Origin of the sequence: Rhodococcus sp. NPDC079359 (genome assembly GCF_040702585.1) — a bacterium.
In the GTDB taxonomy this organism is placed as follows: Bacteria; Actinomycetota; Actinomycetes; order Mycobacteriales; family Mycobacteriaceae; genus Rhodococcoides.
Genome location: NZ_JBFBLH010000006.1, coordinates 1 through 55,668 on the forward strand (window position 1 = coordinate 1; position 55,668 = coordinate 55,668).

General features: G+C 65.4%; 59 protein-coding genes and 2 pseudogenes (1 of these 61 only partly in view). 17 read left to right on the plus strand and 44 right to left on the minus strand.

Features of this window, described 5'->3' with window-relative positions:
* A pseudogene (locus AB0362_RS15485) lies at nt 1-294 on the plus strand (HNH endonuclease); the annotation flags it as partial.
* Nucleotides 295-757: 463 nt separating this feature from the next.
* Here the strand turns inward: AB0362_RS15485 and AB0362_RS15490 are convergent.
* Together AB0362_RS15490 and AB0362_RS15495 are read right to left on the minus strand one after the other, a co-directional pair.
* Nucleotides 758-955, minus strand: a complete 198-nt coding sequence (locus tag AB0362_RS15490; protein WP_317809215.1) for a PLD nuclease N-terminal domain-containing protein — start codon at nt 953-955, stop codon at nt 758-760.
* A gap of 15 nt (nt 956-970) precedes the next feature.
* Nucleotides 971-1,981, minus strand: a complete 1,011-nt coding sequence (locus tag AB0362_RS15495; RefSeq protein ID WP_317809216.1) for a hypothetical protein — start codon at nt 1,979-1,981, stop codon at nt 971-973.
* Between the two features lie 116 nt (nt 1,982-2,097).
* On the opposite strand from AB0362_RS15495, the gene AB0362_RS15500 reads away from it, so the two are divergent.
* A complete protein-coding gene (locus AB0362_RS15500; protein WP_366235969.1) occupies nt 2,098-2,289 on the plus strand; it encodes a PLDc N-terminal domain-containing protein in 192 nt (63 codons plus the stop codon).
* On the opposite strand, the gene AB0362_RS15505 is transcribed toward AB0362_RS15500, so the two are convergent.
* On the minus strand, nt 2,271-2,723 hold the full coding sequence (locus tag AB0362_RS15505) for a GNAT family N-acetyltransferase (RefSeq protein ID WP_317809217.1): 453 nt from the start codon (nt 2,721-2,723) through the stop codon (nt 2,271-2,273). The genes AB0362_RS15500 and AB0362_RS15505 overlap by 19 nt on opposite strands.
* Complete coding sequence (locus AB0362_RS15510) at nt 2,710-3,684, minus strand: aldo/keto reductase (RefSeq protein ID WP_317809218.1); 975 nt, start codon at nt 3,682-3,684, stop codon at nt 2,710-2,712. Before AB0362_RS15510 ends, AB0362_RS15505 begins: the two co-directional genes overlap by 14 nt.
* 64 nt (nt 3,685-3,748) lie before the next feature.
* On the opposite strand from AB0362_RS15510, the gene AB0362_RS15515 reads away from it, so the two are divergent.
* Nucleotides 3,749-4,660 carry an aminotransferase class IV gene (locus AB0362_RS15515; protein ID WP_176460229.1) on the plus strand — a complete coding sequence of 304 codons (912 nt, stop codon included), beginning with the start codon at nt 3,749-3,751 and terminating at the stop codon, nt 4,658-4,660.
* A gap of 3 nt (nt 4,661-4,663) precedes the next feature.
* Here the strand turns inward: AB0362_RS15515 and AB0362_RS15520 are convergent, their stop codons facing one another.
* Both AB0362_RS15520 and AB0362_RS15525 read right to left on the minus strand, forming a co-directional pair.
* Nucleotides 4,664-5,812 (minus strand): serine hydrolase domain-containing protein, encoded by a 1,149-nt coding sequence (locus AB0362_RS15520; RefSeq protein ID WP_317809220.1) that lies wholly within the window; start codon nt 5,810-5,812, stop codon nt 4,664-4,666.
* A gap of 69 nt (nt 5,813-5,881) precedes the next feature.
* Nucleotides 5,882-6,454, minus strand: coding sequence for a TetR/AcrR family transcriptional regulator (locus AB0362_RS15525; protein ID WP_317785753.1), 573 nt, complete (start codon nt 6,452-6,454; stop codon nt 5,882-5,884).
* Between the two features lie 102 nt (nt 6,455-6,556).
* Here AB0362_RS15525 and AB0362_RS15530 point away from each other — a divergent pair, with 102 nt between their 5' ends.
* Nucleotides 6,557-7,396, plus strand: a complete 840-nt coding sequence (locus AB0362_RS15530) for an alpha/beta hydrolase (RefSeq protein WP_149407675.1) — start codon at nt 6,557-6,559, stop codon at nt 7,394-7,396.
* Nucleotides 7,397-7,439: 43 nt separating this feature from the next.
* Here AB0362_RS15530 and rraA read toward each other — a convergent pair whose 3' ends face one another.
* Together rraA and AB0362_RS15540 are read right to left on the minus strand one after the other, a co-directional pair.
* Nucleotides 7,440-7,919 (minus strand): ribonuclease E activity regulator RraA, encoded by a 480-nt coding sequence (gene rraA, locus AB0362_RS15535; protein WP_094638506.1) that lies wholly within the window; start codon nt 7,917-7,919, stop codon nt 7,440-7,442.
* 24 nt (nt 7,920-7,943) lie between these two features.
* On the minus strand, nt 7,944-8,327 hold the full coding sequence (locus AB0362_RS15540; protein ID WP_094638507.1) for a DUF5313 family protein: 384 nt from the start codon (nt 8,325-8,327) through the stop codon (nt 7,944-7,946).
* Nucleotides 8,328-8,607: 280 nt separating this feature from the next.
* On the opposite strand from AB0362_RS15540, the gene AB0362_RS15545 reads away from it, so the two are divergent.
* Entirely contained in the window at nt 8,608-8,853 is a 246-nt protein-coding gene (locus AB0362_RS15545; protein WP_256980805.1) for a WhiB family transcriptional regulator, read from the plus strand.
* Here AB0362_RS15545 and AB0362_RS15550 read toward each other — a convergent pair.
* Entirely contained in the window at nt 8,822-9,574 is a 753-nt protein-coding gene (locus AB0362_RS15550) for a MerR family transcriptional regulator (RefSeq protein WP_317809302.1), read from the minus strand. The genes AB0362_RS15545 and AB0362_RS15550 overlap by 32 nt on opposite strands.
* Before the next feature lie 205 nt (nt 9,575-9,779).
* Complete coding sequence (locus AB0362_RS15555; RefSeq protein WP_317809221.1) at nt 9,780-10,985, minus strand: lipase family protein; 1,206 nt, start codon at nt 10,983-10,985, stop codon at nt 9,780-9,782.
* 115 nt (nt 10,986-11,100) lie between these two features.
* On the opposite strand from AB0362_RS15555, the gene AB0362_RS15560 reads away from it, so the two are divergent.
* Nucleotides 11,101-12,693 carry a succinic semialdehyde dehydrogenase gene (locus tag AB0362_RS15560; RefSeq protein WP_256980806.1) on the plus strand — a complete coding sequence of 531 codons (1,593 nt, stop codon included), beginning with the start codon at nt 11,101-11,103 and terminating at the stop codon, nt 12,691-12,693.
* A 24-nt stretch (nt 12,694-12,717) separates the two neighbouring features.
* On the opposite strand, the gene AB0362_RS15565 is transcribed toward AB0362_RS15560, so the two are convergent.
* The 8 genes and pseudogenes from AB0362_RS15565 to AB0362_RS15600 all read right to left on the minus strand — a co-directional run bounded on the left by AB0362_RS15565 (nt 12,718) and on the right by AB0362_RS15600 (nt 21,380).
* Nucleotides 12,718-14,118 (minus strand): PQQ-binding-like beta-propeller repeat protein, encoded by a 1,401-nt coding sequence (locus tag AB0362_RS15565; protein WP_317809223.1) that lies wholly within the window; start codon nt 14,116-14,118, stop codon nt 12,718-12,720.
* 135 nt (nt 14,119-14,253) lie between these two features.
* Entirely contained in the window at nt 14,254-16,254 is a 2,001-nt protein-coding gene (locus tag AB0362_RS15570; RefSeq protein ID WP_366235836.1) for an MDR family MFS transporter, read from the minus strand.
* A gap of 3 nt (nt 16,255-16,257) precedes the next feature.
* Nucleotides 16,258-16,743, minus strand: coding sequence for a MarR family transcriptional regulator (locus AB0362_RS15575; protein ID WP_068045167.1), 486 nt, complete (start codon nt 16,741-16,743; stop codon nt 16,258-16,260).
* 218 nt (nt 16,744-16,961) lie between these two features.
* Nucleotides 16,962-17,990, minus strand: coding sequence for an ABC transporter ATP-binding protein (locus AB0362_RS15580; protein ID WP_366235837.1), 1,029 nt, complete (start codon nt 17,988-17,990; stop codon nt 16,962-16,964).
* A 13-nt stretch (nt 17,991-18,003) separates the two neighbouring features.
* Nucleotides 18,004-19,645: pseudogene (locus AB0362_RS15585) on the minus strand (iron ABC transporter permease).
* Nucleotides 19,611-20,648 carry an ABC transporter substrate-binding protein gene (locus AB0362_RS15590; RefSeq protein ID WP_366235970.1) on the minus strand — a complete coding sequence of 346 codons (1,038 nt, stop codon included), beginning with the start codon at nt 20,646-20,648 and terminating at the stop codon, nt 19,611-19,613. Before AB0362_RS15590 ends, AB0362_RS15585 begins: the two are co-directional and overlap by 35 nt.
* A 109-nt stretch (nt 20,649-20,757) precedes the next feature.
* Nucleotides 20,758-21,147, minus strand: coding sequence for a type II toxin-antitoxin system VapC family toxin (locus AB0362_RS15595; RefSeq protein WP_366235838.1), 390 nt, complete (start codon nt 21,145-21,147; stop codon nt 20,758-20,760).
* A complete protein-coding gene (locus AB0362_RS15600; protein ID WP_149407682.1) occupies nt 21,135-21,380 on the minus strand; it encodes a type II toxin-antitoxin system prevent-host-death family antitoxin in 246 nt (81 codons plus the stop codon). Before AB0362_RS15600 ends, AB0362_RS15595 begins: the two co-directional genes overlap by 13 nt.
* Nucleotides 21,381-21,470: 90 nt before the next feature.
* On the opposite strand from AB0362_RS15600, the gene AB0362_RS15605 reads away from it, so the two are divergent.
* Entirely contained in the window at nt 21,471-22,565 is a 1,095-nt protein-coding gene (locus AB0362_RS15605; protein WP_366235839.1) for a hypothetical protein, read from the plus strand.
* Between the two features lie 30 nt (nt 22,566-22,595).
* On the opposite strand, the gene AB0362_RS15610 is transcribed toward AB0362_RS15605, so the two are convergent.
* A complete protein-coding gene (locus tag AB0362_RS15610) occupies nt 22,596-23,894 on the minus strand; it encodes a plasmid pRiA4b ORF-3 family protein (RefSeq protein WP_366235840.1) in 1,299 nt (432 codons plus the stop codon).
* A gap of 59 nt (nt 23,895-23,953) precedes the next feature.
* Here AB0362_RS15610 and AB0362_RS15615 point away from each other — a divergent pair, with 59 nt between their 5' ends.
* Nucleotides 23,954-24,304 (plus strand): VOC family protein, encoded by a 351-nt coding sequence (locus AB0362_RS15615; protein WP_366235841.1) that lies wholly within the window; start codon nt 23,954-23,956, stop codon nt 24,302-24,304.
* Here the strand turns inward: AB0362_RS15615 and AB0362_RS15620 are convergent.
* The 9 genes from AB0362_RS15620 to AB0362_RS15660 all read right to left on the minus strand — a co-directional run bounded on the left by AB0362_RS15620 (nt 24,295) and on the right by AB0362_RS15660 (nt 31,886).
* Nucleotides 24,295-25,404, minus strand: a complete 1,110-nt coding sequence (locus AB0362_RS15620; protein ID WP_366235842.1) for a TDT family transporter — start codon at nt 25,402-25,404, stop codon at nt 24,295-24,297. The two genes, AB0362_RS15615 and AB0362_RS15620, sit on opposite strands and share 10 nt — an antisense overlap.
* A 68-nt stretch (nt 25,405-25,472) precedes the next feature.
* On the minus strand, nt 25,473-26,381 hold the full coding sequence (locus tag AB0362_RS15625) for a LysR substrate-binding domain-containing protein (RefSeq protein WP_366235843.1): 909 nt from the start codon (nt 26,379-26,381) through the stop codon (nt 25,473-25,475).
* A gap of 24 nt (nt 26,382-26,405) precedes the next feature.
* Entirely contained in the window at nt 26,406-27,263 is an 858-nt protein-coding gene (locus tag AB0362_RS15630; RefSeq protein ID WP_366235844.1) for a GIY-YIG nuclease family protein, read from the minus strand.
* Nucleotides 27,247-28,422: a DNA cytosine methyltransferase gene (locus AB0362_RS15635; RefSeq protein WP_317548854.1), complete on the minus strand. Its 1,176-nt coding sequence runs from the start codon at nt 28,420-28,422 to the stop codon at nt 27,247-27,249. The genes AB0362_RS15630 and AB0362_RS15635 overlap by 17 nt, the downstream gene beginning before the upstream one ends.
* A gap of 35 nt (nt 28,423-28,457) precedes the next feature.
* Nucleotides 28,458-29,411 (minus strand): CopD family protein, encoded by a 954-nt coding sequence (locus tag AB0362_RS15640; RefSeq protein WP_300519036.1) that lies wholly within the window; start codon nt 29,409-29,411, stop codon nt 28,458-28,460.
* A 7-nt stretch (nt 29,412-29,418) separates the two neighbouring features.
* Nucleotides 29,419-29,964, minus strand: a complete 546-nt coding sequence (locus tag AB0362_RS15645) for a copper resistance CopC family protein (protein ID WP_366235845.1) — start codon at nt 29,962-29,964, stop codon at nt 29,419-29,421.
* A complete protein-coding gene (locus tag AB0362_RS15650) occupies nt 29,961-30,623 on the minus strand; it encodes a YcnI family protein (protein ID WP_366235846.1) in 663 nt (220 codons plus the stop codon). Before AB0362_RS15650 ends, AB0362_RS15645 begins: the two co-directional genes overlap by 4 nt.
* A gap of 43 nt (nt 30,624-30,666) precedes the next feature.
* Nucleotides 30,667-31,221, minus strand: a complete 555-nt coding sequence (locus AB0362_RS15655) for a hypothetical protein (protein ID WP_366235847.1) — start codon at nt 31,219-31,221, stop codon at nt 30,667-30,669.
* Between the two features lie 14 nt (nt 31,222-31,235).
* Nucleotides 31,236-31,886, minus strand: a complete 651-nt coding sequence (locus tag AB0362_RS15660) for a DUF6474 family protein (RefSeq protein WP_037186611.1) — start codon at nt 31,884-31,886, stop codon at nt 31,236-31,238.
* 152 nt (nt 31,887-32,038) lie between these two features.
* On the opposite strand from AB0362_RS15660, the gene AB0362_RS15665 reads away from it, so the two are divergent.
* On the plus strand, nt 32,039-33,607 hold the full coding sequence (locus AB0362_RS15665) for a TM0106 family RecB-like putative nuclease (protein ID WP_366235971.1): 1,569 nt from the start codon (nt 32,039-32,041) through the stop codon (nt 33,605-33,607).
* Between the two features lie 41 nt (nt 33,608-33,648).
* Here the strand turns inward: AB0362_RS15665 and AB0362_RS15670 are convergent, their stop codons facing one another.
* The 9 genes from AB0362_RS15670 to AB0362_RS15710 all read right to left on the minus strand — a co-directional run bounded on the left by AB0362_RS15670 (nt 33,649) and on the right by AB0362_RS15710 (nt 42,151).
* Nucleotides 33,649-34,416: an SDR family NAD(P)-dependent oxidoreductase gene (locus tag AB0362_RS15670; RefSeq protein WP_068045041.1), complete on the minus strand. Its 768-nt coding sequence runs from the start codon at nt 34,414-34,416 to the stop codon at nt 33,649-33,651.
* Between the two features lie 117 nt (nt 34,417-34,533).
* Entirely contained in the window at nt 34,534-35,373 is an 840-nt protein-coding gene (locus AB0362_RS15675) for a carbohydrate ABC transporter permease (protein ID WP_068045038.1), read from the minus strand.
* Complete coding sequence (locus AB0362_RS15680) at nt 35,370-36,275, minus strand: sugar ABC transporter permease (protein WP_068045035.1); 906 nt, start codon at nt 36,273-36,275, stop codon at nt 35,370-35,372. Before AB0362_RS15680 ends, AB0362_RS15675 begins: the two co-directional genes overlap by 4 nt.
* A complete protein-coding gene (locus AB0362_RS15685) occupies nt 36,272-37,567 on the minus strand; it encodes a sugar ABC transporter substrate-binding protein (RefSeq protein ID WP_366235848.1) in 1,296 nt (431 codons plus the stop codon). The genes AB0362_RS15680 and AB0362_RS15685 overlap by 4 nt, the downstream gene beginning before the upstream one ends.
* A gap of 86 nt (nt 37,568-37,653) precedes the next feature.
* Complete coding sequence (locus AB0362_RS15690) at nt 37,654-38,670, minus strand: hypothetical protein (RefSeq protein WP_366235849.1); 1,017 nt, start codon at nt 38,668-38,670, stop codon at nt 37,654-37,656.
* Nucleotides 38,667-39,851 carry an ATP-binding protein gene (locus tag AB0362_RS15695; RefSeq protein ID WP_366235850.1) on the minus strand — a complete coding sequence of 395 codons (1,185 nt, stop codon included), beginning with the start codon at nt 39,849-39,851 and terminating at the stop codon, nt 38,667-38,669. Before AB0362_RS15695 ends, AB0362_RS15690 begins: the two co-directional genes overlap by 4 nt.
* Nucleotides 39,852-39,884: 33 nt before the next feature.
* Nucleotides 39,885-40,589 carry a TMEM165/GDT1 family protein gene (locus tag AB0362_RS15700; RefSeq protein ID WP_366235851.1) on the minus strand — a complete coding sequence of 235 codons (705 nt, stop codon included), beginning with the start codon at nt 40,587-40,589 and terminating at the stop codon, nt 39,885-39,887.
* 208 nt (nt 40,590-40,797) lie between these two features.
* Nucleotides 40,798-41,325 carry a peptidase gene (locus tag AB0362_RS15705; protein WP_094669704.1) on the minus strand — a complete coding sequence of 176 codons (528 nt, stop codon included), beginning with the start codon at nt 41,323-41,325 and terminating at the stop codon, nt 40,798-40,800.
* A gap of 202 nt (nt 41,326-41,527) precedes the next feature.
* Entirely contained in the window at nt 41,528-42,151 is a 624-nt protein-coding gene (locus AB0362_RS15710; protein WP_037186603.1) for a superoxide dismutase, read from the minus strand.
* Nucleotides 42,152-42,411: 260 nt separating this feature from the next.
* Between AB0362_RS15710 and AB0362_RS15715 the strand changes: the two genes are divergently transcribed.
* Nucleotides 42,412-43,551 (plus strand): acyltransferase, encoded by a 1,140-nt coding sequence (locus AB0362_RS15715; protein ID WP_068045010.1) that lies wholly within the window; start codon nt 42,412-42,414, stop codon nt 43,549-43,551.
* 95 nt (nt 43,552-43,646) lie between these two features.
* On the opposite strand, the gene AB0362_RS15720 is transcribed toward AB0362_RS15715, so the two are convergent.
* Complete coding sequence (locus AB0362_RS15720) at nt 43,647-44,573, minus strand: LLM class F420-dependent oxidoreductase (protein ID WP_317809305.1); 927 nt, start codon at nt 44,571-44,573, stop codon at nt 43,647-43,649.
* Between the two features lie 364 nt (nt 44,574-44,937).
* On the opposite strand from AB0362_RS15720, the gene AB0362_RS15725 reads away from it, so the two are divergent.
* The 4 genes from AB0362_RS15725 to AB0362_RS15740 are packed head-to-tail and all read left to right on the plus strand — an operon-like array spanning nt 44,938 to nt 47,997.
* Nucleotides 44,938-45,246 carry a rhodanese-like domain-containing protein gene (locus AB0362_RS15725; protein WP_256980807.1) on the plus strand — a complete coding sequence of 103 codons (309 nt, stop codon included), beginning with the start codon at nt 44,938-44,940 and terminating at the stop codon, nt 45,244-45,246.
* Complete coding sequence (locus AB0362_RS15730; protein WP_317809253.1) at nt 45,247-46,305, plus strand: DUF4328 domain-containing protein; 1,059 nt, start codon at nt 45,247-45,249, stop codon at nt 46,303-46,305.
* Entirely contained in the window at nt 46,302-47,075 is a 774-nt protein-coding gene (locus AB0362_RS15735) for a glycerophosphodiester phosphodiesterase (RefSeq protein ID WP_068045617.1), read from the plus strand. The genes AB0362_RS15730 and AB0362_RS15735 overlap by 4 nt, the downstream gene beginning before the upstream one ends.
* A 10-nt stretch (nt 47,076-47,085) precedes the next feature.
* On the plus strand, nt 47,086-47,997 hold the full coding sequence (locus AB0362_RS15740; protein ID WP_317809255.1) for a DUF5926 family protein: 912 nt from the start codon (nt 47,086-47,088) through the stop codon (nt 47,995-47,997).
* 91 nt (nt 47,998-48,088) lie between these two features.
* On the opposite strand, the gene AB0362_RS15745 is transcribed toward AB0362_RS15740, so the two are convergent.
* The 5 genes from AB0362_RS15745 to AB0362_RS15765 all read right to left on the minus strand — a co-directional run bounded on the left by AB0362_RS15745 (nt 48,089) and on the right by AB0362_RS15765 (nt 52,745).
* Entirely contained in the window at nt 48,089-48,643 is a 555-nt protein-coding gene (locus tag AB0362_RS15745) for a ferritin (protein WP_032396487.1), read from the minus strand.
* Nucleotides 48,644-48,755: 112 nt separating this feature from the next.
* Nucleotides 48,756-49,316, minus strand: coding sequence for a ferritin (locus AB0362_RS15750; protein WP_317785779.1), 561 nt, complete (start codon nt 49,314-49,316; stop codon nt 48,756-48,758).
* A gap of 64 nt (nt 49,317-49,380) precedes the next feature.
* Entirely contained in the window at nt 49,381-50,814 is a 1,434-nt protein-coding gene (locus AB0362_RS15755; protein WP_317809257.1) for an LCP family protein, read from the minus strand.
* Nucleotides 50,815-51,130: 316 nt separating this feature from the next.
* Entirely contained in the window at nt 51,131-51,919 is a 789-nt protein-coding gene (locus AB0362_RS15760) for a type II CAAX endopeptidase family protein (protein ID WP_230596888.1), read from the minus strand.
* A 55-nt stretch (nt 51,920-51,974) separates the two neighbouring features.
* Nucleotides 51,975-52,745 carry a DUF2470 domain-containing protein gene (locus tag AB0362_RS15765; RefSeq protein WP_317785781.1) on the minus strand — a complete coding sequence of 257 codons (771 nt, stop codon included), beginning with the start codon at nt 52,743-52,745 and terminating at the stop codon, nt 51,975-51,977.
* Nucleotides 52,746-52,878: 133 nt separating this feature from the next.
* Between AB0362_RS15765 and AB0362_RS15770 the strand changes: the two genes are divergently transcribed.
* From AB0362_RS15770 to AB0362_RS15780, 3 genes are read left to right on the plus strand one after another with little or no spacing between them, the layout of a single operon-like run.
* Entirely contained in the window at nt 52,879-53,586 is a 708-nt protein-coding gene (locus AB0362_RS15770) for a hypothetical protein (protein ID WP_317809258.1), read from the plus strand.
* A 24-nt stretch (nt 53,587-53,610) separates the two neighbouring features.
* On the plus strand, nt 53,611-54,543 hold the full coding sequence (gene pheA / locus AB0362_RS15775; RefSeq protein ID WP_317809260.1) for a prephenate dehydratase: 933 nt from the start codon (nt 53,611-53,613) through the stop codon (nt 54,541-54,543).
* Nucleotides 54,540-55,205, plus strand: a complete 666-nt coding sequence (locus tag AB0362_RS15780) for a histidine phosphatase family protein (protein ID WP_269596090.1) — start codon at nt 54,540-54,542, stop codon at nt 55,203-55,205. Before pheA ends, AB0362_RS15780 begins: the two co-directional genes overlap by 4 nt.
* Here AB0362_RS15780 and AB0362_RS15785 read toward each other — a convergent pair.
* Nucleotides 55,202-55,668 carry the 3' portion of an ESX secretion-associated protein EspG gene (locus AB0362_RS15785; protein WP_317809262.1) on the minus strand. 358 nt of this gene lie beyond the right edge of the window, so the window shows 467 of its 825 coding nt (coding positions 359-825); its start codon lies off the right edge, out of view; its stop codon occupies nt 55,202-55,204. The genes AB0362_RS15780 and AB0362_RS15785 overlap by 4 nt on opposite strands.

Consider the following 55,668-nt stretch of genomic DNA (forward strand, 5'->3'; position numbering starts at 1 on the left):
TGCCAAGCCCACCACCTCACCGACTGGATCGACGGTGGCAACACCGACATCGACGGATTGACCTTCGGCTGCGACATGCACCACGCACTCGTCGGTACCGGACCAGGAAAGTGGTCGACCACCAAAACCACAGCAACACATCGCTACCCAGGCCGGACCCTGTGGCATCCACCGGCCGGGATGGACCCGCGTAGGCGTGGGCTGATCAATCACGCACACCACCCCGAAGAGGTCCTCTATCCACCCGACCAACACGACGACACCGGCGACGAGGAACCACGACAACCCGCCTGACGACCCACACCAGTCTCAGGGCACAGCCCTGCCTGTAATCAGCACAACCTGCCTGCCCGCAGGACGGACTCGGAGGTCGGCCGTTGCGTACGTTGGGTCGATGATGGTTCTCGGGAGCGGCACAGCTTCGTTGTCGCCGCCTGCGCGCTTCGTGTGGAATGCGCTGATGCATCCCGATCTGCACCCGCACAATCGAGGCTTCGCCTGGCCGGTGATGTTCCAGGACGCGCCGCCGCCTCGGGTGGTCGAGAGCAGTGAGTTCGACCGTGTCGTGTGGAGCTCACCGTGGCCTACCGTTCCGGAAGTGCTGGTGCAGTTCGATTTACGACCGAATACCCAGCTCCGATGGACGTTGCTGGCTCACCTACCTACGCCGAGTCTGCAGACGATCGAATGGTTGCGCGCTCAGGCAAGCCATCTGGTGAATGTCGATCTCAGGAGCGCACTCGGTCACCAGCGGCGGCTAACCGTTGCCGCCGCTCGGCCCGTAGGAATACCGCTTACCGATTGTGAACCACAGGATCGGCCCGATGATGGGCAGAACGAACGCAACGAGAACCCATGCCAACTTGGCAAAGAATCCCATGTAGCGGTCACGGACGATCGAGAAAACAGCCATGGCGAACAGGGCGAGCGCGACAGCGACACCGGTAGAGGTCATCTGTCGAGACGCAACTCAGTCGGTTCCGCGCAGAGAATCGCGACGTACCGCGACTCGTCGACCACGGTCCACCGGATCCCCCGGGTGCAACGATTGCTGTAACTCGAGGATTGCAGCGTCGTCCAACTCCGTGTCGGACGCCCCGGCCGCCCAGTCCCAGTCCTGCGTGGACCACACATAGTGCGTCACCCTCCACTTCGGTGCCCATCCCTCGTCACTGCGGGGACGGCGGCCCAGGAACGTTCTGCGAGAACCGGTATCGAAGCCCCCGTCGCCGGCGATGCGAACGTCCTCGGGAGTGAAATCCAAAGGTGCGCGAACGGTCAGCGGCGTCGATGCCACCTGGTCTGTGAACCACTGCACGTGCTCGCGGCGCGACGCCCTCGACTCGTCCTCGAGCAGTTTCTGGTACTCCTCGGTAGTGTATGCGGGCCCGTCCCAGACGAACAACGTCTCGTCGATCGGTTCGCCCACTGCGAGTTCGACGAACTGCGAACCGATTCCGACTTCGTCGATGCGGTCACCCAGGATGAAGCCGGACTCGACGTCGACCCAGATTCGGAGCGGATACGGCTTGCCCTCCGGCGGAGCCAATCGAACCGTCCAACACTCGCGCCCGGTGAACTCGACCGTCTCCACCGGCCCGGTGGGTTGGGCGAACTCGTTGCCGGCCCATTCGGCGGTACTGCGTTGCTGCAACAAGAATTGGCTGGGCCCGAGGTAGATCACTCTGCCGAGTGGGCCGACGCGAGGCCGGTCGGCCGGGCCCGTGAAGTCCCAGGCGCGCGTGCCGTCGCTGATGAAGATGGGACTGCCGTCGATGCGTTCCACGCGGGTCTTTCGCCCGGATCGCCATACCCGACAGCTGTCTTCGGGCGCGATCAGAACGGGTGGCGTTCCGCTGTAGGCGAATCCGTGACGAAAGGACTCGGGGCTGCCCGCTTCGTGGACTTCCTCGATAGTGCCGCGCAACGGTATGTTCGATTCACTTGTCATAGCCGTGAGCACTTCGATCCACGCGGTCATGGCCGCAGCCTAATGCGATCGGACTCGACAAGGTGGAGTTCGGAGTCGAAGGGAGTCGGGTGAAAATCAGCGCCGAGGTCAATCCCACACTTCCGCTGGCGTTCGACCTTGCCTGGATGTCCGTGGTCGTGTTGTGGCTGGTGCTCGTCGTTGTTGCGTGGGTGTCGATATTTCGCAGCACTCAGTCGCGGAAAGGCACGAAATTTTGGTGGTGCGTATTTGTATTGCTGATGCCGATAACCGGTGCACTGATCTGGTTCGTCGCTCGCCCGCGTAACTCCGACAACGATCAGCGAACGAGTTCGTAGCGAGCCAGCCACAGCCCCGGCAGTACTTCTTGATCTTCGGTGTGTACGAAGCCGAGTGACTCGTACAACCTGCGGGCCGGCGCATTGTCTCGTCCGGTAGCAACCTGAACTCGTTGTTCCACAATCGAATCCAGCATCACGTCGACCAAGCCGCGTCCGATGCCCCGGCGATGTGCATGTGGAGCCACCACCACGCGATCGATCTCCGCCTCGGACCATGCAGCGGCACCGAGGATTTCGTCACCTTCTCGCGCGACGAGCCAGTGGACCTGTGCGGCGCACAGATCGTCCACCGACTCGTGCAGCAGCGGAATCCTGTTGTCGCCGATCAGTCTTGCTTCGACCGCATACGAACTCTTCTGCACTGCGAGAATCTGCTCGGCGAGGCCCAGGTCGGCGGCAGGGTCGACACCGACGATCTCAATAGCGACCACCAGCGGGAGCCGGCAAAGCGTCGAGTGCAGCGAGGTGATCGGCGCTCAAGGTCAACTCGGCCGCTCCTGCATTCTCGTCCAGACGCGACGTGCGTCGGGTGCCGGGAATCGGGACCACATGTTCACCCTGCGCCAGAACCCACGCCAAGGCCACCTGCGCAGGCGTCGCACCGAGCTCGTCGGCGACGGCCGCGATGGCGTCGACGATCACGAGGTTGGCATCGAGGTTGTCTTGGCTGAAACGCGGCAATCGTGATCTGAAATCGTCTGCAGCAGGAGCAGTTCCGCGGAAGTTGCCGGTCAGAAAGCCGCGGCCCAACGGTGAGAACGGCACGAATGCCGCACCGTTCTCCTGCGTCCATTTCAGGGATGTGGCGAGATGATCGCGCGTCCACAGTGACAGTTCGGACTGCACTGCCGAGATCCGATGCACCTGCTGCGCCCGATCGAGCTGCTCGACGCTGAACTCCGAGACCCCCAGTGCGCGAACCTTTCCGGCCTGCACGGCCTCGGCCATCGCGCCGATGCTGTCTTCGACGTCCACCTCGGGATCCGGGCGATGCAGGTAGTACAGATCGATGTGGTCGACGCCCAAGCGGCGCAGCGAATCGTCGATCGCCGAACGCAGGTGCTCGGGCTTGCCGTTGGGGCCCGAAATGACCGGCTCTCCGGCGTCGCCGATATGAGATACGAGACCGCCCTTGGTCGCGAGGATCACCTCGTCGCGTCGGCTACCGATGGCTTTGCCGACGACCTCCTCGTTGGTGAACGGTCCGTACACATCGGCCGTGTCGATGAAATTCACACCCAGGTCCAGGGCGTGCCCGATGACGTGATCAGGGCTCTCCGTCCGGTCGTCGGCCTTGTATGCCCAGGTCATTCCCATGCATCCCAAGCCGATGGCACCCACCTCGGGGCCGTCGTTCCACAGGGTCCGGGTCTGTACTGTTCGTGCGCTCATGAACTCGACCATACGACGAGAAATGTGTTGTCGCTCGGACTTGCCGGGCGACTAGCATCGCCGCATGGCTCTTCCACACTCGAAGGTGTATTTCGGCGACCGTTTGGTCGAGGCGCAGGATGCGACGCTCGGAGTAGCGACCTCGGCCGTTCTGTACGGGCTCAGCGTCTACACCGTCTTCCCCGTGCAGGTGGACGGTGACCGGCGTACTGCGTTCCGGTTGCTCGATCACTACCAGCGACTGGTCGAGTCCTGCAAGATCATCGGCATCGACACGTTCGCGTCGCAGTGGACGTTCGAGAGGTTCGTACAGGCGACACGCGACGTGGTCGACGCCAATGCCCCGACGACCGAGGTCTACGTTCGAGCTACCGTCCACGTGGACGAATCGATCCCCGGCACTCGGGTGCGCGGGCTGCACACCACGGTGTCGATCTTTTTGTACGACGCCAATCCCATTGTCCCGCAGGACGGCATGCGGTTGAAGACGAGTGTGTGGCGTCGAATCCCCGACAACGCCATTCCATCGCGCGCCAAAGTGAACGGTGCGTACGTCAATTCTGTTCTCGCCAAACAGGATGCGATCGACAGCGGTTTCGACGACTGCATCTTCCTCGACATCAACGGCCACGTGTGCGAACTCAGTGCCGCGAACATCTTCCTCGTCCGGAACGGCGTGCTCGTGACCCCGGACGTCACCAGCGACATTCTCGACGGCATCAACCGTCGGACCATTCTGACCCTGGCGCGTGAGGAAGGGCTGACGGTTCAGGAGCGGACGGTCGATCTCACCGAGCTGTACATCGCCGACGAGGTGTTCGTCTGCGGCACCTCGGCCGGAGTTGCTCCGGTGTACGAAATCGACGGTCGCGCACTAGGAACCAAGGAAACCGGCCCGGTGACGCTCACTCTGCGTAAGCGACACCAGGCCGCGCTCACCAGCGACGAGGTGCACGGCTGGGTGAGCGTGCTGTGAGTTCTACGCCGGGCAGGTCGAGGTGAGTCCGGCGATCAACGCTTCGGCGGCCGGCTGCTCGAGTGGATCGGCGGCCGGGTTCGGACCGGCCGTGGTCCAGGCCAGCGATACCTGACGCTGACCGTCCGGGCTCGAGAACGCGTAGGTGCGGTAGCCGAAGCCGTTGCCGCGGTTGCCGAATACGAGCTCACCCGAGCCAGGGTTGCACGCGTCTCCGCCGAGCAGCAGGCCGAGTCCGTACGTGGACGGCGTCACGACCTGCATCTCGTCGATCAGGTTCTGCGGGATCAGCGTGCCGTCGAACAACCCTCTGAAGAAGGTGTTCATGTCGGCCACGGTGGAGACCACTGCCGCCCCCGCCGACCAGATGCTGGCGTCGTACTCGGTGACGTCGGTGTACGTCCCGTTGTCCAGAACGTAACCGTGTAGGGCATCGGCGTCGAGCGTCGAATCGGTGGGGTACGCCGTGTCGGTCATCTCCAGGGGATCGAAGATCCTGTCCTGCAACGACTGTCCGATGGACTTGCCGTCCAGATCGGCGATGATCTTCCCGAGCAGGACGTAGTTGGTGTTGGCGTAGCTGAACTCCTGCCCGGGCTCGCTCGTCCAGGGCATGGACACAGCCTGGGCGATCAACTCGTCGTCGGTGACGGCATCGGTTGCGCGTGCGGCGATCTGCTCGGCGGAATCGAATCCGGTGAAGTAGTCGGGAACGCCGCTGGTGTGGTCGAGTAGCTGGCGAACGGTCACCGCCCTCGGGAGCAGGCCGGGAAGCAACTCGTCGACCTGCTGATCGAGCTCGAGCTTCCCCTCGTCCACCAGCTGAAGCACGACGGCAGCAACCATTGCCTTGGTGACGCTCGCAGTGCGGACTGGGTCGTCGGCGGACGCGGCCTCGGTGCCGTCGCGTTCGACCAGGCCTGCGGCTCCCGACCATGAATCCTCGCCGTCACGTACCTGCGCCACAGCGGCGACGGACCCGGCGTCGACCATGGCGTCCAAGGCCGCCTGGACATCGTCGGTTTTGATGGTTCCGGTCGAGGGCGTGGTGGTGGTCGACTCGACGGCTGACGGCTCATCGGATGTGGAGCACCCACTGACCAGCAGGGACGTCGACACTGTGAGGGCGGCGAGGATTCGTAGCTTGCTCATGCCTTCGACGCTAACGCCGCCCCGCGAAGGATTTCAGTGTCAAATGTCAGTGATTTTCGATGGGAGAGATCAGCGATCGACCTGCCCCGCGCTCGAATCCAGCAGAACCTCGGCCGCAGTCTTGGCCGCAGCGGCAGATTCGGCCAGTTCGGTGATGGCCGCCGTGGTTTGAGCGCCCTCGGCGAGCAACGCGATCTGCAGCCCGACGGTCGGTGCGCAGCCGGCTTCGACGGCCAATCGGGTGACGTAGTCGATGAAGTTCTTCTTGTGCTGATGCGCGGCGTCGGCGACCTCGGGCATGGTTGCGCCCAATTCGCCGAAGGAGTTGATGAAGGCACACCCGCGGAAGTCGTCCTCGCGAAACCAGTGGTCCAGGAAGTCGAAGATCGACAGCAGTTTCTCGCGAGGTGACGCGTGAACGGCGGCTTCGGCATGGATGCCGTCGTTCCACTGGCGGGTGCGACCGCGAAGAACCTCGGCCACGATGGCGGTCTTCGACGGGAAGAGCGAGTACATGCGTTTGAGAGAGATGCCAGCCGCAGTGCGCAGTTCGTCCATGCCGACGGCCTGAATTCCGCGGGCGTAGAACAGCGCGTCCGCTGCTCGGATCACGTCGTCCCGCCCGAGTTCCGTATTCGTCATCGTCTACCCCTTGCCGAGAGAACCAACGTTCTCTACAGTAGTCCACATGCGGAGAGAACGACCGTTCTCCCGCTCGGCTCAGGACCACAGGAAGGCAGGATCATGGCGCACATCAACGTCGGAACCGAGAACTCCACACCCGTCGAGGTCTACTACGAGGATCACGGCACCGGTCAGCCCGTCGTGCTCATCCACGGCTACCCGCTCGACGGCAACTCCTGGGAGCGTCAGTCGCGGGCGTTGCTCGACGCCGGCTACCGCGTCATCACCTACGACCGCCGCGGATTCGGTCAGTCGAGCAAGCCGACCGTCGGATACGACTACGACACCTTCGCCTCCGACCTGGACAAGGTGCTGACCGAGCTCGATCTGAACGATGTGATCCTGGTCGGATTCTCCATGGGCACAGGTGAACTCGCGCGCTACGCCGCGAAGTACGGCACCGATCGCGTCGCGAAGTTCGCGTTCCTCGCCTCGCTCGAGCCGTTCCTGCTGCAGACCGACGACAACCCCACCGGCGTTCCTCAGTCGGTGTTCGACGGCATCGACAGTGCTGCTCGCGAGGACCGCTTCGCCTGGTTCGACAATTTCTACAAGGACTTCTACAACCTCGACGAGAACCTCGGGACCCGCATCAGTGAGGCCGCGGTCCGTGCGAGCTGGAACACCGCGACCGGCAGCGCGCCCGTGGCTGCCTATGCCGTCGTGCCCACCTGGCTCGAGGATTTCCGCGGCGACGTGGAGAAGGTCCGCGAATCGGGCAAGCCGACGCTGATCCTGCACGGCACGGCCGACAACATCCTGCCGATCGATTCGACGGGCCGGCAGTTCCACAAGGTGTTCCCGGAGGCGACGTACGTCGAGGTCGAGGGCGCACCGCACGGGCTGCTGTGGACGCACTTCCAAGAAGTGAACGACGCGCTGCTCGCGTTCGTGAAGTAAGAACATTGCGGCGGCAGGCATTCTGGCCTGCCGCCGTAGTGGGTCAGACCGCGACGACGCCGTCGTGGTCGCTGTAGACGATCTCGCCCGGGTTGAACGTGACGCCGCCGAAGCTCACCGGGACGTTCTTCTCGCCCGAGCCGGTCTGAGTGCTCTTGCGCGGGTTGGTGCCCAGTGCCTTGACGCCGATCTCGAGCGTGCGCAGAATCGCCGAGTCGCGCACCGCGCCGTTGACGATGACACCCGCCCAACCGTTGGTGACGCCGCGTCCGGCGATGATGTCTCCGACCAGCGCGGTATGCACGCTGGCATCGCCGTCGACCACCAGTACGCCACCGTTGCCGGGTTCGCTCAGGGTCTGCTTGACCAGCAGATTGTCCTGGAAGCAGCGAATGGTGGTGATGGGGCCCGCGAACTCCGTGTGCTTGCCGAACTGGATGAACTGGGTGTCGCAACTGCGGATATCGGGACCGATCTCGTCGGCCAGATCAGCTGTTGCCTTGAATTCCACAGGTGACGTCATGCGGCACAGACTATCGCTCGAACATCAACCGCGGCCGTGACGCCGTTCGTAGTCGTCACGAGTGCGGTCGACCCGGCTCTGGGCCTTGGCGTTGATCATCTGCGGGTCGAGGCCGTGGATCAGCAGACGATGCCGCCGATAGACGTTCATCAGCGCGATCGAGAAGTAGACCAGCGGAATGAACAGCAGCGACATCATCGCCAGGGACATCCACAGCGGCCCCGGGATCAGCAGGAACAGCAGTAGTAGCGGAACGATCGGAAGAACGAAGCGCGCGATGTAGCGAACCTGGGCGCCATTACCCACCAGATCGTTTCGAACCCAGTCTTGCATCGACGCGGGCAGGACGCGTCCGAACGTGTACCCGAGGAACTGCATGGGGCTCGGGGTAGAGCGATCGGTTGTCATCGCGCAATGCTAGTCCGACCTGTCTTGGTATATGTCACCGTTGGCTGCGGTTTATCTCATATGTGACGCTAACGTCAGTTTGTGACGGCGGACCGAAGGACTTCGACAGTGATCGATCGCAGAACCCTGCTCAGCGCACGAGCCGCGGGCGGCGGACTGGGGAACCGGCGCGCAGTCACATCCGGCAACATCCGCCGACTACTGAATCTCTGATCGAAAGGGGTGGCTGCCGATGAGAACGCAAGCAATGCAACCGATCTCCGAGCACTGGGATTGGCAGATGAACGCTGCCTGCCGCTCGATGCCGGTCTCGATGTTCTACCCGCCCCTGGGACTGCGGGGATACTCGCTGAGAAACCTCGAGCGACAGGCGAAGCTCGTGTGCGATCGATGCCCCGTGATCGCGCGCTGCCTACAACACGCACTCGACTCGGACGAAAAGTACGGAGTCTGGGGTGGATCGACCGCACACGAGCGGTCAGCGATGGCTCGCGTCAACCCTGGCGAGCGGCGTTCGCAACGATGACGTCGCGAAGGTACTGCGCCAAGCCTGGCGCAATCTCGTTGTAGTGCTTGGCAAATCGCTCGTCGACGATGTACATCTCCGCCAGGTTCACCTGCATCTCGTAACCGCAGTCGTAGTACCGTTCGATTGATGCCCGATGACGCTCGGCCAGTACCCCGGCCTCGGCGGAATCCGGTGACACACCCCGCTGCATCGCGGCTGCGAGATCCGCTTCGAGAAGGTCGGCCTCGTCCTTGATGGCCTTCCAGTCGTCCTTGGTGAACGACGCCGTCCGCTCCTGCGACTGCTTCCACTCGTCGGTTTCGCCCCAGCGTTGCTCGGCTTCCTCTGCGTACTCTTCGCCGGTCCAGTTGTCACCGAAGATCTCGCGCTGCTCCTCGGGAGTCAGTTGCATACCCATCTTTTTCGCCTCCATCATCTTGTCCACGGCCGCAGCCATTGCGTGCAAGTGATCGATTCGCTCGTTCAACAACTCTCGCTGCCGACGCAGATGCGCCATGGCATCGACCGCGGGATCGTCGAGCAACGCCGCGATGACGTCGAGCGCAAACCCGAGCTCGCGATAGGTCAACACCTGATGCAGCCGCTCCACATCGGCCGATGAGTACGTCCGATAGCCCTTCGGAGTTCTGCCCGACGGCACCACCAACGCGATCTCGTCGTAGTGATGCAGCGTCCGGACGCTGACACCCACCAACCGTGCGACAGCACCGACCTGCATGCTGTCCTGGTCGCTGCCGAAGGTCTGGTTGCCGACGAAGGAAGAATCACTCACGAAGGACACTGTGCTGCCTCCCGTGGCGTGAGGGTCAAGCGCTGCTGGCCTTCATGGTCGTTCCGCAGGCTCCACTGCTGACGAGCTTCCATGGTCGTTCCGCAGGCTCCACTGCTGACGAGCTTCCATGGTCGTTCCGCAGGCTCCACTCCTACCGGGTCACGCGTTCGCACCCGGAGGTGGACTCTCCGGCGAGGCGCTGCCCGAGCCAGTCGTACGCACCGGGACGGCCGTTGGTCTGCGCCACCGAATGATCCCCGGGGACCAATTCGAGGCGAACCGACGCTCCCGCCGCGCACCACTGGTCCTGCACGGCCTCGGCACCTTCCTTGGGAATGAGGAAGTCCTGCAGGCCCTGGTAGATGTAGATCGGTGCGTCCGGCGTCGTCTGGCCCATCCGGTTCTCCTCGACGACGGCCTTGGTGATCGGGTGGTCGAAGACATCGGGCACGTTGGAGAGGTTTCGCTGGTCCAGCAACAACAGTCCCGAATACGACAACACATCGACGCACTGATCCTTCTGCGCCAAAGCCAGTCGCTTCCCGTTGTCGTTGGCGAGCTCCCGCATCTCCGGGTACTCCCTGGACAATCCGATCGTCGCCGCAGTGAACAGACCGGAACCGATCTGGCCGTTCAGAGAGGTCTGCAGAATCTTGTAGTCGGTCGGCGGGCCACCGAACGCGACACCGGCGATGTTCAACTCGGGCGCGTACTCGGGAGCCAACTGGGCGGCCCAACCCGAGGCGATGGCACCGCCGGAGTAACCGGTGATGCCGATCGGCGCGTCCGCAGCCACTCCTGCACTCTGGGATGCGCGTAAGCCGTCGAGCACGGTGTGTCCGGAGACCAGACCGGCCGAATAGGCCTGCCGAGGACCCTGGTAGTCGGTGACGACGACCGTGTAGCCGCGGTCGAGCAGAATCCGGACCTGATCGACTTCCTTGTTGTTGCCGCGCGGCAGCGTGTACGACGGCGCGCACTGATTACCGAGCGAGTCCGTTGCCTCGTTGTACGCGATGACCGGACGATCTCCGGCTCCGGTCCACGGCGCGGTGGGCGTCAGGACCGTCGTCGCCGCGGCGATGGGTCGGTTCTTCGAATCGGTGGAGCGGAAGAGCAACTGCACGGACGACGCCTCGGGCGTAACCGCGACGTCGCGACGGTTCAGCACCGCGCCGGGCTGCAGGTTCTCGTACCCGGCCGGCGGGTCGAACCATGGATCACCGAGTGAGGTGGGGAGATACGCATCCGGATCGCTCGGCGGAGCGATGAAATCCTGCAGTGGATCGGCCTGGGCCGACCCTGCGAACGACAGCATCAGTGCCGCGGCTCCGGCCAGAACGAATGCCTTGCGCATATATTTCCCACCCTGTAGCTCCGTACGCCCCGACGTCCGGTAGACCACTGACCATCGTGCCACAGGATTCGGTAATTTCGGCCCTGTGAAGTGAGCCGAAGACCAGGTAGGTTGTCTGTTACTCAAAACACTACTCACCAGTAGGGACCAGTCCATGCCAGCACCGTCCGCCTCGACCTTCTCCCGGCTCGCCGATCTCATCGCCATCCCCGACGCCGAATCGCGGCCGACGAAAACCATCACCGAGGTGTTCACCGGCAAGGAGCTGGCGACCATCCCGGTGGGCACCGCCGCCGACGCGACCGCTGCGATCGCCCGCGTTCGCGCAGCTCAGGTGGCCTGGGCCAAGCGTCCCGTGTCCGAGCGCGCCGAGATCTTCCACCGCTACCGCGACCTGGTGCTCGCCCACCGCGACGAGCTGATGGACATGGCGCAGGCCGAGACCGGCAAGTCCCGCGCCGCTGCCCTCGAAGAGGTTCTCGACATCTCGATGACCGCTCGGCACTACGCGCGCACCGCCGCGAAGCTGCTGGCCCCGAAGAAGGTCACCGGCATGCTGCCCGTGCTGACCAAGACTCGGATCCGGTACCAGCCGAAGGGCGTCGTCGGAATCATCTCCCCGTGGAACTACCCGATGACCCTCGCGGTGTCCGACGCCATCCCGGCACTGCTGGCAGGCAACGGAGTGGTGCTCAAGCCGGACAGCCAGACGCCGTACTGCGCACTCGCCTGCGTCGAACTGCTCTACAAGGCCGGTCTGCCCCGTGACCTGTTCGCCGTGGTTCCCGGCCCGGGTTCGGTGGTGGGAACCGCCATCGTCGAGAACACCGAGTACGTCATGTTCACCGGCTCCACCGCCACCGGTCAGCTGCTGGCCGAGCAGGCCGGGCGTCGACTCATCGGATTCTCCGCCGAGCTCGGTGGCAAGAACGCGATGATCGTCGCCAAGGGTGCCAACCTCCGGGAAGTGTCCGACGCGGCCGTGCGGGCCTGCTTCTCCAACTCCGGCCAGCTCTGCATCTCCATCGAACGTATCTACGTCGAGAAGTCGATCGCCGCGGAGTTCACCGAGAAGTTCGGTCAGCGGGTGCGCAACATGAGCCTCGGAGCCGACTACGAATTCGGCATCGAGATGGGCAGCCTCATCTCCGAGGATCAGATCAAGACGGTCTCGGCCCACGTCGACGACGCCAAGGTCAAGGGCGCGACCGTCGTCGCAGGCGGCAACGCACGCCCCGACATCGGCCCGCTGTTCTACGAGCCGACGCTGCTGACGAACGTCACCGAGGACATGGAATGCGCGGCAACCGAGACCTTCGGGCCGCTGGTGTCGATCTACCCCGTCGCCGACGTCGACGAGGCCATCGAGAAGGCCAACGACACCGAGTACGGACTCAACGCCAGCGTGTGGGCCAAGACCAAGGCGCAGGGCGAAGCCATTGCGGCGCGGCTGCATTCGGGCACCGTCAACGTGGACGAGGGCTACGCGCCGACGTGGGGCACCACCGGCGCTCCGATGGGCGGCATGGGCGTGTCCGGTGTCGGACGCAGGCACGGTACCGAGGGGCTGCTCAAGTACACGGAATCGCAGACCATCGCGACGACGCGTCTGCTCAATCTCGGTGGGCCGCGCGGACTTCCGCCGAAGCTGTGGGCAAAGATCATGCCGCCCTTCGTCAAGGCGCTGAAGTACATTCCTGGTCGGTAAGCAGCGTCGACGACGGGGGAGGTTCTACGCTCGTAGGACCGAGATGCTCAGTGCTCTGGTGTAGATCGAGTCGGTGTCGATCGAGTCGCTGTCGACTCGATCGAACATCGGCCACGACTGCCGATCGATTCCCTCGTCGTCGAACGTCGCCACGGGGATGTCCCACACCGTGGATCCGGTTCTGACGTCGATTCCGCGCAGAACTTCCGGTCCGAACAGCGTGGCGACGTCGCCGTCGAGGGTGCCGACCTCCGCGAAAGCCCCCGATTCTCGACTCCACAGCGTGGTCCCGGTGTCGAGGTCGATCGCGGATTCGGTGGCCGTGTCGGTATTGCGCAGCAGTGCAACCGAACCCGTGACGGCGTAGGCCAGTCCGTTGATGGACAGGAACGCCGCGGCGGGGCCGGTGATGTCCGACGGAACGGCCCAGACCAGACTCTCGTCGGTCCACACGGGGTCGGGATTCGACGGCCGATAGCCTCCCCTTCCGAGCAGTAGCGGACTCGACTCGGCGGGGGAATCGAACGTCGGTTGCTGCAGGGTCACGGAATCCGTTGCAGCGAGAACGGTTCCGTCGGTGTCGACGATTTCCGAACCCACGATCGCATTCGGGTCCGAGCAGTCGGCCCGCGCCACCCGCACTGCGCCGTCGCGCGAGGCGACGCCCGATCGGGCGCAGTCGGGAACCGTTCTGGACCAGAGGTTGTCGCCGGTGTCGAGGTCGAAGGCGAACACTCCTCGGCCGTCGTCGAACAACCCGATTCCGTTCTCGGTGTGCAGCGTGGACACGAACGGTGCGCCCGGGGAGGCCGTGGAATCGAACTGCACCGACCAGTCCGCGTCGAGGGCGTCCGCAGTGCCGCGAGACACCGTCGCCCTCGCACCATCGCGCACCGCCCGGGAGGTGTACACGTGGCCGTCTGCGGTGGTCAGACTCGTGATCGGAAAGGCCGCGTCCCGAGTGCTCGATTCCCCGGATTCGGTGTCGACAGTGAGGATTTCGTATGTAGTGCCGGTGTTGCCGCGGTAGCAGACGACCTGCCCGTCGACGAATTCCTCACCGCAGCCGACGATATCGTCCGCGGGGGCACGCCAGCGCACCGAGCCGTCTGCGATGCTCGCGCCCACCAGGGTCGCGTCGACGAACTCCCTGCCGTCCAGGCGGCCGACGAGCGTGACGACCGTCGACCCGTCGGAGATGGAACCCGAGTGCATCGAATCGGTGTCACTGCCCTGGACGGGATCGCGGAACTGGCCGCCCTCGATACCCGCATCCGAGGGAGTGAGAGTCCACCCGAGTCCGGGAGCGGACCCCGTTGCACCGTCGATGGGGGCACCGGGCGTCCGCTCTTCGGTTGCGCACGATGCGCAGACGAGCGCTGCTACCAGGACCGCGGCGGCGGAGATCTGGAGGCGACGTGTCATGAGCGATTCTCCCGCCTGTGCAGAACCGAAAGAAGGTGGCCGGTCCGTTCTTGGAGCATAGAGAACGAAAATTCCCCGCACTCCCGGTGGGGGTGCGGGGAACTGCCGTAACGCTTGGCCTGGTCGGCGCTGGACCTAGTTGACGCTGTGTCCGTTCAATCCTGCGTGTGCGTAGTGATTGCGACTGTCGGGAATGTGGTTGTCTCCCAACACTCGGGCGATCTGCTGCTCGCTGAGTCCGAGGCGACGGAGCCGCTCGCACACTGCATCGAAATCGAGCATCTTCGCGTCGAGTTCCTGCTGCAGTTCGATCACTTCGGCACGGATGGTCTCGGCCTCGTCCAGTGCGGCCAACGTGTCCTTCGGCTCGGGTAGCAGCAGTGCGAGCAGTCGATCACGTGCGTCGGTGCTCAGACCCTCGAAGGGGCGCTGTCCCGGCTGTGCCTCGTGCCGACCCTCGGCGCGACGATGGGCGTCGTACTCGGCCTCGCGCTCGGCGGAGACGTATTCCTGCGTGTCACCGAAGGACGGAATCTCGGCGAGCTGGTCCTGCGGCTCGTCCTTGGGTCCCTGCGCAGGGGTCGTCGCGATGTCGATCGTCTGGCGCAGAGGGCGATTCGGAATGAAGATCACCGCGATCAGCGTGACGATCGCAACGAAGCCGGCGATCATGAAGATGCGTCCGGTCGCGTCACCGTAGGCGGTGCGGACGACTTCGAGGACCGGCGCGGGTAGTGCGGTGAGATCGAGTGATCCACCGCCACCCGACGAGCTGTCGACGCCGAGCTGAGCCAGGCCTGCTGCGGACTTCTCGGCAACCCGAGTTGCCAGGAGCGAGCCGAGAACCGAGACGCCGATGGCGCCGCCGAAGGTACGGAAGAACGCCACCGTCGACGATGCCGCACCGACGTTCTGCACACTGACCGTGTTCTGCACTGCGAGAACGAGATTCTGCATCAACATGCCGGTACCGAGGCCGACGATGGTGATGAAGATGCCGACCGTCACCAGGCTGGTGGCGTGATCGATCGTGCCCAGGAGCAGGAATCCGACGACCAACAGAACAGATCCGGTGACGATGAACGGCTTCCACTTACCGAATTTGGTGATGAGCTGGCCGGAGCCGACGGAGGCGACGAGCATGCCGAACACCAGTGGGATGGAGAGCAATCCGGCTTCGGTGGGGGTGTAGCCGCGAGCGGTCTGGAAGTACTGGCCGAGGAAGGTGGTGGCTCCGAAGAGGCCGACACCGACGGCGATGGACGCGACGATAGCCAAGCCGGTGGTGCGCTCGGTGACGATCTTGAGCGGGATGATCGGCGACTTGTGACGCGCCTCGACGATGATCGTCAGGATGAGCAGCAGCACTCCGCCGCCGACCAGGTAGGCCGTCTCACGGGAGAGCCAGGCGTAGTAGTCGGCCTTGCCTGCGAACGAGACCCACACGAGGAGAACGGAAACACCTGCGGTGAGCAGAAGTGCACCGAGCCAGTCGATGGAGACGTTGTCCTTGCGGATGGTCTTGATGTGCAGGGTCTTCTGCAGCAGGCCGAGGGCGACGACGGCCAGCGGTACGCAGACGAAGAAGCACCAGCGCCAGCCGAGCGGGCTGTCCACGATGACGCCGCCCAGGATCGGGCCACCGGACATCGACACGGCCATGACGGCACCGGTGTAGCCGGAGTAGCGGCCGCGATCACGTGGGGAGACGATGGTGCCGATGATGGCGATGACGAGAGCCGTCAGACCACCCATGCCGATGCCCTGCACCACGCGTGCGGCCAGCAGGACCGGCACGTTGTGCGCGAAGCCGGCGATCAGTGAGCCTGCGACGAAGATGAGAATCGCGCTCTGGACCAGCACCTTCTTGTTGAACAGGTCGGCCAGCTTGCCCCAGATGGGCGTCGACGCGGCGTTGGCCAGCAGTGCGGTGGTGATGACCCAGGCGTACGCGGTCTGCGAACCCTTCAGATCACCGATGATGGTGGGCAGTGCCGTCGAGACGATGGTGGTGCTCAGCAGCGCAGTGAACAGCGCGGCGAGCAGGCCGGTGAGGGCTTCGAGGATCTGGCGATGCGACATCGCGTCGGGATCGACGACTGGCTGATTGGGCGGAGTATCCGCAGATGTGGTCATGTCTTATCTCGCAATCGATTCAATACGTGCCACGTCCTGATGCTGGGCGTGGGCGTCTTCGGTGAAGGTGTCGTTCAGTTTGCGGATCGAGTCGAGTGCATCGAGTGCCTCGTCCTCGCTCCAGCCGCTCAACATTTCTGCCAGGCGGCGTGCGCGTCTGTTCCAAATTTGTGTCAGTCGAACCTGACCGATGTCCGACACACAGACCCGTGACGCCCTTCGGTCGTCGGGATCGGGATGCCGATCGATGTAGCCGAGGTCGACGAGGTCCGCGATCTGCCGGCTGAGGGCGGACTGACTGACGCACAGCCTGCTGGCGAGGTCGGTCTGCCTGCATTCACCCTCGGTCGCCAGGATGGCCAGAACTCCGGTCAGGGCCTGCGGCAGTGGTGAATCCTCGACTCCGGTGGTCACGGCCCGCTTCAGCGTGCGCCCGAAGAGGAAGACCTCTTCGACCAACGACTCCGCTGTCGTGGATTGAACTGCCATGAGTACTCCAACGCCGATGTCCATTTACTTGCTGTCTGCAACCATATATATACATACATGCGCTAAGCAAATAATATTCCTGTCTGGTGGATCACAGTGCTGGGTCCGCTGCTGATCGGGGGGGATCCGGACGGGGATCGGCTCCCCGGATATGGATTTGCGCCTCCGATCGCGGTCGGAAATCCGAAACTGGGGAGCCGATCTGCGGTCGAGGGTGGCTACCGCGGGTAGAAGAACGACCGCCGGACGGTCAGCGCGACGGTGTCACCCACCTCGGGACGCGGTCCGCGTACCGAGCAGCGGAAGTCCACATCGCCGGAGCGCACCAGAACATCGCTGGCATCACGTCCGAACAGCGACGAGGTCACGGTTCCCTCTATGGTGCTCTCGCGCTCGCCGTCGGTCACGAGCTCGATATCGGTCGGCAGGATTGCAACCGTCCCGGGGCCGGCACCGTCCGCCGCGAGTGTGAGGGAACCCGAGGTGAAGGTGCCGTGCGCGACCGTGCCGTCGACGAGGGTGGCGTCGGACAGGAAGCGAGCGACGAACGCCGAGTTCGGGGCACGCACCACGTCCTCGGGTGTACCGATCTGCGCGATGCTGCCCCGATCGAGGACGACCACCCGGTCTGCGAGGGCGAGGGCCTCGGTGCGATCGTGCGTGACGTGTACGACGGTCAGACCAGCTGCGCGCGTCATGGATCTCAGCTCGAGGCGAAGCCGATCTCGCAGTGGCTCGTCCAATGCCGAGAGCGCCTCGTCGAGTAATAGTGCCCGTGGCGAGCCGACCAGAGCGCGCGCGAGGGCGACGCGTTGCCGCTGGCCACCGGACAGCGTCGACGGGCCCCGGTTCTCGAGCCCGGGCAGCCCGACGAGCTCGAGCACGTCGGCGACCTTCTTCGTGCGCTCCGGCTTGGACACCTTGGCCAGTTCGAGTGGGTAGGAGACGTTGCGCCCGACGCTGCGGTGCGGCCACAGGGCGTGCTGCTGGAATACCATGCCGAGCTTGCGCGACTCGGGCGGCGTCGAGAGTTGTTCGCTGGCAACCACATCCGGGCCGATGGAGATCGAACCGGCAGTCGGGGTCAGGAAGCCGGCGACGGTACGCAGCAGCGTGGTCTTGCCGGAGCCCGACGGCCCGACGAGTGCGACGAACTCTCCGTCGGCAATCTCCAGGTCGATGCCCTCCACGCCGACCGTGCCGTCGTGGTAGCGGAGGCCGAGACGTTCGATCGTGATGGCGGACATCGAAATCCTTCTTCTAGCGTCCAACCCGAGTGGACGCCACGAGGCCGAGGCCCGCGAATCCGACGAGCGCGACGAGTAGGGACAGGGCAGAGGCGGCGTTGTAGTCGCCGGCCTGCTGCAGGTTGAAGATGGCCACGCCGAGGGTCTGTGTGCCCGGAGCGACGAGGAGCACCGACATGGTCAGCTCGCGCACCGCAGTGAGAGCAACGAGCACCGCACCGGTGACTGCAGCCGGGATCGCCATCTTCCACGGCACGTCCCACAGCGATCGAAGATGTGTCGCGCCGGAGGATCTGGCGACTTCTTCGAGGGCTGTCGGAGTGGAACTCAGCGGTGCTCGAACGGCCTGGACGACGATCGCGAGGAACGCCATCACGTAGGCGCACAGGATGACCCACTTCGTGTCGAACAGTCCGGTGTACCGGCCGATGATCAACCAGCCGACTGCGATGACCAGACCCGGAATCGCCTGCGGCAGCATCGCCGCGAGATCCAGGCCGACGTTGTCGCGAGACCGGGTGCGGGTGGTCAGTACCCCGATGGCCAGGCCCAGGAATCCGCAGACGATTGCGGCTCCCAAGGCCAGCGTCACCGAATTCTGAATGCCGACGAGGGTTCCCGGTGCGGTGACCGCGCTCTCGATACTCTGCAGCGTGAGGTTGCCCCAGGTGAGCGGCACGCCGGGGGGCCTTAAGCAGGGCCTGCGTCGCCAACGCCAGGATCGGCAGGACCGTCAGAACGAGGCCGAGGATCCATGCAGCGAGACCTGCTGGAATTCGGCTGCGGCCCAACGGAAGTAGCTGCGGGGCCGTGACCGCACCGTCGAGCTGAACGGAGCGACGCCCCAGAACGCGGTCGAGTGCGACCGCGACCACGGCCAGTGCGAGGAGTCCGATGCCGATGGTGGAGACCACCTCCAGTGGTCGATCGACGGTGCCCGACTGGATGTATCGGTACACCATGGTCGACAGGGTGACGTAGCGCTCGGGCAGTCCGACCAGCGCCGGGATGCCGAAATCGGCCAGATTGGACACGGCCGTCAACGTCAGCGACGCCAGGAGGGCAGGACGCAGCAGTGGCAGCGTCACATCGCGCATGGCTCGCCAGGGAGATGCCCCGGCAATTCGAGCCGCCTGTTCCAGATCGCCGGGTACGCGTCGGAGCGCCGCCGAAATGATCAGGTACGCAAGCGGATACGAGTGGACCGTCAGCAAGAAGATCACTCCGTCGCCGCCGTAGATGTTCCACAGCGGTCCGCCGCCGAAGGCGTCGTTCCAGTACGAGTTGATCATCCCGCTCGGGCCGAGCAGGCCCGTCCAGGCGATCGCGCCGACGAACGGCGGAATCAGCAACGGGCTGAGCAGAATCAGGCGCAGCACCGATCGGCCCGGCAGATCGGTGCGATCGAGAACGAGGGCCATGATGGTCGCGATCACCACCGCCGCGGCCGCCGCCACACCGGCCGACACGACGCTGTTGGTCGCGGCCGACGCGATTCCGCCGTCGAGCAGCTCCTGTATGTGGTTGCCGCCCAATCCGATCGAGACCACGGCCGCCAGCGGAGCGCCGATCAGGGCCAGTACGGCCAACCACAGGCAGGCGCGTACCCAGGTGACGCGGTCAGCCAAGAAGATGGTTGAACGTGGCGACGGCATCGGGCTGGGACGCGGTGATGGTGTCGAGGTCCGGGTTCAGTAGCTCGATGTCGTCCAGTGCGGGTGCACCCTCGGGCGTGCCGACGTCGGACCGGACCGGCAGGTACTGCTGCTCGACGGCGAGCTCCTGACCGCGCTTGCTGACCAGGAAGTCCACGTACTTCTGTGCAGCCTCCTGATTGGCCGAGTCCTTGAAGATTCCGGCCGGTTCGGAGATGTACGGGACGCCGTCGGTCGGGTACGACGCGGCGATGGGCGAGCCTTTCTCGGCCAACTCGCGCACCAGGTAGTCGACGACTATCCCGACCGGCTGGGTGCCGGCCGCAACGGCCTGAGCGACGGGGCCGTTGCTCTCGGCGACCACCGGTTCGTTGGCGACGAGGTCGGTGAGCCACGGAAGGCCGAGGTCTTCCTGACCCAACCAGACGGCGGTGTTGAACGCTGCCGCCCCGGACACATCGGGATTGGGCAGCGTGATCCGGCCCTTGTACTGGGGGTCCGCCAGGTCCTTCCACGACGTCGGGGGCTGCGAGACGGTCCCGGTGTTGTACGCGATGACCGTCGGGATGATGCGGGTTCCCACGTAGTAGCCGTCGGGATCGACGACGTTCGGGTCGAGCGCGTCGACGTCGGCCGGGGTGTACTGCAGCAGCAGGTCGTCGGCCTTGTACTTCTCGAACGTGGGGGCGTCCGCAGCGAGCAGAACGTCGGCACCGATGGAGCCGGTCTGCCGCTCCGACGCGATGCGCGCGTTGAGATCTCCGGTGCCCGCGCGGAACACCTGCACATCGATTCCGGGGTTCTCTGCGGTGAACTCGGCGTTGAGAGCGTCGATCTTCGCCTGCGGCTCCGAGGTGTAGACAGTGAGGGTGCCGCCGGCCCCGTCGCCGTCTCCACCGGCTTCGGGAGCCGCAGGCTCGGAGCAGGACGCGAGGGTGAGAGCGGCTGCGAGACCGAGGATTCCACCGGTGGCAACGCGACGAACAGTGTTCACTTGGTACATCTCCTGGAAGCATCGAGCACGGAAGTTGCTCATGCTTCCGACCTGAATCGACACGCAGACATGTGTTGTGGGAACTGCACGTGTCGCCGGGGTGAACGACTCGATGGCTTCAGGGGCTGTGGATCTCGACCAGTTCTTCGATGGCTCGAAGATCCTCGGCATTGCGGGTCATCAGTCGAGCACCGTGAGCGTGTGCGGTCGCCGCGATCATCAAGTCGAGCGCTCTCGCTTGTGGGCGGCGGCCGCTTTCTCGAACCGCTGCTGCCAGCCGACCGTAGCTTCGGGCAACATTGGCATCCACTGCAAGAGGTTCGAAGCGGCGCTCGACCGCAACCAATCGCTGAAGTCTCAGCGCGCGCTGTTCGGATGTGGAAGCAACCAGAACTCCGAAGTGAAGTTCTGCCAGGCTGATGGCGCTGATCGCGACTTCCCCTGCGACGCGATCGAGCGAGTCTCCTATCAGGACGCTGGTGTCGAGCACCGTCCTCATCGCTGCCATGGGTCCTGCATCACGTCGTCGATGTCGATCAGATCGTCGGCAAGGGTCGGGTCGCGTTCCGAGTCGAAAACATCGGCGACGTCGTCGAACGTGTTCCATTGCTTTCGCTCTGCCGGCCCCAACAAGGCGCTGGGCCGTCCGGCGACCGTGATGAGCATCGACTCGCCTGCCTCCGCGCGCTTGACATAGTCGGACGCGTGCTGCCGAAGCTCTTTCAATCCGATGGACTCCATATCGAAAGGGTAGCACTTGTGCTACTCGGAGTTCGGGGTTGTCGTACCCCTCGCCTACTCTCTCGACCACACACATCCGGGGGGGACATCATGAGCAACCGCAGATCGCGCAGCAGAAAGACCAGTCGCAAGGCCTACATACAGGCTCCGCGTGAAAGGGAAGCCCTTTTCTGGCCGACCATCCTTCTCCAATTCTCCGATTGGCTGATCGAGAACAGCTGGGCCACAGACCAGTTGACGGCCTTGGCGGCAGCGATGACAATCGATCGATCGGTCCGCGAGCGGAACGTGAGCGTGTACGGCGCAGATTTTCCGATCGACATGTTCTGTCTCGATGATCACGAGTACCCCGACTTCGATGAGTACGAACAGTCGCCGAGAGAGCGTGACGAGATCCGCCGCGCCGTTCATCTGTTCGGTAGGTTCGTCATCGCTGAGCGATTGTCGCCATCTCAGAACGAGGAGATCTCGAGGGAGATCGGGTCCTCGACTGCAGTCGCGCCGGTGCCCAGTTCCTCGGTATCGCCGGGGCGCGCAAGCCCACTGAGTACACCGATAGTCGTCTCGCTCCTGCAGCGTTTGGCAACGTGGGCTGCGACCGAGCGCTGCGCGACGTCGGCCCGCATCGACTACTGGAACGACTCGGCCGAGATCGTTGCTGCGCTTGGGATTCCTGGTTTCGACAGTGTCGCTACACAACCGGACTTCATGGCGATGGTGAATTATCGATCGGTGTTGGATACCGCCCGTAGGGTCGGTGTTCTCGAGAACGCGGGCCAGAATTACACCCGCGGACCCGAAGCCGGTGCTTGGGTGGTGTCTCCGAGTGCAGACCGAACTCGCGCCGCCGTGGTCGAGGCGTACGGATCCTGCTTGACGCCTGTGTACGACTCCGGCGATGATTCCGTGCAGTCCGAGCTCGTGGCAGGCTCGGCTTTGGCGACCACCGTGCTCGCGCGCAGCCTCGTCGGTGATCCGGTCGGGGAGTCGGAGGGTGTCGTCCTGGGGACGATGTCCGACCGCAAGTTGATCCAGACCGTCACGACACTCCGGTTCATGTCGATGTTCGACCTCGGATTGCTCGTCAAGGTGAACGACAAGTTCTGCGTACCTGACCCTCTGGCACCCCTGTTGCTCGAGGCGCTCGATCGGGATCGTCTGCGGCGCACAGGGCGCGCCTCATGACCTGATACGCGGCCGGTAGCCCATTCTGGTTCATGAGCCGAGTGCGTGTACCGCGAACTGCCGTCCCCAATCCGGCCCGGCCCCTTCACGACCCAGGGTCGACGGCACAGCGCCGATCAGAGTCAGGAAGTCCAAGGTCGGTCGAGCGAGGTACTGGGCGTACGGTCTCTCCCTCTCGGGGATCATCCATCCGAGCGCCTCGAGGCTTCGGAAGACGAGCGAATTGCGTTCGTCTACAGAGCAACTCGCCGCAACCGACACCAGGAGCAGTACGCCCGCATCCTTTTCGTACTGCTCGCGCCCAACGGGCATCCGCGCCGCGGCGTGCGACCACAGGCGAACCGGGTCGGTGGCGAGGGTGTTGCCCAAACGGGTGCGAAGAAGCCGCCCCTTCAGGACACGAACGAGTCCGAGTTGCGTCACAGCAGCCCGAAGCCAGTGCACCTGTTGATGGTCCACCTCGCGGTTGGAGTTTCCGAACCATCTGGTACCCCACTCGAGCTCGGTACGCATCGCCGCAACGTCCCTGGGCGGCACATAGCCTGCAGCGGTCAGTGTGATTCCGTCTTCGCCCACGCGCGCCAGCATCCACATCAGCTTCTCCATCGCCGATGCCGCCACTGCGGGGTCCACCTGAGCCGCGTCGACATCGACGCGTGCGAGAACATCGGGAAGATCGGGGTGATACTCGAGGGGCCCGCGTTCGAGAAGCGAGCCTAGTTTGGGTAGTCGATCCCGTACCTGGCTCGCCAACTCCGTCACCGCGCGCCGCAACGCGATTCTGTTGTTCGCGTCGGCCACCGCGAAGCGCTCGTCGAAGTCTCCCGCCCAGAGCTTCATGTGGTCGTGTTCAGGATGGTCGGTATCAGCGAGAACCTTCAGCAGTTCGTCGTAGCCCGACGAGCCGCCACAGTCTTCGGGTGGGCAGGCGCGGTCCCCGTCCAGGCAAGCGGCAGTACCGGCTACGGGCGATACCTCTTCCACGGCCAGGTGGTGTGTCCATCCGTCACCGAAGTCGTACTCGTACCCGAGACGATCCCCGACGGCACCAAGGACTTCGTCGACTCGAACGCCGTCCTCGGGGGTCCCGGTGCCGTCGTCCCACTCCTCGAGCGCGGACTTCATCTCGTAGCGTCGAGTGCTTCGAAGAGGATCGTCGCCGACGAAGAACATGTGCAGATGCCGGTCTTCCCAACCCATGACGTCCTGAATGACGTCGTGGAGCTCGGGCAGTGTGGCGTCGGAGGCGATGGTGAACCGCCGCCACACCACCGGCTCGACGTCGGCCAGAGTCACCCTGATCGTCAGCATCGAAACATCGTCCCCCATGTGCGAAATGTTCGTCGAGCACGTCCCCGCGGGGACGTTGTCGGCGGTACAGTCCGGGCATGGATGTTCTGCGCGCGATGCCATTGCTCACAGTCACCGATCTCGATGCGGCGCTGGACAAGTACGTCCAGGTCACCGGCATGGAGGTGGTGATGAATCACGGTTGGATCGCCACGCTCGCTCCGTCGGGCGACAGTGCGGCGCAGCTGAGTCTGATCACCACCGATCCCACCGGGCCGGTCAATCCGTCGGCGTCGATCGAAGTGGACGACGTGGACGCGGCGTACCGGGCAGCGATGGACGCCGAACTCGAGATCGTCTACGAGATCACCAACGAGGAATGGGGAGTCCGCCGATTCTTCTTTCGCGATGCTGGCGGCAACGTCGTGAACGTGCTTTCTCATCTGTGATCGGGATGCAACAACTCTCCGCGCCGGATTCCGCGAACGGAGCGGGTGGCCACGGTGAGCCAGGCGGCGAGCAGTAGGACGTACAGGGCAACGGCCAGAGCCTGCACCGCACCGAAGTTCAGCGCATGACCCAAGGCAGTCGCTCCGGTGACGCAGGTCCCGATGGGGAACGTGAACGACCACCACGTCAGCGAGAAGCCCAGGTTCCTGCGTGCCGCGTGCACGGTCAGAGCTGTCGCGAGCGCGAACATCAGCATTCCGAAGCCGCCCATGATCAGTCCGTAGCCGATTCCGAAGACGTGTAGCCCGACGGCGATCGACGATTGTGCACCGGTGAACACCATCGATGCGTCGGCACCCAGCAGGTTGGCCGCCGTGATCGACTGGCCGATCAACCCCAACGTGATCCACACGGTCGGGGCCGCGTCGACGGGCGGCAGACCGCCGTGCAGCAGGCGCCCGTAGATCAGAGTCAGCGTGATCATCCCGACGATCAGCGACAGCCCGAACATCGCATAACAGGCGCACAGCAGCGCCAGCCGCCACTGGCCCTCGGGCAGATGCGGAAGCAGCAACGCCCCTGTCGACGCCGACACCATCGGCGGCACGACGGGCATCAGCCACGCCGGCAGGGCTGCGACGTCGCGATGATCGGACGCAGTGATCATTCGATACGGAACGACGACGCTGGTGAGCAGACCGGCGATCGTCCCGGCGATCCACAGGCCGGCGAACAGCGTGATGGCTGTGGTGGGGCCGAGCACGTCCGCGCCGAGCAGTCCCGCTCCTGCGCCGACGGTGAGCATCGCCATGGGCGGAGCGCCGTAGAACTGCACCATCACCGGGTGTCGGGCGTACTCGACGGCCCGGTCGCGGTGCCCGATCCAATGCCGCGCGAAGGCACCACCGATCACGACCAGCGCCGTAGCGGCGATCACCCATACCGCAACGGCAAAGACGTGCAGTGCAGGAAACTGCACGGGCAGAGTTGCGGCCGCAGTGGCGACGATCCCGGTACCCATCACCGCGGCGAACCAATTGGGGGTGATGTGCTCGAAAGTCCTGGGATGCACAGCGGGGGTGAGGGCGGTGACGGTCATGACTTCAGCGTGCGCGTAGCCGATCACGTCCGGTAGGTACCGAAATGTTCGTTACTCATAACTGGACGTTATGACTGAGTCCTCGCCGCCACGGACAGCAATTCTGCGGCAGGGCCGGTGGGGATGCGGCCGGACGGCCAGATCGCCCGCAACTCACGACGCAGAGTCAATCCTGGGATCGGTACGCGGACCAGACTTCCCGCGGCCAATTCGGGGGCGACGGCCAACGAGCTCAGCACGGCTCCGCCGATTCCCGCACCGACGGCGGACTTGATCGCCGTCGTCGAGGAGACCTCGAGAAGCGGCGACATCGGCTGCCCGAGACCCGCTGCAGCCACAGCGCTTTCGTAGGCGGAGCGCGTTCCCGACCCCGCCTCCCGCGTCACCAGTGCGGTGGCGACGATCTCGGCGGCCGACGGCGCGGTGACTGTCCAGGCGTGATCCGGTGCCACCACGAGCAACAGTTCGTCGGTGGAAACTGTCCGATGATCCAGATCCGCAGGTACAGTGGGACTTTCGATGAAGCCGAGGTCGGCGGCTCCCGCAAGTACCTTCTCGGCGACCACTGTGGAATTGCCCGACGTGAGGCTCGGAACGATGTGCGGGACAAGCGTGTGCAGCGTGACCAGCCAGCGCGGCAGAAGATATTCTGCGACAGTCTGACTCGCGGCGATCTGCACATGGCCGACGCGTTCGGCGTGCAACGTGGCGATGGCCGTCGCCAGGTCCTCGGCGGACCGCACGACCGGCGCGGCCCAACTCGCGACCAGCTCACCGAACTCGGTCAGCACCGTTCCGCGTGCGCCCCGTTTCAACAATGGAGCGCCGACCCGTCGCTCCAGCGCACGGATGCGCGCACTGGCCGCGGGCTGCGACATGCCGTGCGCTCGACCCGCTCGCCCGATGCTGCCGAGCTCGGCCACCGACAGCAGCAGGTCGATGCTGGTGAGATCGGCAACGTGAGGTGGGAGCGGCACAGGGCGAGCGTACGACGACCCGAGTCAGAACTCGCTGAACAGGTCCAACTCGCCTTCGGGGTCGGTGGCACCTTCGATGTCTTCGGGCTCGTCGTCCGAGTCCGGGGCGCGCTCGTGCAGCACCGAACCCACCAGCGCGGTGACGTCGATCGCGGCGGGATCGGGAATGGGATGCCCCTCGACGAAGGCGAGGCGCTCGGCCGACAGGTAGGCCAGACGCACGGCCTGGACCACGAGGACGCGTCGTAGACCCTCGGAGACCTCACCGCGTTCGCGAGTGACAGCAGCCAGCCGTGAGATGGTCTCGGCGCGGCGCGCGATGCGAATGTCGGGGTGCCCACGCTCGCGGCGGGTCTGCTCGGAGATGAGCGACCGACGCAGCGACCCGGGGAGTGCGATGGGCTCCGAGACCGGCGGAATCTTCTCGTTGAGGATCGCCTTGTGTCGCGACTTGTCGATGGCCTCGAGGTACGCGGTGTACTCGTGCGCATTCAGATCACGCTCGGCCGCGCGGAATTGCTCTGCGCCGTCGGACTTCTTGAGATCCTCGTACTGCCACAGCGGCCAGATCTCGATCTCCGCGACCTCGAAGACGTCGAGTACCCGCATCGCGACGGCGTCGGTTCGCTGGTTGGTCAGATGGCGCTGCACCCGGACGCTGAGCTTCTCCTTGGTCTGCCCCACGTAGATCGGCTCACCGTCGTAATCGTAGAACGCGTACACGCCCCATTTGGCCGCCGACCACACTCGACCCTGATCGTCCTTCTCGCTCAGCACTTCTCGCAGTGCGGTGCGAAAGGACTGTACGTCGTCCGCGGGCAGAGTGCTCTTGCGCGGCGCGACGGCGGACGACCGCAGCGAGGACTTACCGTGACTGGACATGTGCCGCAGTCGAACTCAAGGTCCCGCTGACCAGCGGCATCAGGTAGTGCTCGGCGAGCCAGGCGACCACGGGAACGCACACGGCGTCACCGAAACCGAAGAGCGCCTGATTGTTTCGCAGCCCGTCGAGTGAGTACTCGCCGGCACCCATCAGGCGGGCGTATTCGAGTGGCGTCATCCACCGCACCTGCAACCGGCCGTTGCCCATCTTGACCACCGCTTGCTTGGACGAACCGCCGCGGGCGGTACGGAGGCAACCGGAGATGTCGTCGGGGCGAGCTTCCCAGACGGCGACGCCGTTACGGGTGCGTCGGTAGGCGGTGCGGTAGCTGACCTTGCGGGCCTTCTTCAGAATCTCGATGCGCTGCAACTGAATCGGCGACAAGGACTGCACGAATGCGGCGGTACGGTCTGCATCCCACCACCGCTCGTCGCGGTAGTCCATGCGCTCGACCAGATCACCGAGACCGCTGGTCAACGGAATCGGAGGACTCGGCAAGGGTGCCCGATGGGTCAGCAAGGTCGAATCGCCGTACACCGCCTGCAGCCAATCCGGCCGAAGCTCACTGTTGGGATCGCGCGCGTCCTCGGGGGGATTCTGTGCACCGACCAGGAAGAGGCGCGGACGCGACTGCGGAACGAAGCGTCGAGCATCGATGGTGAGGACATCCACGGAGTAGCCGAGTTCGTTGAGCTCCCGGACCGCTGCGGCCAGATCGTCTCCACCGTGGCTGGTCGCCAGCCCGACGACGTTCTCGAGCGTCACCACCTCGGGCCGAGCATCACCGAGCTCGCTCAGTACCCGCGTGAAATGCCGAAAGGTCGAGGAGTTCTTGCCCGCGAGCCCGGCCCGGCCGCCGGCCAACGACAGATCGGTGCACGGAAACGATGCCCACGCCAACGACAGACCCTCGGGCAGATCGTCTCCTCGAGTGCGTGCGACATCGCCGAGCTGAAAATGGCCGGCATCGTCACCGAAGTGCTGGCGGTACATGTGATGCTTGTCGCGCTCGATGTCGTTGGCCCACGAGACCTCGAAACCGGCCTGCTCCAAGCCCATTCGCACCAGGCCGATACCGGCGAAGAACTCCGCGACAGTGTGGATCCGACCGAGCGCAGGTGCCGAAGAACCACCCGGCACCACAGTCAACTTCGGCATGCACCCAGGCTAGTACAGAGCGCCGACAAGCTTGGTCATGCAGTGGTCGCCAGCGCCGCAGCCAAGCCGAACGCCACCGCCAGCAGGCAGATGTGCGCTGCGGCTCGGCCCACCGAGTGCTCGACGGTGGATCGGTGCGCGGCGACGGTGGGTAACCACGTCCCACGGATTCGGTGAGCGGAGGCGATCAGGATCACCGTGACGAGAAGCTTCGCGAGAACGATTCGGCCGTAACCGGTCTCGACCACGGCAGAAAGGCTGTCCAGCTTCAGGACCGCGTCGAGCACCCCGGTGGTGGCAACCCCGACGACGCACCAGAACGCGACTCGCGAATAGACCGGCAACAGCGTCGCCCACGCGGATTTGCTCCGTAGGCTCAGCGCCATCGCACCCAGGACGCCGAGCCACACGGACGCGCACACCACATGCACGGCGACGGCAAAAGACCCGAACGTGAACTGAGACATGTGCCCGGTGATCGGCCGAGCGACCAGCGCAAGGGATGCCAGCACGACCACCGGAATCGGTGACCAGCTTGCCCTCAGCCGATACCCGGCCACCCCGATGGCGCACAGGGCGAGCGTCAGGATCACCGTCGCAGAACCCAGACGGCCCACCGAGATCGAGGTGGCGAACGTGGCGAAAGCGCTCGGCGACAACGTCAATGGCGTGCGACCGGCAGAATCGGCTGCCGCGGCGGCCAACAGAACGAACTCGGCCACCGCCCACAGCCCCGACAGGTAACCGATCGCGCGCCACATCACCGGCGGGTCCACGGCGGGGCGTCGGGAATCGGAACTGGCGTCCAGGACAGCGAGAACCCCGAACCCCAACACCACCGAACCCGACGCCACCGCGATCACCCGTAGCCACGAGGATCCACCGGGAAAGGTGGGGAATGCCAGCGCGAACGCTGCCGCGACCCCCACCAGCGCCGCAGCTGCGGCGGCGAGTACCAGCCGAACGCTTCTCTCGCCCACCGCAGCCACGTCGGTGCTACTTCCGGGTCTTGGGCTTACGGAGTGCGAACCCCAATGCCCCGGCGAAGGCCAGAACCGCCACGGCGATCAGCGCGATGCGACCGTAGCCGCCAAGGAACGAGCCCTCGGACTCCTCTGCGCTTCCCGACGCGTCGGCGGGTGCCCCTGGTGTCCCTGACCCCTCCTGCGTCAGCGTGAACGACGCTGTGCCGCTGACCGGATGGCCATCGGCCGAGGTGATGCGATACGCGAGGGTGTACTCGCCGACCGGCCCCAGTTCACCGACGTCGACGACGACGCTCTGGCCCTCGATGCGTGCATCACCCTTCGACCAGATGTTGCCGTCGGGCCCGACGACGTTGAGCGTGGCGAACTGCGACTGCGGCACCTCGTTGAACGACACGGACGCCGTCGCCGGAGACGAGTCCAGGGAGGAACCGTCGGCCGGGCTGTAGCCGGTGACCTGCGAGTGCGCCGAGGCGATCGGTGCCGCGATCAACAGCATCAGCAGTGCTGCGACCGAGACGACCAGCGCCTTCGTTGACAAGACCAGCGATCTCATGAGCGCCGCGCCCTGATCGTTGCACCGATGCCAAGACCTGCGCCGACGGCACCGAGCACGAGCCCGACGCCGGCGAGCCAGCGGGCGGTGTTGTCCTCCGAAGACGTCGACGCCTCGGAGGCGGCGGTGGTCTCGGTGTGCACGCTGCCGTGCGCATCCCCACTGCCGGCCGCGGCGAGAGTCAGGGTGGGAGCGGGCAATTCGGGCTCGCTACCGTCCTCGGTCATCGGCTCGTTCCATTCGACGACCTCACCGTCGGTGTAGGTCTGGGTGGCCGGGAACGAGACGGTCTCCTGCTCGGGCAGCGGGCCCGCCGAGAGCAGGAACTGCTGGAACTGGCCCGGCCCGACCTCGGAACCGGGGTTCGCGGTCCACGTCACCGACACCGCGAGATCGGCGGAGTCCTTCTCGACGGTGGACGTCCAGCCCGGAACGGGCTGTGTGCGAGCGGAATTGAGGCCGGGGAGGGTCACCTTGACCGAACTGGTCGAGGCGGTATCGGACTCGGTGGGAACGCGGAACGTCAGCACCGAGTAGCCGCCTTGCGCGGCGTCGGGAGCGGAGACGACGACGTGCGCGGACGCTGCGCCTGCGCCGATCAGCAGTGCGCCGACGGTGGCTCCCGAGACGAACAGGGCACGGGAAAGAGAGCTCTTCATGGGTTGGGTCATTTCTGTGCAGAGATGCGGAAAGGGATGTCGGTCAGAACGCCGACCGCGAGTGGAGCCCGCGGAACGAGCAAGACGACATCGGGGGCCCGCGACGAGAGATGACCCAGTCGAGAGCGGCGCCGTCCACCGACGGAACCGCAACGGACGTGGACACGCGACCGACGGCGGAACCGTCGGGCAGGGGAGTGAGGAGCGCAAGAATCGCTCGGACGATGGACGTGATCGGGCCGTAGAGGCGCTCGGCCGCGGCGATCATCAGGCCGGTGACGACCGAGGCGGCCGCGTGAAAGGCGATCATCGCTGTGCTGGGAAGTAGAGAGTGGTTGTGCATGTCGGCCGTACCGCCGAGGCTCAGCGCGATGTGGGCGACGAGTTGGCCGCCCAGCAGAGCGGGAAGCAGCAGGGCGGTCGACCGTCTGGGCAGGGCCGTCATGGCACCCACCCCGATGCTGACGACGACAAGCAGAGCCAGTGCGGAACCGTCGGGCCAACCGCCGCCTGCCATGCCGTGAGCGGCCACCGCGAGCGTCGCGGTGACGATACCGACAGCTCCGCCGCGAAGCGGGGCGGCTGAGCTGTCGGTCATCGGTTGTGCAGGGTTCAGCGCACGCCGAGGCGGGCGAGCAGATCGGCCTCGATGCCGTCGAGCTCAGCGGAGATCGCGGCGTGCGCGGTCTTGCGGCGAGCGGGCGGCATCTGCTCGGATGCGCGGACGGCGGTGGTCAGATCGTCCAGACGCTCGCTGATCGCGGCACCGAAGCTCTTGGTCTCGGGATCGGAGTGGCGCGCACCGATGGTGTCGAGCGACTTCTCGGCACCGGCGATGCGGGCACTGAGCTTGCCGCCGTGGCCGGTGTATTCGCTGAGCTGGTCGGGAGCGACACCGAGCTGCTGTGCCTTGCGGCTGTCCAGCTGCGCGCGAACGACGGTCGCACCGCGGTAGAGGATGGGAGCCAGCACCGGAATCAGCAGTCGAGCGATGCCGAGGTACTTGCGGATCTGAGCCACGCTGAGCGTTCCCTGTACCGCGGCCTTCTGCTGCGCCTTGAGAGCGGAGACCTGGGCCTTCTCGACGTTCTTCTGCGACTTCGCCTCCACCGCGCTGAGCTTGCGCTGCGCCTTGGCGATCGACTTCAACTGCTTGCGCTCGTTCTTCGCGCCCAGCTTCGCTTCGAGTGTTGCCTTGTGCTTGAGCGCCTTGGCCTCTGCCTTGCGAGTGGCTCGACCCTTACGCTTGCGGAACAAACCCATCGAAAAGGCTCCTGACGTGTGCTGCTAGGCGGGACAGTGCGTTACCTACACCCTATCGGGCGCTGATCTGTGCAGGCTGTCGGAGGGCTGACCTAGTGTCTAACAGTGTGAACGGTCAACGAGGCGCGGCAGCAACATCACCTGTGCCCGTGCTGCTCGATGCCGGATCGTTGACGCGGTGCAGGCATCGGCTCTATCTCGACACCGCGTACGGATCGTTGCTGCGCGGTGAACCCGAGAACCCAGGGGTGCGGCAGCGTCGAGAAGCAGCTCAGGCTCACCGCGAGAACGTCCGTGCGCAGTTGGCGGTCGGCGATTCGATGCGGTGGATCGAGATCGACGAACCCACCGCCCGAGAGGCTGCCGACGCGACCGTCGCCGCCTGCCGGGCCGGCGTGGAACGCATCTGGAACGCGGTACTGCCCCTCGAACGCGATACCGGTCGACGCGGGCGCAGCGAATTGCTCGTCCGTGACGCGGCGGGCGGATACATCCCGGTGATCGTGGTCAACCACAAGGTCACCGACCCCGGCCGCGGCGCGCGCACCACCCCGCTCGATCAGTGGTCTCCGGCGATCGACGAGACCCGAAAGGTGCGCAGTCAGCTGCGCGATCAACTCCGGCTCGCGCACCTGTATCGGATGCTCGCGCACGAGGGCCTGGCCACGGCCACACCCGTCGGCGGCGCAGTGGGCTACAAGGGTGAATGCATGCTGGTGCACGATCTCACGACGGCCCTCGACGAGTACGACACCCGTTTCGCGGACCGGCTCGCGGTCGCGCAGGGCGTCGCGTTCACCGTGCCCTCCCAGGTGAGCGAATGTCGTTCGTGTGCATGGTGGTTCGACTGCAAGCCGCAACTCGAAGCCGTTCGGGACGTCTCGCTTGTCGCCTCCGGGTCCCGCGCCGAGGTGTTGCGCAGCGCGGGCGTGCGCACCATCGACGAGTTGGCGCAGTGGACCGGCCCGGCTCCCGAGGAGTGGCCGTTCGGCAACTTCGACGACGCCGTGTCCGCCGCGCTGGCCTGGCGAGCGGACGTGCCGCTGCTCCGGCGCTCGGAGACCGTCTCGGTGCATCGCGCCGACGTCGAGGTGGACGTGGACATGGAGAGCTACCAAGAGCACGGTGCGTATCTGTGGGGCACGCTGCTCACCGAGGCAGGCGGGCCGCCGCCGTCGTATCGGGGTTTCGTCACCTGGGATCCGCTGCCGACCGTCGACGAGGGACGCTCTTTCGCGGTGTTCTGGAACTGGTTGATGGATACCAGGGCCGACGCCGCCGCGCGCGGCAAAACCTTTGCTGCGTACTGCTATTCGCGGCAGGCGGAAGACAAGTGGCTGCTCGACTCGGCTCGCCGTTTCGCGGACGTTCCCGGGGTTCCCACCGAGGCGCAGATTCGCGAGTTCATCGACAGCGAGCAGTGGGTGGACATCTACCAGGCCGTGAGTGATCAGTTCATCTGCCCGAACGGCAAGGGACTGAAGAAGATTGCGCCGGTCGCAGGATTCGCTTGGCGCGACGACGAAGCCGGCGGCGAGGCGTCGATGGGGTGGTACCGGGAAGCCGTCGGATACGACGCCGAGCCCGACCACACGCAGCGCGAGCGACTGCTCGTCTACAACGAGGACGACGTGCTCGCGACAAAAGTGTTGCGCGAGTGGATGTCCGACCGCGCCGAGAAGGAAATCCCGACGATAGCGGATCTGCGCGCTCGCGCGTGACCCCGCCTCGATCGGCGGGGCCACGCGCCAGTGGTCAGTGATTAGCGCGGTGCCATGCGGATCGCGCCGTCCATGCGGATGGTCTCACCGTTGAGGTAGTCGTGCTCGGCGATCATCTGGACCAGCTGCGCGTACTCGCTGGGCTGAGCCAGACGTGAGGGGAACGGCACCGACGCCTCGAGGCCCTGACGGTATTCCTCGGTGACGCCTGCCAGCATCGGGGTGTCGACGATGCCGGGGGCGATGGTGTTGACGCGGATGCCGACCTGCGCCAGGTCGCGAGCGGCCGTGATGGTCATCGCGTGTACTCCGCCCTTGGAAGCGGTGTAGGCGATCTGACCGATCTGGCCCTCGAACGCCGCGACCGAGGCGGTGTTGATGACGACGCCGCGCTGGCCCGCATCGTCGACGGTCGACTGCGACTGCATCCGGTTCGCGGCCAGGCGCATCACGTTGAACGTGCCGAGCAGGTTGATGGTGATGACGGTACGGAACAGCTCGAGATCGTGCGGCCCCTTCTTGGACAGAATGCGGCCCGCCCAGCCCACGCCCGCGCAGTTGACGACGATGCGCAGCGGCACACCGGATTCGACGATGGTGTCCAGTGCCGCCTCGACCTCGGCCTCGCTGGTGACGTCTGCCGGAATGAGAGTCACCCCGGCCGGGACGCTGTCTCCGGCCCGCTCGATGGACTGCGGCAGATCGAGCCCGAAGACGGTGACGCCCGCGGCGGCCAGACGTGCGGCCGTTGCGGCTCCGAGGCCCGATGCCCCGCCGGTGACAAGTGCTGCTGTTCCTGAAATCTCCACGTCGTACGATCCCCTTCGCTCACGGTGGCGGGCCGCGGCACAGGCTGCGACCTCGTAGTCGCTTGCACCATAACCGGCGGGAGACCTCACCCGCCCTCAGGCACCCTGGAGTGGGGCCTACTTGATACCGCTGCGCGCGAATCCGGCGATGAAGTATTTCTGGAAGAACAGAAACAGCAATGCCATCGGTACGACGTTGATCAGCGCGAACGCCATCGTGGCACCGTAATCGCTGTTCGCCTGGCCCTGCAGGTACAGCAGGCCGATGGGGAGGGTGAACAACTCGTTCTCCCGCAGTGCAATCAGCGGCCACGCGAAGTCGTTCCACGATTGCAGCAGGCTCATGAAGGCGAGGACGGCGATCAGTGGCCCGGACAGCGGCAGCACGACGCGTCGGAAGATCTGCCAATGCCCGGCACCGTCGAGTCGGGCCGCCTCGAGCAGCTCACGGGGAATGCCGAGCATGAACTGGCGCGCGAGGAACAGCCCGAACGCCGACGCCGAACTCGGCAGGATCACCGCCCAGTACGTGCCGTACAGGCCGAGCCCGACGACGATGCGGAACAGCGCCACCATGATGACCTGCACGGGCAGCACCAAGGTAGCCAGCGCAATGAAGAACAGCGGCGTGGAGAAGCGGAACTTCAAGTGCGCGAACGCATATCCTGCGAGCAGACTCGTCACCACGGTGATGATCGTGACCACCACGGCAATGGCGATCGAGTTGCCCAACCACGTCGCGACCGGGAACGAGTCGAATACGCGGGTGACGTTCTCCCACGTCACCTGGCGGGGCCACAACCGTAGCTCGCCCCCGCCCAGCAATTCCCCGCGAGTCGAGAACGCCACGGCCAGCATCCAATACAGCGGTGCGACGGTGATCAGGCCGATGACGGCGATGATCACGGTGCGCAGCACCAGTGCGCGGCGAGCGGACGCGTTTCTCGGCCCGCTCATTCGACCAGATCCTTCGTTCGGCTCGCGCGCCATTGCGCGGCGGCGAAGGTGAGTGCGAACAGGAACAGCACCATGCCGATCGATGCGGCGTAGCCCTGATCGCGGGTGACGAAGCCTGTCTCGTAGGCGTACGTGACCAGGACCGAGGTCGCCCCGCCCGGCCCGCCGCCGGTGAGGACGAAGACCAGATCGAACACCTGGAACGAATAGATGACGTTGAGTACCAGCAGGAAGAACGACGTGGGACCCAGCAGCGGCACCGTCACGTTGCGGAAGCGCTGAAATGCGTTCGCGCCGTCCAGCCGGGCCGCCTCGTACAGATCGGGACCGAGACCTTGGAGCCCGGCCAGGTAGATCAGCATGTTCAACCCGGTGCGCCACCACACCGTGGCGATGACGATCGACGCGAAAGCAGGCCCGGGAGAAGACTGCCAATCGATGGCAGGCAGCCCGAGGAAACCGATGAGATTGTTCAGCACGCCCGAGTTCTGGTCGAACACCAGAATGCCGATCAGGCCGGTCGCCACACCCGAGACGGCCATCGGCAGGATCACCAGCGAACGCCACAGCGGCCGCGCCGGCAACGCGGAATTGAGCAGGACGGCCGCGATCAGACCGAACAGCATCGACAGCGGCGTGACCAACGCCGTGAACAGCAGGGTGTTGATCAGCGCCCGCCAGAACAGCGGATCATCCACCAGGCGTGCGTAATTGGCTGCCCCGACGAACTCACCTGCACCGAAGCCGTCCGTCTGCTGCAGGCTGACGACAAACGCGGCGACGAGAGGAACGAGGACGAACACGGCCAACAGTGCGTAACTGGGGGCCAGGAATCCTGCGGCCGCGAACGCTTCTTTTCTGGCCCCGGCGCGCTTGGTCTTCGCTCGTACTACAGCCGTCATGCGCCGGTGACCCCGGCGATTCCGCTCTGCAACGCCGAGACGGTGGCAGCGGCATCCTGCGAACCGGCGAACGCAAGATCGAGTTGTTCCTTCAGAACCGGAATGATCGCCGACATCGACGGCGACGCCACCTGAGCGGCATCCTGCGGCTGCACCGTAGTGGCCTGAGCTGCGAAGATCGGGGCCAGCTCCGACCGGATATCGAACTCGAGGTCGGAGTTGAGCAGATCGGTACGCGTCGGCAGCAACGAGGCGGCCCTGCAGAAGTTGCGCATCTGTTCCTGCTGGGTGACGAACTCGAGGAACGACGCCGCCAGTTCCGGCTGCGAGGTCTGCGACGTCGCGACGAGTGCGTTGCCACCGAAGTCGCCGCCGCCCCGGCGATCTCGAGGAGCGTAGGTGGCCGTCCAATCGAAACTGGCCGTCGCATCGGCGTCGGGCAATTGGAACGCACCCGACCACACCATCGCCACCGATTGCGAGAACCACGCCTCGCTGGCGTAACTCGACGACGCGATGGTGTTGTTCGCCGGCACGTAGCCGTTCGAGAAGAAGGACGACGAGAATTCGACGGCTCGGCGCGCCTCGTCGGAGTCGATCAGTGGAGTCTTCTGGTCCTCGGCCAGGAAGGACCCGCCGGCCTGGAACAGAAGACTCAGCCAGCGGGTGACGCCGTTGCCCTGCCAGTTGTAGGCCCACGGGTACTTGTCGGCCGGCAGCGAGGAACGCAGTCGGTCGCCGATCGACGCCAACTCGTCCCACGTCCAGGCGTCGTCCAGGCTTGTCGGAACCGAGTCGATACCGGCCTGCGACAACAGGTTTCGGTTCACCAGAATTGCCGAGGTGTCGGTGTGGTGCGGTAGGCCGTAGGGGATTCCGCCGTTCTGCACTGCGGCCCACGCCGTGGGCGTGAACTGATCCCGCGTGTCCGACGCCAACAGCGGCGACAGATCCAGCAGTTGGCCTCGGCCGGCATATGCACCGAACGTGTAATACGGGACGCGGAAGATGTCGGGTGGATTGCCTGCCTGCAGCTGGGCGTCGATGTTGGTGAACATCTGCTCGTACGGCACTGCGTTGAGGGTGATCGTCGTCCCGGGATTGGCCGCCTCGAATGCGCTGATCGAGTCCCGGAAGCCGGCCAGCTCGGCATCGGTACCCCAGGTGGTGAATGTGAGTGTGCCCTCGGTCTGCTGCGACGGGCTGGATCTGACGAAGCCGCATCCGGCCAACAGCAACGGCACTGCGGCAGCACCGGATCCGATCAGAAACGAGCGACGATCGAGTGCCATGAAAGATCTCCGTTCACCGGCTGCAGCTGTACAGACCGACTGGTCCGCCGCAGAGTAGCCAGGGGAGCAGCGGTCCAAACCACTGTTCAGCGCCGGACGTGACCGGCTTCGTCGTACTCGACGCGGTGCGCACCGTCGCCCAGGTCGTCGAGCAGAATCGTCGCGGCCACGGTCCGGCCGGGCGGTAGAAGGCGGACCGTCACCGCGCCCGCCTCCGCGGCATCGAGAGCACCCGACGCGGCGGCCACGATGCGTTCACGCGCGTCATCGTCGAGTGCGTCCGGGGATCGGTCGTCGAGCATCATCACCTCCACCCCGCGGGCCCGAGCGGACCTGGCGGCGCGAGCGAGATCGGGTCGCACCAGGCCGCGGGCGCGGAGGGAATCGCGGAGCTCGGCTTCGAGGAGTCGACACGCGAGGACTTCCTCCTCGGTGGGATCGGGGCCGTCGGCGATGCGCTGCAGCAGCGGACGGGCCAACGCGTCGAGACTGGCCAGGCGAGCGTCGCGTTCCTCGAGCACGGCCGCCGCCGCGGCCTGGGACGCGATACGCACCGTCGACTGCTTGCGCAGCTCGAAAATTGCGGCGGCCAAGGGACGAATGGTGAAGGCGAAGAACGTCGCCATCAACAGCGGCGCGATGTTGATCGCGCTGAACGAGAGCCCGTACAGAAATCCCTGACCCGTCACCACCGCCCATCCGATGGCCACCGACATGGTCAGTGCCAGCCCGAGCCACGCGGCCGGGGTCCGGCCGCGGACACACATGAAGGTGTAGATCACCACCGACATCCCCAGGGGCCAGGTCTGCAAGCTTCCGGTCAGCGGCACCGGCAGGACGGCGAAGACCAGAGCGGCTGCCACCGGGCCCGATACGGTCATCAGTGCGGTCGACCGCGCGGTCAGTGGGTCACCCGGTGCCCGGAGCAGCAGGATGACCGCGGCCGAGAGCACGAGCACCGCTGCGTATTCGGGCCACACTGCGGACACCCCGGTCAGGGTTGCGGATGCACACACCAGGCACGCGAGGACGAAGAAACCGGCAACCGCGTACGCCGCTGCCGACCTCATCGACAGCAGGTCGCGGATGTCCTGGCCGTTCATCGCTTCCAGCCCAATCGCACGATGGTGCCTGCGGTGGAGGATTCGATCTCGGCCGACCCGCCGTCGAGTTGACGCATCCGGCCTTCGATGCTGACGGCGACGCCGAGTCGGTGGGGCGGCACCGAACGTCGATCGAAGCCGATGCCGTTGTCCTGAACGGTGATGTGCATCGACGACGGGGCCAGCTCCACGGCAACCGAACGGTGTGATGCCCCGGCATGAATTCTACTGTTGCGCAAAGCCTCTGCCAGTGCAGCGGCGATGGCGCGTACCGTCTCGGCCGGGTAGTGCTCTGTCCGCTCGAGCGCGCCCTCGTGCACGGTGAAGTCGATCGACTCGTCCACTGTCGTTGCGGCAGAACGAAGCTGAGCCAGAGTCTCGTCGGCCGAGAACGTCTCGGAGACGGTGCCGGTGGTCAGGTCATCGAGATGCAGCAGGGCCGAGCGCGCCTGACGGGCCAGGCTGGGCGTGCGGCCATGGCGGGCAACAGCGAGGAGAGAAGACATGACCTCGTCGTGGATCAGCGCGTCGAATCGTTCGCGCTCGACTTCACGCGCGGTGGCCGCAGCCGCCCGGGCTGCGTCGTCGTGTGTGGTCGAGATCGTCGCGTCGAGAATGCGTCCGGTGCGCACCGCGGCGAGTGTCGCGGCAACGAACACCGTGCAGAACATCATCGCGAAGAAGATCTCCGCAATGATGTTGCTGCGGGGGAACGGTTCTCGCACAGCCTGGTTGGCCAGCTGCACAAGAACGACGCTGACGCTCATGTGGATGAACGCCGGGACGGGGTGCCACACCGTGGCGGCGGCGAGTGCCGCCAGGCCGGGAAACACCGAGAGAAACGTCCCGGCTTGATCGAACGTCTCGCCGTCCCAAGCCACCCACCACAGCACCGCCATGATCGGGAACGCCAACGCGGCCACGGAACCGGCAATGCGAATGACCCCGATGCTCGGGTGAAAGGTGGAGGCCGCGAACGCGAACCCGGTGCCGAACACGACCGCAACGGTGACCGGAGTCCACCAACCGGGAACCACCTCGCTGCTCCGTGCGATATCCGGGATCAACAGCAGCAGATAGATGAGATAGCCGGTACCGACGAAACGGCCGAAGATTCTGATCAGCCGGTCGGTCGAGTGGTGCGCCGCGTCGGTCGTACTCACCTGCTGCTCGTTGTTCATGCACCCCTCCCGGGAGAGGAGTGTAAACCAAGGTCAGGCGTGTTCGGTGCTGGTCTGCTGTGCCGATTCCCGCGCTGCCCTGATGCGGGAGCGTCGAACGAACACGGCGACGACGACGGCGGAGATCGCGACGACTGCTCCGGCAGCGATGTAGGGAGCTGCGGTGCCGGGCATCAGGCCCTCGAAGAACAGGACAGCACCGAAGACGAAGAACAGGGTGGCCGCGCCGTACTGGATCATGCGCTCCGGCAGGTGCTTTCCGAGTACCGCGCCGACCACGATGGCGAGTGCATCGGCAGCGACCATGCCGACGGTGGAGCCGATCCACACGCCCACCCAGTCGTTGTCGGCGGCGAGAGTGACGGTGGCCAGCATCGTCTTGTCGCCGAGCTCGGCCAGGAAGAACGCCGACGCGATCGCGAGGAATGCGGATTTGGTGACCCGGGAGGCCTTCGCGCCCTCGTCGTCGGACAGGGAGTCGCCGCGTAGCGTCCAGAGGCCGAAGATGACGAACGCGATGCCGCCGACGATGGAGATCGCCTCGGTGGGGATCGACACGCCGAGGAAGTGGCCGACCGCCACCGAGACCAGGTGCACCACGGTGGTGGCAACGGTGATGCCGCCGATGACGACGTACCACTTGTAGCGCAGGGCGAACGTCATGGCCATGAGCTGGGACTTGTCACCCAGCTCGGCGACGAAAATGACAGCGAAACTCAACAGTAATGCGGACAGCACAGCGGACTCCTCGGTCGTCGATAGGACCGAAGGTCTCGCCCACCGGAACTGGCCGGTTCAGGTGCCGGGTTGCATTCGAGCAACCAGTATGTCGACACGGTGATTGGGGGCTACTCCCCTTCGCTGCACACGACTGTAGGGGTGTCGTCGCGAAATGTCCAATGCGACAATAAGTTTGGGTTCCCGAAAATTCGTGTGCGGACAGCGGTCAGGATGCGAGGAGCATCGCCAAAACTGCGGTGTCGGGATCGCTGATGGGATCGAGACCCACCCGGCTGACCATCGACGTCACGGTGCCGTCGGATTCGGCCTCCACCCAGGCCGCCCGATGGTCGAGTCCGAGATGCGGAAGGCCGGGGAGCAGAACGCAGCCGGACGCCGCGCCGACACATTCCGGGAGCGTCGGTGTCGTCTCCGACGGGGGATGCAGCATCAGCAGGGCGGCAGGTTGATGCGCGGCGAACCGTCCGGGAGCCAACGCGAAGTCACCGATCACCGGACCCTCGGCGACGACCAAGCCGACCGTCCCCGGCGCGGGGTCGTCGGGCAATTCCTCACGCACCCCGAACACCGTCGACGTCGCCAACAGGCCCGGCATCGAGGCCACCCGCACAGCGAGGGCCAGAAACTGGGCCCATTCCTTGGTGGTGTCCGGCCAGCGCCCGGAAATTACGAATCCGCGCAGCAGACCGGCGGCATGAAACGGTGAAACACCGATGAGATCTCGCTCGTCCATCTCGATCGTTCCTCCCAGACAGGTACAGGGCTCGAAGCCGGGTACACGACGTTGGGTAGGAAGAGAATGACGCGAAAACGGCTGGCACACAAGATGGGGAGAGTGCCAGCGAACTCCCTTCGAAGCGTGAATGGACCACTGCACCCGTCTGAGCGGGGCAGTGGTCCATCGACGCTGTCGGTGAAGCGGGTGGTGCGAGGACCTACGGGAAGATCAGACCCGGGGTCTTCGACGTCGCGGCCTCGAAACGAGCCTGGACGTCGGCCCAGTTGACGACGTTCCAGAACGCCTTCACGTAATCGGCCTTGACGTTCTTGTACTGCAGGTAGAAGGCGTGCTCCCACATGTCGACCTGGAGCAGCGGGATGATGCCGAGCGGCACGTTGGCCTGCTGATCGTAGAGCTGGAAGGTGAGCAGCTTCTTGCCCAGCGAGTCGTAGCCCAGAACCGCCCAGCCGGAGCCCTGCAGGCCGTTGGCGGCAGCGGTGAACTGTGCGCGGAACTTGTCGAACGAACCGAACTGGTCGTCGATCGCGGCACCGAGCTCACCCTCGGGCTTGTCGCCACCGTTGGGCGAGAGGTTCTTCCACCAGATGGAGTGGTTGACGTGGCCACCGAGGTGGAACGCGAGGTTCTTCTCCAGCAGGAAAATGGCTGCATGATCGTCGTTGTCACGCGCGGCGGCGAGCTTTTCGACCGCGGTGTTCGCGCCTGCGACGTAGGTCGCGTGATGCTTGGAATGGTGAAGCTCGTTGATCTCGCCCGAGATGTGCGGCTCGAGGGCGGAGTAATCGAAATCAAGGTCGGGCAAGGTGTACTCGGACACGTGGTTCCCTTCTCTAACGACGCCGTACCCATCGTGTGATGCGGGCACGTTCGTCCTACTGCGGATCTTTCGTAGGGTTCAACCCAATCTCATTCCTACCCCCAGTGCAACAGTTGTAACCGAGATGCTTTTCTCGGAATAAATTCGTGTGAACGAGACAGGCGAATTATTCGGCTGTGAATCTGCTCCGAATATCACGAATCAGTTGCGGAGCGGCCGCGGATTGGTCCTAAAGATGAACGGAACCTAAACTCGCGGGTGTGGAAGGGGACCGACCGAGCCAGAATACGGTCGACAAGTCCGCCGCCACGCAGCCGGTCGACGCGCCCCGAGTCCAAATGGACGGTGCCGACCTCCTCCGCGTCATCGCCGTCCTCGCGGTGCTGTACTCACACATCTCGTTCTATCTGCTCGACGACATCGGCGGTGGCTGGTGGATGATCGACGTCGTCAACACCGTCCTCATCGAGGACGCGGGCCTGAACATGCACCTCTCGTTCGTCGGAGTCAGCATCTTCATGCTGCTCACCGGCCTGCTGATCACCCGATCCGCCATGCGGCAATCGCGTCGGGACTTCATGGTCGCGCGCCTCGCCCGCCTCGTCCCGGCGCTCTGGTTCGCCGTCGCCATGGCCGTCATCCTGGTCAAACTCGGCCTCAACGGAATGTTCAGCGGCCAACCCGGCATCACCAACGGCGAAGCGTTCCTCAGCTTCTTCCTCGGTGGCTTCTTCCTGCGACCGGAAGTCGCCGTCCTCGGCGTCACCTGGACCCTCGTCGTCCAGATCGTGTTCTATCTCTACTGCATCTCGATGCGCGGAACGCTGAACACCAGACCCATCGTGGTGCCACTCGTCGGAGCTGCACTGTGCGCCCTGGTGATCGTCTACAACCTCTATCTACCGCAGCCCTACACAGTCCCGTTCCTGACCAAGGTCGCGGGCGTACTCCCCACACTGTTCCTCGGCCAGATCGCCTACCTCGGATGGGCACGACTGATCACCTGGCGATGGGTCGTCGTCGGCGTCATCGCCCAGATCGAAGTGATCCGACTCGCCATCGAAGTCCACACCTTCTGGATGGGCGACACCTACCTCTGGACACTGCTCGTCGTCACCGGAACCGTCCTGATACTCGCCCGATACAACGGACCCATCACCCGCTGGCCCGTCATCCGATGGATCGGCACCCGGAGCTACGCGATCTACCTGATCCACACCCTCGTGCTCTACCGCATCTACGCAACCGTCGAACCGCACCTGGGCCCCAGCGCCGCCGTCCTGGCATTCCTGGCCGGTACCGCCGCACTCGCCGAAATCATGTACCGATGGATCGAACTGCCCGCGGCACGACATATCAGCACTCACTACGCACGCTTGCGCGCCCGATCCGCCACCTGACCGAGCCCCTCTGGGTACTCAATGTGACATTCAGTGGACTTTTGGGCAGTCAATGTCACGTTGAGTGGACTCGGGGGGGCGGGATTCGGCGGGGGTCAGAGCTGTGGGAGAACCTCGGATGCGACGAGTTCGAGGTGATCGAGGTCGCTGAGGTCCATGGTCTGCAGGTACACGCGGGTGGCTCCGACAGCTCCGAAGCGACCGATTTTGTCGACGAGTTCGGCGGGGCTTCCTGCGGCACCGTTCTCGCGTAGTTCGGATACCTCGCGGCCGATGGCAGCGGCACGGCGTGTGATTTCTTCTTCGGTGCGGCCGCAGCAGAGGACGAGGGCGTTGGAGTAGACGAGGGAGTCCGGGTCGCGATCGGCTGCTGAGCAGGCTGCGCGGACGCGACCGAACTGTGTCTCGGTGTCGGCCAGCGAGGCGAAGGGGATGTTGAACTCGTCGGCGTATTTCGCAGCGAGTGCCGGGGTGCGCTTCTTTCCGCCGCCACCGATGACGATGGGCGGGTGGGGTGTCTGCACCGGCTTCGGGAGCGCGGGGGAGTCGCTGACGGGGTAATGCGTGCCCGCGTGCGAGAACGTCTCGCCGACGGGGGTGTCCCAGAGTCCGGTGATGACGGCGAGTTGCTCCTCGAGCCGATCGAAACGCTCACCGAGCGGAGGGAACGGGATGCCGTAGGCCTTGTGCTCGTCCTCGAACCAGCCGGCACCGAGGCCGAGGTCGACGCGACCACCGCTCATGGCGTCGACCTGGGCGACGCTGATGGCCAGGGGCCCCGGGTAGCGGAAGGTCGCGGAGGTGACGAGGGTGCCGAGCCGAATGGTCGAGGTCTCGCGGGCCAGCCCGGCCAGGGTGATCCACGCGTCGGTGGGCCCTGGACCGCCGTCACCGCTCATCGCGAGGTAGTGGTCGGATCGGAAGAATGCGCCGTAGCCGAACTCCTCGGCAGCTTTCGCGACGCGGAGCAGTTCGTCGTACGTGGCACCCTGTTGCGGTTCGGTGAAGACGCGTAGCTCGATGGACGGGAGGGGAGCCTGCGGAACGACCTGCGGTGGGTTAGTCATGTTCGCCAGCCTAAACAGCGGCTTCGCAGGACCGCAGACGATGGCTGTGTCAAATCACCATCGATCCACAGGCCGAGTTGGTACTCGATACACCGGGGGACCGACTCGACGCTCTGACCTGTGGATAGAAACCGGCACAGACCCCGATTCTGTGGATCGATCTGTGGATACTGTGGATAACTTCTGTGACTGCAGTGATGTAGGTCATAGCGCGGTGGCGCTTCGGTCGCGAGGACACGGGTGGCAGCCCCGCGCGGACGCGTGACAAGATCGAGGTGTGTCGCATCCCGAGCAGTCGCCTGCCGTCACCGTCGATCGCCTGCCGGTGCCGTTCCCTACGACGGCCATCCTGCTCGACGTGCGCGAGGACGACGAGTGGCAGGCCGGACACGCTCCGGACGCAGTGCACATCCCGATGGGCGACATTCCGTCCCGCGCCGGTGAGGTCGACAACCAATCCGAGGTGTACGTGGTCTGCAAAGCCGGTGGTCGCTCGGCTCGCGTCGTCGAATATCTCAACCGCGTGGGCTACGACGCGATCAACGTCGACGGTGGGATGCTCGCCTGGCAGGCCGCTGGTCGACCGATCCAGAGCGACGACGACGCCCACGAAGCGAGAATCATCTAGATGTCGGCACCGCAGGGGCGCGCTCAGGCGTTCCAGGTCTGTGCCCGCTGCAGCACCCGTTGGGCTGTCGGCGCACGGCCGGGCACCTGGTGCCCCCGCTGCCATGGCGTGCTGCTCTCGCCGGTGTCCACCAGGGCGCCCGCGCAGGGCGCCCGAAACTTCCGATGGGTAGCCCGTCCGGCGACCTCGTCGACCAAAGCCGCGCGCCGCGGCCGATCCGCCACACCGACCCCGACGCCGCACTATGCCTCGACGCCCACCTGGGGATTGCGCGACATCCCGCGCGATCCCGAGGCCGATCGCCGCGTCGGTCGCGTCGAGCGGTACGCCGCGAACGCGCAGAACCTGGTCCTCGTCACCGCGATGTTGCTGACGCTCGCCGCGTTCGCCGAAGTGTTCCGGTACGGCATCCTGCTGCACAACCGCGTGCGACTGATCTCGCCGATCACCCTCGCCGTGTCCGACGCGTTGGTGTATTTCGCCCAGGTCGGCGCGCTCGTCATCGGTCTGGCCGCGCTGATCACCTCGTCCTGCTGGCTGATCGACCAGCGCAGACTCGCCTTCGCGGCCGCCGGCTCCACCGACCCGCGATCGGTGCGCCCGATGCTGCTGTTGTCGATGCTGCCTCTGGTCCGCATCGTGATGCCAGGGGTCTATCTCACCGAGGTGGTCCGTCTCCGCGGCGGTGCCGATGCCGACGTGCACCGCGAACTGACACTGGTTCGCATCTGGTGGGCTGTCTGGGCAGCGAGCAATGCGCTGGTCATCGTCCAATTGCTGTGGAATCTGCGCGATTCACTTCAGGCCCGCGCCGACGGAGTTCTGCTGTCGGCATTCGTGGCACTGGTGGCCGCGGTCTCGGCCGTGCTGACCCTGGCCGTGATGCGCCGACTCGAAGGCCGCACACTGCGCGGCTCCGCGATGTCGCGTCCGACCCGCTGGGTGATCGCCACCGGCACCGCACCGAAGTCGAATCAGCCCGAACAGAAGCAGCCCGAACAGAACCAGCCCGAACAGAAGCAGCCCGAACACGAATCCGAGACGGTGACGGCGTCGTGAGTCCCGATCGCCGTGGGCCACTGGTCGTCGCGCATCGAGGTGCGTCGGCGGCGAAGAAGGAACACACTCTCGCGGCCTACGACCTCGCGCTGCGCGAGGGAGCGGACGGCGTCGAATGCGATGTGCGGCTCACCAGGGACGGCCACATCGTGTGCGTGCACGATCGCCGCGTCGATCGCACCTCGAACGGCACCGGCATCGTCAGCGAGATGGACTTCGCGGATCTGGCCCGACTGAACTACGGCGACGACGACGAACCCGCCGAACTTCTGACGTTGCACGACCTCATTGCTCTCGTCCTGGACTGGACCAGCAAGCCGGTCAAACTCTTCATCGAAACCAAGCATCCCGTGCGATACGGCTCGCTGATCGAAAGCACGGTGCTCGCCGAGCTGCACAAGTTCGGCATCGGCGCGCCCGCGTCGGCCGACCACTCGCGGGCGGTCATCATGTCGTTCGCGCCCTCGGCCGTCTGGCGCGTACGGCGGTCGGCTCCGATGCTTCCGACGGTGCTCCTCGGCGACAGCTCGCACTACCTCGGTGGAGGAGCGGCGACGACCGTCGGGGCCACTGCCGTCGGCCCGTCGATTCGCGCGCTACGCGAGCACCCGGCCATCATCGACCGCGCAGCCGCGTCCGGTCGGGCCAGCTACGTGTGGACCGTCGACGAGAAAGAGGACGTGGACCTGTGCCGCGAGCTCGGCGTCGGGTGGATCGCCACCAACCACCCCGGCCGAACGCGAGCCTGGCTCGAATCGAAGAACGTGTAGGTTTTCGGGCGTGGGTAAGAGCAAAAGAAACAGTGGACCGAAGCAGGACAGCAACCGAGCAGCGAAGCTCGCGCAGCGAGAAGCGGAACGCGCGAGCATCGAATCGGCGTCGGCTCGCCCGTTCGAAGGCCTCGCCGCCGAATGCGACCTGGTAGCGCTGCGTGAGTTCGTCCCGTCGGCGACGGCCACCGCGCCGATCACCGTGGACGGTCGCACCATCACGCTGGCCACGGTGCTACCCGGTGCCGTCGCGGCCCTGGTGCGCGAAGATGCCGATACCGTCGAGGGATTCGTCGGCCTTCAGGTGCAGAATCAGTCGAAAGACGTTGCGGCAGATATCAGTAGCGCGCTCGGCTGGGCGTCCACCGCGTCCGCGGGCGAGTCGCTCGAAGCCGCGAAGATCACCGACAGCACGCCCGCGTTGACCGATGTGCTCGACGCCTCCGCGCTGCTCGAGGTCACCGTTCATCAGGACTTCAACTGGTGGATTCCCGAAAGTGCCACTCCCGCAGCCGATGTGACTGCAACCGTGGAACGCGCGAACCAGGCGATCATGCCCTCGGCGCGGATCGAGGCCGACGGCGTCGTCGCGGCCTGGTGGGTGGATGCAGGCGACAAGGCGCACATCCGCTGGGTTCGTCCGGAGAACGAAGACGACGTGATGCTCGCGTTGGCGCGCCTGCATGCGGCGGGCGATCTGAACCTGGGTGAAGGTTCGCGCTACGCCGGTTCGTTCCGCACGCACGGGCTGCTGGTGCCGGTGTTCGATCTCGATCCCGAGATGCACCCCACCGAATGGGCAGGGCTTACAAAGGAATTCGGCGAGAAACTGAGCGAGGCACTGGCTGTCGACGCTCCGCTCACGGCGGCTCAGTTGCGTTCGCGCGACGGCCTGCGCGGCCGCCAGGTCACTCTGCGCTAGAACGCGAAACGGGTGGCCACTCGAACAAGGAATCCTCGTTCGAGTGGCCACCCGTATGAGCGCGTCATCCGCGCAGAATTGCGGTGCGAATTTACAGCGATCCGCCGGCGACGGTGGGTGCGCCCGAGTCGGCGGTCACGCTGGTGTTCATCTCACGGGCGACGAACTGCTCGAGGTCGAACAGGTTGTGGCCCGCGCGATCGGCGATGTTGAGCAGAGTCTTCATGCTGGCAACTTCCTCGACCTGCTCCTTGAGGAACCACTGCATGAACTGCTCGCCGAGGTAGTCGCCCTCTTCGCGTGCGGTGCTCGCCAGAGCGATGATCTGCTCGGTGACGGTCTCCTCCTGTGCCAGCGCCAGGGCGATGGCCTCACGCGGATCGGTGAAGACGGACTTCGACGCGTCGACGCCGGTCAGCTCGACCGTGATGTCGCGATCGAGGAAGTACTGCACGATCATCATCGCGTGGTTGCGCTCTTCGACCGACTGCGCGTAGAAGTGCTTGGCCAGCTGCGGCAGATCGACATTCGCGAAGTAGACCGCGGTCGCGATGTACTGCTGCGAGGCGTTGAACTCGTTGCGAATCTGGTCGCGGAGAAGTGCGTGGAACTTGGTGTGGCTGGTTTCTTTGATATCTACGCTCATGCAATGGACGATATGCCTGGTCAGAGGCGTTGTCATCCAAGTCGATCCTTATTGAGGCGAACGTTGCCTAATACAGTCGATCCTAAATGTCCGCTCTGAGCAGGGCTGCAAACTACGCTCTTCCGGCTTCTTTGGGGGCATTGGTGGCGCGGATCACCGTGGAACCGATCTCGCGAGCGACGTACTGCTCGATGTCGAACAGGTTCGATCCGGCTCGGCGGACGATGTTGAGCAGGCTCTGCATCGCCGCCACCTCCTCGACCTGCTCGGTGAGGAACCAGTGGGTGAACTGCTCGCCGATGTAGTCGCCCTCGGCCCGGGCAGCACGCGCCAACGCGCTGATCTGCTCGGTCACCGTCGACTCCTGGGCCAAAGCCAGTTCCACCGGTTCGACGACCGACTGGAATCCCGTCACCACGTCGTCGATGCCCGACGCATCGACCTCGAGCCGATTGTCGATGAGAAAGCGGATCATCATCATCGCGTGCCGACGCTCCTCGGCGGACTGAGCGTAGAAACGCGTGGCGAGCTGCGGCAGATCGTTGCGGTCGAACCACACGGCGATCGCGACGTACTGCTGCGATGCAGTGAACTCGTGCCGCACCTGGGTACGCAGCAGATCGTGGAACGACGTACCGGGGGTTGCGGCGGGCTGGGCAGACGGCGATGTCATGGTCCACAACCTACAACCCAGGGTCGTTCCGCAGGCTCCACTCCCTCCTACCGGCCCAGGTTCGTCAGGGCCCGCCGGTCAGCAGTTCCGGAGGTATTTCGCGATCCTGCGCGATGGCGTCGAAGAACGCCGGAGCGCGAGTGTCGTCCCACAGCAGTACGTTTCCGACGTCGGAGTCCTGGAATCCGCCGACGGGAACCGTCGTGGTCACCGGACCGCTTCGCATCGCCCAGGCGAGTGCGGCGAGGTTCCAGATGTGATCTCCCTCGTCGACGCTCAACGACGACGCGGTATCGGACACCAGCGGCCACAACTTGAACGGGTTGAGGAAAGTCGAAGCGCTGGTTGCCTTTTCCAGGAGGGCGGACATGAACGCGCGTTGATTGTTCATCCGGTCGATGTCGGCCAATGCCGTCGCTCGGGATCGCACGAATCCGAGCGCCTCGGCTCCGGTGAGATCCTGGCAGCCGGCGGCGATGTTGATGCCCGCCAACGGATCGTCGATCGCATTCTGCACGCACACGTTGACTCCACCGACCGCGTCGACGATCCCGGCGAAGCCGCCGAATCCGATCTCGGCGTAATGATCGATGTACACACCGGTTGCACCCTCGACCGTCTGGACCAGCAGCGGCGGCCCGCCGAATGCGAAGGCCGCGTTGAGCTTGTCCTGGCCGTTGCCCGGAATCGACACGTACGAATCGCGCGGCAGGCTGACCATCGTGGGCGCGCCGCTGCCCTCGGGGATGTGGATGAGAATGATCGTGTCGGTGCGGCTCGGGCCAACCTCGCCGCCGGTCGCGAGCGCGGCTTCCTGCTCCGGCGTCAGGCCCGCTCGCGAATCCGATCCGACGAGAAGCCAGTTGGTGCCGGGGGTGTCGCCGATACGCCCGGGATACGAGGTGAGGGCGTCCACGCGCGTCAACGAGCTGTCGACGTAGTAGACGACGCCGCCGATTCCCAGCACCAGGACCAGCAACACGATCAGGAAGCGTCGACCCCAGCGTCTGCGCTTGCGCGGCTTCGCGACCTTCGGTGGCCGAGAGTCACGGTGCGGCCGAACGGGTTCGGGTCGTCGCAGAGCTCGCTGCGCCGGTGCTGCCGGTTGCCTGCGTTCCTCGGTGAACGGCTCCGGTTGCTGACGCGGGGCGTACCCGGTGCGGCCCGGTGGAACTTCCTGGGAACGCGAGTACTGCCGCGTCGATTCGGATGGCGAAGGTGTGTCGGACTTCGCCGATCCGGGTTCGGGAGCCTGCGACCACGCCTGCTGTGCGGCGGCCGAGCGCGCCGGACCGGCAGTGGGCCTGCCGTCGCGGCGGATGAACTCGGTGCCCTCCGGCGGCGGACCCTGTGGGCGGGGACGGTGTTGTGCCGGACGCTCGGGCGGAGGTCCCTGACGGCGCGTGGGCCCGGGGTCGTACTGACGCGGGCCCCGATCCGGTGGAGGCTGACCGGGCCGATACCCGCGTGGGGGTGGCGGCTGTCGGCCGGGCGGCACCTGACCTGGGGGCGGCTGCGGTGGTCGCGATTGGCTCGGCGGTTGCGGGCTTCGTGGTTGTTGGCCGGGTGGTTGCCGGCCGGGTGGTGGTTGACGAGGCGGTGGTTGAGAAGGCGGTGGTTGGCGCGGCGGTTGGCCCCCGGTCGGGCGAGGTGCGGGTCCTGGCGCTGGGTCCGGTCGACCGTGACGACTCCGTTCTGATCGGTCGGGCGGCGTTCGCCGTTCCGGCGCGCCGTGCCGTCCGTAGCGATCGTCGTCGTTCACGGGTCGACTGTAACCGTCGCCACGGAAACACCCGGGTTCCTCGCGTACCGATTCACGGGAGCCACGACAGATGTTCGCGCAGGAGGGCGTACCCGACGAAGGCCACGATGTCGATCAGAGCGTGTGCGATCAGCAGTGGCCACAGTCTGCCGGTGCGCTGCCAGTAGCGGCCGAACACCAGACCCATGAGGAAGTTTCCGACCCCACCGCCCACGCCCTGATAGAAGTGATAGCTGCCGCGCAGCAGCGACGAGCACAGCAACGACGCGTTCTCGCTCAGGCCGAGTCGGCGCAGACGAGAGATCAGGTACGCCACCACGATGATCTCCTCGGCACCGGAGTTGGCCAGCGCGTACAGAATCAGTGCCGGGACGCGCCACCAGTGGTCGTCGAGGGCGCTGGGAACGACGTTGAGGTTGAATCCGAGGGCGTTGCCCACGAGGTACAGCGCCAGGCCGGGCAATCCGATCAGTGCGGCCAGTCCGACGCCGTGACCGAGGTCGATCTTCAGCCGCGGCCGGGCCAGCCCGATCGCTCGGGGTGCCAAGTCGGCTCGCCACAGCAGGTACAACCCCAGAGCTCCCCAGGCGCACAGCCGCAGAATGCTCAGCAGCTGGAACAGCAGATCGATGAGGCTGAAACTCGACCGCGACGAGTTCAGCGCCACGGTCTGATCGGACAGGGCAGCGGTCTGCAGCGCGTCCTCGACAAGCGAGAGGATGCTGCTCATACCGCTCAGGCCGAACGTGACCAGCAGGACGATCGCGATCTCGACCTTGATAGTGGTGCGTTCGCGGGCATCGGGCGGTGGAGCCGTGCTCGCGGGCGGCGGTGGCGTCAACCAGCTCTTGAAGTCGATCACCGCACGAGTCTGCCCTGTTTCGTCGGATGGGGTGTCAGCCCCGGGCGCGTAGTCCGTTCAGAAACGGGCAACCGGCGAGAACGCGCAGCGCGCGACTGAGCGAGAGGACGTCCTGGACGGGCTGGGCGAATCCCAGCCGGACGTCGTTGTCGCCGCATTCGCCTTCGATCCGCAGCCGAATGCCGTAGCGATCGATGCCGAGCGGCCGGATTCGGCCCTGCCGCAGCGACGGCGGGAGGCGTCGCGCCAATTGGGCGAGCAGGTCCGGGTGGTCGGAGTCGAGGTGCTCGAGCCAGCTGGTCTCCATCTCCCAGAAGGGATCGGGTTCGGCTGCCAGCAGCGTGTCGACGTCGACGGGCTCGGCTCCGGTGCTGTCGGCGACCACGGCGGAGGTGACGATCAGCCGCATCAGCGAGGTGGTGTGCCCGACGTCGAGGAGAGCGGGATGCGGATGTTCGGCGGCCACCGCTCCGGCCATCGGGCGCATCAGCGAGTCCGGGACCGGGCGTAAATCGCCGCGAAGCCACACCAGCGAACGCACCGGCTCACGCAGCGCGAGCGGCGCGTGGTCGGTGAGTTCGAGGACGGCGGGGATGCCGGCACGGGAGGACTGCCAGGTGTGCGCGTCGTCGAGGGAGTCGGTGGGGACGGCCAGGATCATCTCGCCGTTGGGACGCAGGTGATGCAGGGACGTGATCACCGGGTCGCTGCCGTCGATGGCCAGGGCGGCGCCCTCGGCGCGCATGCAGGCACTGCGTACGCGTTCGGCAGTGGTCGGTCCGGTGGTGGTGGTTGCGCCGAGCATGGGCTCCTCCGATGCGATCGGTCAAGCGAGTAGGTGAGGCAAACCTAAGTTAGCGTGGTGTGGCGAGGATCGCAAGAGCATCCGCGGGAGTGGAGCCCGCGGAACGACCCAGACTCGGGTCTACCGTGAAGGCGTGCCGATTCCGCTGACCCTCGGTGTGCCCCACCGACCCGACCCGAACGCGCTCGTCCACGAGCTGCTGCAGCCGATATGCGCCGACGCCCCCTCGCTGGCCGCAGCTCCGCGTGGAGCCGAGTACGGACCGCCCGTCGTCCGGGCATCGACCCTGCTCGCGCTGTCCGACTCGGACGACCACGGACGCATCGTGGTGCACCTCGACATCGACCCCGACGAGCTCCGAGCAGGGAGGACCTGCGGCTACGAGGCCGTCCGGTTCGACGTCGACGCCCCGGCCGAGCACCTCGCCGACGCGCTCGGGCTGCGATTGCCCTCGCCGCTGGTCGTCTTCCCGATGTTCGACGCGATCGACGTGGCCGAGACCGCGGAGGCCGTCGTCCTCGCCCACCGGACCCCGGGCATCCGCGTCGGCGACACCCCTCGGCGCATCGCCGACGTACTCGCCGTGGTCTCGCACGCCGATGTGGGCCTCGTCGCCCGCGCCGACTCCGGTGACGAGGTGCTCGCGATCCTCGCCGCGACGGTGGCGTCGCTGCGCGGGGACGACATCACCGCGGCGCTTGCTGCCCCGAACGTCGCCGCACTGCGGGCCCTCATCCCCGAAGCCGCCGAGGCGGTGCGCGAGGTGCTGCTCGGAATCGAGATCGCCGACGCCGCCGGTGCCCGCGCCCGGCTCGTCGACGTCGGTTTGATCGCTTCGTAGACGTCGACAACGTAACCTCGAGGCGTGCCTCGCATCGCTTACTTCGGCCCATCGGGAACGTTCACGGAGATGGCGCTGGCGCAGTTCGAAAAGCTCGGAACCTTCGGCGCAGTCGGTCTGGACGGGGCGGTCGAGCGGGTGTCGGCGTCGAACCCTCCCGCTGCGCTCGAGGCCGTGCGATCGGGTGCGGCCGACGCGGCCGTGGTCCCCATCGAAAGCTCCATCGAGGGAGCGGTCCCACCGACGCTCGACGCATTGTCGGAGGGCCGCCGGCTGCAGATCGTCGCCGAGACGGAAATCGAGGTGGCCTTCACCATTCTCGGTGGTCCCGGTGTCACCCTCGACTCGGCCCGCACGATCAGCGCCTATCCGATCGCGCTCAATCAGGTGCGCCAGTGGCTGCAGACCACCATGCCCGACGCCGTGGTGCAGTCCGCGTCGTCCAATGCCGGTGCAGCAGAGGACGTTGCAGCCGGAATGGTCGATGCTGCGGTATCGACACGGCTCGCTGGTGAACGCTTGAAGTTGTCGCAGTTGGCCGACGGGGTCATCGACGTGGAGGGCGCACGGACTCGCTTCGTGCTGGTGACGGCGCCGCAGTCGGTGCCTGCGCGCACCGGTGCCGACCGAACGTCGGTGGTCCTCGAGCCGCCGAACGATCCGGGTACGCTGCCGGCAGCGTTGGCCGAGTTCGGAATACGCAACATCGACCTGACCTTCATCGAATCACGGCCCACCCGTTCACGATTCGGAACGTACAGGTTCTTCATCGACTGTGCCGGGCACATCGACGACCCGCTCGTCGCGGAGATGTTGGCCGCATTCCACCGCAAGATGCCCCTCCGGTTCCTTGGATCCTGGCCCACCGCAACAGGAACGGGCGGTTCGGTGCCGCCGCCGATCGACGAACACGTGCAGTGGGTCGCAGACATTCGTGCCGGACGCGGTGATCTGTGATGGGCAAATTGATTCTGGTTCGGCACGGTCAGACGACAGCGAACGTCGCGAAGATACTGGACACCTCGCCGCCGGGAGCCGAGCTCACCGAGCTGGGGCACCAGCAGGCCGACGCCTATGCGCAGACCTGGATCGGACGCCCGCCCGCGGTGCTGGTGTCCTCGGTTGCGTTGCGTGCCAAGCAGACTGCGGGTTACATCGAACGAGCGACCGGGGTTCCCCTGGTGGTGACCGAGGGAATTCAGGAGACCTTCGCCGGAGATCTGGAGGACCGCGACGATGCGGATGCGCACCGGGAGTTCACCGATATCTTCAGTCGCTGGCACGCCGGAGATCTGGCGGCGACCGTGCCCGGCGGCGACAGCGGACATTCGGTGTTGGAGCGTTACGTCCCGGTGCTCGACGGCCTCCGTGCGCAATACCTGAGTGACGAGACAGCGGGCGACGTCGTTGTCGTCAGTCACGGTGCCGCAATCCGACTGGTTGCGGCGGTACTGGCAGGCGTCGAGGGCACGTTCGCGGCCGACAATCACCTCGACAACACGCACACCGTCGAGCTGCTGCCGCTGCCCGACGGAGGATGGTCCTGCGCCAGGTGGGGCACGTTCCTGCCGCCGTTCGAGGGCAAGGGCAGCAACAAGGCGGACAACCCGATCAGCTAGCGCAGATGCTCACCGGCCGATGCGATCAGCTCGGTCAGGGCAGCGGTCACTCTGCGATCCGTTGCCCCGGTCAGTGAGCTCCAGGACGTGCCGTCGGCGGCGAGGGTCGAGGTGGCGAGAATGCGGCCGGCTCTGGTGTCGAACAGGGCCACGGGTCTCCCGGCCACGTGACGGGTTCCGTGCCTACGGGCGACGGCGGTTATCTCGGTTCTGCCGGCGCAGGTGGCCATCGCCGACGCCAGAGCCGCGGCGCGGTCTTCCGGTATGCCGATACCGCGCAGCCGAGACGCGGTTGCTCCGACGTCGGTCGGTGCCGCGTCGAGTGCTTCGGCCAGCAGATCGGTTGGCGCGTTGACGCTGCCCGGGTCGAACGACGCGGCCGAGCCGATCGACGACGCGAGGTCCCGGGCCGGATCACCGTGGACGGCGCGGATGGTGACCACGTCGTCTCGCCGCACCGTCG

Excerpts from the sequence above, each read along its gene's own strand:
- AB0362_RS15565 (WP_317809223.1), bottom strand. The coding sequence starts at position 14,118 with ATGACACGTCGCCTCCAGATCTCCGCCGCCGCGGTCCTGGTAGCAGCG.
- AB0362_RS15680 (WP_068045035.1), bottom strand. The coding sequence starts at position 36,275 with ATGACGGCTGTAGTACGAGCGAAGACCAAGCGCGCCGGGGCCAGAAAA.
- AB0362_RS15645 (WP_366235845.1), bottom strand. The coding sequence starts at position 29,964 with ATGAGATCGCTGGTCTTGTCAACGAAGGCGCTGGTCGTCTCGGTCGCA.
- AB0362_RS15495 (WP_317809216.1), bottom strand. The coding sequence starts at position 1,981 with ATGACCGCGTGGATCGAAGTGCTCACGGCTATGACAAGTGAATCGAAC.
- AB0362_RS15635 (WP_317548854.1), bottom strand. The coding sequence starts at position 28,422 with ATGCCGAAGTTGACTGTGGTGCCGGGTGGTTCTTCGGCACCTGCGCTC.
- AB0362_RS15520 (WP_317809220.1), bottom strand. The coding sequence starts at position 5,812 with ATGAGCAAGCTACGAATCCTCGCCGCCCTCACAGTGTCGACGTCCCTG.
- AB0362_RS15510 (WP_317809218.1), bottom strand. The coding sequence starts at position 3,684 with ATGAGCGCACGAACAGTACAGACCCGGACCCTGTGGAACGACGGCCCC.
- AB0362_RS15695 (WP_366235850.1), bottom strand. The coding sequence starts at position 39,851 with ATGAACAACGAGCAGCAGGTGAGTACGACCGACGCGGCGCACCACTCG.
- AB0362_RS15685 (WP_366235848.1), bottom strand. The coding sequence starts at position 37,567 with ATGGCACTCGATCGTCGCTCGTTTCTGATCGGATCCGGTGCTGCCGCA.
- AB0362_RS15515 (WP_176460229.1), top strand. The coding sequence starts at position 3,749 with ATGGCTCTTCCACACTCGAAGGTGTATTTCGGCGACCGTTTGGTCGAG.
- AB0362_RS15655 (WP_366235847.1), bottom strand. The coding sequence starts at position 31,221 with ATGACCGACAGCTCAGCCGCCCCGCTTCGCGGCGGAGCTGTCGGTATC.
- AB0362_RS15690 (WP_366235849.1), bottom strand. The coding sequence starts at position 38,670 with ATGAACGGCCAGGACATCCGCGACCTGCTGTCGATGAGGTCGGCAGCG.
- AB0362_RS15600 (WP_149407682.1), bottom strand. The coding sequence starts at position 21,380 with ATGGAGTCCATCGGATTGAAAGAGCTTCGGCAGCACGCGTCCGACTAT.
- AB0362_RS15650 (WP_366235846.1), bottom strand. The coding sequence starts at position 30,623 with ATGAAGAGCTCTCTTTCCCGTGCCCTGTTCGTCTCGGGAGCCACCGTC.
- AB0362_RS15590 (WP_366235970.1), bottom strand. The coding sequence starts at position 20,648 with ATGTACCAAGTGAACACTGTTCGTCGCGTTGCCACCGGTGGAATCCTC.
- AB0362_RS15595 (WP_366235838.1), bottom strand. The coding sequence starts at position 21,147 with ATGGCAGCGATGAGGACGGTGCTCGACACCAGCGTCCTGATAGGAGAC.
- AB0362_RS15620 (WP_366235842.1), bottom strand. The coding sequence starts at position 25,404 with ATGACCGTCACCGCCCTCACCCCCGCTGTGCATCCCAGGACTTTCGAG.
- AB0362_RS15575 (WP_068045167.1), bottom strand. The coding sequence starts at position 16,743 with ATGGCAGTTCAATCCACGACAGCGGAGTCGTTGGTCGAAGAGGTCTTC.
- AB0362_RS15705 (WP_094669704.1), bottom strand. The coding sequence starts at position 41,325 with ATGGACGAGCGAGATCTCATCGGTGTTTCACCGTTTCATGCCGCCGGT.
- AB0362_RS15540 (WP_094638507.1), bottom strand. The coding sequence starts at position 8,327 with ATGACAACCGATCGCTCTACCCCGAGCCCCATGCAGTTCCTCGGGTAC.
- AB0362_RS15610 (WP_366235840.1), bottom strand. The coding sequence starts at position 23,894 with ATGGGGGACGATGTTTCGATGCTGACGATCAGGGTGACTCTGGCCGAC.
- AB0362_RS15750 (WP_317785779.1), bottom strand. The coding sequence starts at position 49,316 with ATGACATCGCCGTCTGCCCAGCCCGCCGCAACCCCCGGTACGTCGTTC.
- AB0362_RS15580 (WP_366235837.1), bottom strand. The coding sequence starts at position 17,990 with ATGTCCGCCATCACGATCGAACGTCTCGGCCTCCGCTACCACGACGGC.
- AB0362_RS15615 (WP_366235841.1), top strand. The coding sequence starts at position 23,954 with ATGGATGTTCTGCGCGCGATGCCATTGCTCACAGTCACCGATCTCGAT.
- AB0362_RS15570 (WP_366235836.1), bottom strand. The coding sequence starts at position 16,254 with ATGACCACATCTGCGGATACTCCGCCCAATCAGCCAGTCGTCGATCCC.
- AB0362_RS15500 (WP_366235969.1), top strand. The coding sequence starts at position 2,098 with ATGTCCGTGGTCGTGTTGTGGCTGGTGCTCGTCGTTGTTGCGTGGGTG.
- AB0362_RS15745 (WP_032396487.1), bottom strand. The coding sequence starts at position 48,643 with ATGAGCGTAGATATCAAAGAAACCAGCCACACCAAGTTCCACGCACTT.
- AB0362_RS15730 (WP_317809253.1), top strand. The coding sequence starts at position 45,247 with ATGTCGGCACCGCAGGGGCGCGCTCAGGCGTTCCAGGTCTGTGCCCGC.
- rraA (WP_094638506.1), bottom strand. The coding sequence starts at position 7,919 with ATGACGTCACCTGTGGAATTCAAGGCAACAGCTGATCTGGCCGACGAG.
- AB0362_RS15490 (WP_317809215.1), bottom strand. The coding sequence starts at position 955 with ATGACCTCTACCGGTGTCGCTGTCGCGCTCGCCCTGTTCGCCATGGCT.
- AB0362_RS15555 (WP_317809221.1), bottom strand. The coding sequence starts at position 10,985 with ATGCGCAAGGCATTCGTTCTGGCCGGAGCCGCGGCACTGATGCTGTCG.
- AB0362_RS15605 (WP_366235839.1), top strand. The coding sequence starts at position 21,471 with ATGAGCAACCGCAGATCGCGCAGCAGAAAGACCAGTCGCAAGGCCTAC.
- AB0362_RS15550 (WP_317809302.1), bottom strand. The coding sequence starts at position 9,574 with ATGCAGGTCGGTGCTGTCGCACGGTTGGTGGGTGTCAGCGTCCGGACG.
- AB0362_RS15530 (WP_149407675.1), top strand. The coding sequence starts at position 6,557 with ATGGCGCACATCAACGTCGGAACCGAGAACTCCACACCCGTCGAGGTC.
- AB0362_RS15675 (WP_068045038.1), bottom strand. The coding sequence starts at position 35,373 with ATGAGCGGGCCGAGAAACGCGTCCGCTCGCCGCGCACTGGTGCTGCGC.
- AB0362_RS15630 (WP_366235844.1), bottom strand. The coding sequence starts at position 27,263 with ATGTCCAGTCACGGTAAGTCCTCGCTGCGGTCGTCCGCCGTCGCGCCG.
- AB0362_RS15545 (WP_256980805.1), top strand. The coding sequence starts at position 8,608 with ATGAACGCTGCCTGCCGCTCGATGCCGGTCTCGATGTTCTACCCGCCC.
- AB0362_RS15525 (WP_317785753.1), bottom strand. The coding sequence starts at position 6,454 with ATGACGAATACGGAACTCGGGCGGGACGACGTGATCCGAGCAGCGGAC.
- AB0362_RS15660 (WP_037186611.1), bottom strand. The coding sequence starts at position 31,886 with ATGGGTTTGTTCCGCAAGCGTAAGGGTCGAGCCACTCGCAAGGCAGAG.
- AB0362_RS15765 (WP_317785781.1), bottom strand. The coding sequence starts at position 52,745 with ATGCTCGGCGCAACCACCACCACCGGACCGACCACTGCCGAACGCGTA.